Source organism: Pseudoalteromonas sp. Xi13, from assembly GCF_003952205.1.
Taxonomy (GTDB): Bacteria; Pseudomonadota; Gammaproteobacteria; order Enterobacterales; family Alteromonadaceae; genus Pseudoalteromonas; species Pseudoalteromonas atlantica.
Genome location: NZ_CP034439.1, coordinates 1,350,001 through 1,407,671, shown reverse-complemented (window position 1 = coordinate 1,407,671; position 57,671 = coordinate 1,350,001). Strand labels below are relative to the sequence as shown.

45 protein-coding genes, 10 tRNA genes, 2 rRNA genes and 1 pseudogene (2 of these 58 only partly in view) are annotated in these 57,671 nt (G+C 41.7%); 10 read left to right on the top strand and 48 right to left on the bottom strand.

Annotated features, from left to right (window positions below):
* The 7 genes from EJ103_RS06435 to EJ103_RS06405 all read right to left on the bottom strand — a co-directional run.
* On the bottom strand, nt 1-445 hold the 5' portion of the coding sequence (locus EJ103_RS06435) for an alpha/beta hydrolase (protein ID WP_126006575.1). It extends 425 nt beyond the left edge of the window; only the first 445 of its 870 coding nucleotides appear in the window; the start codon lies at nt 443-445; its stop codon lies off the left edge, out of view.
* 125 nt (nt 446-570) lie between these two features.
* Nucleotides 571-1,434: a universal stress protein gene (locus tag EJ103_RS06430; protein WP_126006573.1), complete on the bottom strand. Its 864-nt coding sequence runs from the start codon at nt 1,432-1,434 to the stop codon at nt 571-573.
* Nucleotides 1,435-1,518: 84 nt separating this feature from the next.
* A complete protein-coding gene (locus EJ103_RS06425) occupies nt 1,519-3,507 on the bottom strand; it encodes a tripartite tricarboxylate transporter permease (RefSeq protein ID WP_126006571.1) in 1,989 nt (662 codons plus the stop codon).
* A 74-nt stretch (nt 3,508-3,581) separates the two neighbouring features.
* A complete protein-coding gene (locus tag EJ103_RS06420; RefSeq protein WP_126006569.1) occupies nt 3,582-4,694 on the bottom strand; it encodes a tripartite tricarboxylate transporter substrate-binding protein in 1,113 nt (370 codons plus the stop codon).
* Nucleotides 4,695-5,026: 332 nt separating this feature from the next.
* The gene (locus EJ103_RS06415; RefSeq protein WP_126006567.1) at nt 5,027-6,130 is read right to left on the bottom strand and encodes a 4-oxalomesaconate tautomerase; all 1,104 of its coding nucleotides are present in this window, start codon (nt 6,128-6,130) and stop codon (nt 5,027-5,029) included.
* 42 nt (nt 6,131-6,172) lie between these two features.
* On the bottom strand, nt 6,173-6,355 hold the full coding sequence (locus EJ103_RS06410) for a hypothetical protein (protein ID WP_054983681.1): 183 nt from the start codon (nt 6,353-6,355) through the stop codon (nt 6,173-6,175).
* Nucleotides 6,356-6,544: 189 nt separating this feature from the next.
* Nucleotides 6,545-7,870 carry an OprD family outer membrane porin gene (locus EJ103_RS06405; RefSeq protein ID WP_126006566.1) on the bottom strand — a complete coding sequence of 442 codons (1,326 nt, stop codon included), beginning with the start codon at nt 7,868-7,870 and terminating at the stop codon, nt 6,545-6,547.
* Between the two features lie 272 nt (nt 7,871-8,142).
* Here EJ103_RS06405 and EJ103_RS06400 point away from each other — a divergent pair, with 272 nt between their 5' ends.
* The 3 genes from EJ103_RS06400 to EJ103_RS06390 are packed head-to-tail and all read left to right on the top strand — an operon-like array spanning nt 8,143 to nt 11,316.
* Nucleotides 8,143-8,814, top strand: coding sequence for a response regulator transcription factor (locus EJ103_RS06400; RefSeq protein WP_126006564.1), 672 nt, complete (start codon nt 8,143-8,145; stop codon nt 8,812-8,814).
* Nucleotides 8,807-10,252, top strand: coding sequence for a sensor histidine kinase (locus EJ103_RS06395; protein ID WP_054983679.1), 1,446 nt, complete (start codon nt 8,807-8,809; stop codon nt 10,250-10,252). The genes EJ103_RS06400 and EJ103_RS06395 overlap by 8 nt, the downstream gene beginning before the upstream one ends.
* Complete coding sequence (locus tag EJ103_RS06390) at nt 10,249-11,316, top strand: ABC transporter substrate-binding protein (protein WP_055255326.1); 1,068 nt, start codon at nt 10,249-10,251, stop codon at nt 11,314-11,316. The genes EJ103_RS06395 and EJ103_RS06390 overlap by 4 nt, the downstream gene beginning before the upstream one ends.
* Before the next feature lie 158 nt (nt 11,317-11,474).
* Here the strand turns inward: EJ103_RS06390 and EJ103_RS06385 are convergent.
* The 21 genes from EJ103_RS06385 to EJ103_RS06285 all read right to left on the bottom strand — a co-directional run bounded on the left by EJ103_RS06385 (nt 11,475) and on the right by EJ103_RS06285 (nt 25,785).
* Nucleotides 11,475-11,564 (bottom strand) — tRNA-Ser (locus EJ103_RS06385).
* A gap of 167 nt (nt 11,565-11,731) precedes the next feature.
* Nucleotides 11,732-12,772, bottom strand: a complete 1,041-nt coding sequence (nadA, locus tag EJ103_RS06380) for a quinolinate synthase NadA (protein WP_004589501.1) — start codon at nt 12,770-12,772, stop codon at nt 11,732-11,734.
* A gap of 150 nt (nt 12,773-12,922) precedes the next feature.
* Nucleotides 12,923-12,998, bottom strand: a tRNA-Lys gene (locus tag EJ103_RS06375).
* Nucleotides 12,999-13,071: 73 nt separating this feature from the next.
* A tRNA-Lys gene (locus EJ103_RS06370) sits at nt 13,072-13,147 on the bottom strand.
* A 71-nt stretch (nt 13,148-13,218) separates the two neighbouring features.
* Nucleotides 13,219-13,294 (bottom strand) — tRNA-Lys (locus tag EJ103_RS06365).
* Between the two features lie 71 nt (nt 13,295-13,365).
* Nucleotides 13,366-13,441: transfer RNA gene (locus EJ103_RS06360), tRNA-Lys, on the bottom strand.
* Nucleotides 13,442-13,512: 71 nt separating this feature from the next.
* A tRNA-Lys gene (locus EJ103_RS06355) sits at nt 13,513-13,588 on the bottom strand.
* Nucleotides 13,589-13,660: 72 nt separating this feature from the next.
* Nucleotides 13,661-13,736, bottom strand: a tRNA-Lys gene (locus tag EJ103_RS06350).
* 71 nt (nt 13,737-13,807) lie between these two features.
* Nucleotides 13,808-13,883: transfer RNA gene (locus tag EJ103_RS06345), tRNA-Lys, on the bottom strand.
* Nucleotides 13,884-13,955: 72 nt separating this feature from the next.
* Nucleotides 13,956-14,031: transfer RNA gene (locus EJ103_RS06340), tRNA-Lys, on the bottom strand.
* Between the two features lie 219 nt (nt 14,032-14,250).
* Nucleotides 14,251-15,000 carry a tol-pal system protein YbgF gene (gene ybgF / locus EJ103_RS06335; protein WP_004587278.1) on the bottom strand — a complete coding sequence of 250 codons (750 nt, stop codon included), beginning with the start codon at nt 14,998-15,000 and terminating at the stop codon, nt 14,251-14,253.
* 13 nt (nt 15,001-15,013) lie between these two features.
* Nucleotides 15,014-15,556, bottom strand: coding sequence for a peptidoglycan-associated lipoprotein Pal (gene pal / locus EJ103_RS06330; protein WP_004587277.1), 543 nt, complete (start codon nt 15,554-15,556; stop codon nt 15,014-15,016).
* Nucleotides 15,557-15,592: 36 nt separating this feature from the next.
* On the bottom strand, nt 15,593-16,951 hold the full coding sequence (tolB, locus tag EJ103_RS06325) for a Tol-Pal system beta propeller repeat protein TolB (protein ID WP_126006562.1): 1,359 nt from the start codon (nt 16,949-16,951) through the stop codon (nt 15,593-15,595).
* A 9-nt stretch (nt 16,952-16,960) separates the two neighbouring features.
* Entirely contained in the window at nt 16,961-17,887 is a 927-nt protein-coding gene (gene tolA, locus EJ103_RS06320) for a cell envelope integrity protein TolA (RefSeq protein ID WP_024032176.1), read from the bottom strand.
* 4 nt (nt 17,888-17,891) lie between these two features.
* Complete coding sequence (gene tolR / locus EJ103_RS06315; protein WP_004587274.1) at nt 17,892-18,323, bottom strand: protein TolR; 432 nt, start codon at nt 18,321-18,323, stop codon at nt 17,892-17,894.
* Nucleotides 18,310-19,014: a protein TolQ gene (tolQ, locus tag EJ103_RS06310; RefSeq protein ID WP_004587273.1), complete on the bottom strand. Its 705-nt coding sequence runs from the start codon at nt 19,012-19,014 to the stop codon at nt 18,310-18,312. Before tolQ ends, tolR begins: the two co-directional genes overlap by 14 nt.
* Before the next feature lie 1,278 nt (nt 19,015-20,292).
* Entirely contained in the window at nt 20,293-21,300 is a 1,008-nt protein-coding gene (ruvB, locus tag EJ103_RS06305; protein ID WP_004587272.1) for a Holliday junction branch migration DNA helicase RuvB, read from the bottom strand.
* Nucleotides 21,301-21,307: 7 nt separating this feature from the next.
* A complete protein-coding gene (gene ruvA / locus EJ103_RS06300) occupies nt 21,308-21,925 on the bottom strand; it encodes a Holliday junction branch migration protein RuvA (protein ID WP_024032178.1) in 618 nt (205 codons plus the stop codon).
* A 2-nt stretch (nt 21,926-21,927) separates the two neighbouring features.
* Nucleotides 21,928-22,452, bottom strand: a complete 525-nt coding sequence (ruvC, locus tag EJ103_RS06295; RefSeq protein ID WP_004587270.1) for a crossover junction endodeoxyribonuclease RuvC — start codon at nt 22,450-22,452, stop codon at nt 21,928-21,930.
* Nucleotides 22,453-22,580: 128 nt separating this feature from the next.
* A complete protein-coding gene (locus EJ103_RS06290; RefSeq protein ID WP_096041932.1) occupies nt 22,581-25,082 on the bottom strand; it encodes an FtsX-like permease family protein in 2,502 nt (833 codons plus the stop codon).
* Complete coding sequence (locus tag EJ103_RS06285; protein ID WP_126008731.1) at nt 25,072-25,785, bottom strand: ABC transporter ATP-binding protein; 714 nt, start codon at nt 25,783-25,785, stop codon at nt 25,072-25,074. The genes EJ103_RS06290 and EJ103_RS06285 overlap by 11 nt, the downstream gene beginning before the upstream one ends.
* Between EJ103_RS06285 and EJ103_RS06280 the strand changes: the two genes are divergently transcribed.
* The 3 genes from EJ103_RS06280 (at nt 25,786) to EJ103_RS06270 (ending at nt 27,060) form a co-directional block, all read left to right on the top strand.
* Entirely contained in the window at nt 25,786-26,409 is a 624-nt protein-coding gene (locus tag EJ103_RS06280) for an arylesterase (RefSeq protein WP_024032180.1), read from the top strand.
* 160 nt (nt 26,410-26,569) lie between these two features.
* Nucleotides 26,570-26,646: transfer RNA gene (locus EJ103_RS06275), tRNA-Pro, on the top strand.
* Nucleotides 26,647-26,736: 90 nt separating this feature from the next.
* Nucleotides 26,737-27,060, top strand: a complete 324-nt coding sequence (locus EJ103_RS06270; RefSeq protein ID WP_055255323.1) for a DUF2845 domain-containing protein — start codon at nt 26,737-26,739, stop codon at nt 27,058-27,060.
* 58 nt (nt 27,061-27,118) lie between these two features.
* Here the strand turns inward: EJ103_RS06270 and EJ103_RS06265 are convergent, their stop codons facing one another.
* The 3 genes from EJ103_RS06265 to EJ103_RS06255 form a co-directional block, all read right to left on the bottom strand.
* Entirely contained in the window at nt 27,119-27,367 is a 249-nt protein-coding gene (locus EJ103_RS06265; protein WP_004587250.1) for a hypothetical protein, read from the bottom strand.
* Between the two features lie 164 nt (nt 27,368-27,531).
* Complete coding sequence (locus EJ103_RS06260; protein ID WP_126006561.1) at nt 27,532-29,100, bottom strand: cyanophycinase; 1,569 nt, start codon at nt 29,098-29,100, stop codon at nt 27,532-27,534.
* 173 nt (nt 29,101-29,273) lie between these two features.
* Nucleotides 29,274-31,781, bottom strand: a complete 2,508-nt coding sequence (locus EJ103_RS06255; protein WP_126006559.1) for a UvrD-helicase domain-containing protein — start codon at nt 31,779-31,781, stop codon at nt 29,274-29,276.
* Between the two features lie 297 nt (nt 31,782-32,078).
* Between EJ103_RS06255 and EJ103_RS06250 the strand changes: the two genes are divergently transcribed.
* The 3 genes from EJ103_RS06250 (at nt 32,079) to EJ103_RS06240 (ending at nt 34,303) form a co-directional block, all read left to right on the top strand.
* On the top strand, nt 32,079-32,663 hold the full coding sequence (locus EJ103_RS06250; RefSeq protein ID WP_096041935.1) for a hypothetical protein: 585 nt from the start codon (nt 32,079-32,081) through the stop codon (nt 32,661-32,663).
* Nucleotides 32,664-32,727: 64 nt separating this feature from the next.
* Nucleotides 32,728-33,642, top strand: coding sequence for a M14 family metallocarboxypeptidase (locus EJ103_RS06245; protein ID WP_126006557.1), 915 nt, complete (start codon nt 32,728-32,730; stop codon nt 33,640-33,642).
* 250 nt (nt 33,643-33,892) lie between these two features.
* Complete coding sequence (locus EJ103_RS06240) at nt 33,893-34,303, top strand: hypothetical protein (RefSeq protein ID WP_126006555.1); 411 nt, start codon at nt 33,893-33,895, stop codon at nt 34,301-34,303.
* A gap of 18 nt (nt 34,304-34,321) precedes the next feature.
* On the opposite strand, the gene ccoG is transcribed toward EJ103_RS06240, so the two are convergent.
* The 10 genes and pseudogenes from ccoG to EJ103_RS06190 form a co-directional block, all read right to left on the bottom strand.
* Complete coding sequence (gene ccoG, locus EJ103_RS06235; protein WP_126006554.1) at nt 34,322-35,704, bottom strand: cytochrome c oxidase accessory protein CcoG; 1,383 nt, start codon at nt 35,702-35,704, stop codon at nt 34,322-34,324.
* Nucleotides 35,705-35,848: 144 nt separating this feature from the next.
* Complete coding sequence (locus EJ103_RS06230) at nt 35,849-37,267, bottom strand: sigma 54-interacting transcriptional regulator (protein ID WP_126006552.1); 1,419 nt, start codon at nt 37,265-37,267, stop codon at nt 35,849-35,851.
* Nucleotides 37,268-37,324: 57 nt separating this feature from the next.
* Nucleotides 37,325-38,643: pseudogene (locus EJ103_RS06225) on the bottom strand (AarF/ABC1/UbiB kinase family protein).
* A 115-nt stretch (nt 38,644-38,758) separates the two neighbouring features.
* The gene (locus EJ103_RS06220) at nt 38,759-39,316 is read right to left on the bottom strand and encodes a DUF1439 domain-containing protein (protein ID WP_004587241.1); all 558 of its coding nucleotides are present in this window, start codon (nt 39,314-39,316) and stop codon (nt 38,759-38,761) included.
* A gap of 93 nt (nt 39,317-39,409) precedes the next feature.
* Complete coding sequence (locus EJ103_RS06215) at nt 39,410-42,091, bottom strand: DUF349 domain-containing protein (RefSeq protein WP_126006550.1); 2,682 nt, start codon at nt 42,089-42,091, stop codon at nt 39,410-39,412.
* Complete coding sequence (locus tag EJ103_RS06210; RefSeq protein WP_004587239.1) at nt 42,081-42,362, bottom strand: DUF1315 family protein; 282 nt, start codon at nt 42,360-42,362, stop codon at nt 42,081-42,083. The genes EJ103_RS06215 and EJ103_RS06210 overlap by 11 nt, the downstream gene beginning before the upstream one ends.
* 1 nt (nt 42,363) lies before the next feature.
* Nucleotides 42,364-42,690, bottom strand: coding sequence for a hypothetical protein (locus EJ103_RS06205; protein ID WP_004587238.1), 327 nt, complete (start codon nt 42,688-42,690; stop codon nt 42,364-42,366).
* 59 nt (nt 42,691-42,749) lie between these two features.
* The gene (locus EJ103_RS06200) at nt 42,750-44,417 is read right to left on the bottom strand and encodes an AGCS family amino acid carrier protein (RefSeq protein ID WP_126006549.1); all 1,668 of its coding nucleotides are present in this window, start codon (nt 44,415-44,417) and stop codon (nt 42,750-42,752) included.
* A gap of 158 nt (nt 44,418-44,575) precedes the next feature.
* Nucleotides 44,576-45,703 carry a M14-type cytosolic carboxypeptidase gene (locus EJ103_RS06195; protein ID WP_004587236.1) on the bottom strand — a complete coding sequence of 376 codons (1,128 nt, stop codon included), beginning with the start codon at nt 45,701-45,703 and terminating at the stop codon, nt 44,576-44,578.
* A gap of 316 nt (nt 45,704-46,019) precedes the next feature.
* Complete coding sequence (locus EJ103_RS06190) at nt 46,020-47,462, bottom strand: glyceraldehyde-3-phosphate dehydrogenase (RefSeq protein WP_004587235.1); 1,443 nt, start codon at nt 47,460-47,462, stop codon at nt 46,020-46,022.
* A gap of 174 nt (nt 47,463-47,636) precedes the next feature.
* On the opposite strand from EJ103_RS06190, the gene EJ103_RS06185 reads away from it, so the two are divergent.
* The gene (locus EJ103_RS06185) at nt 47,637-48,437 is read left to right on the top strand and encodes a DUF2989 domain-containing protein (protein ID WP_004587234.1); all 801 of its coding nucleotides are present in this window, start codon (nt 47,637-47,639) and stop codon (nt 48,435-48,437) included.
* An 89-nt stretch (nt 48,438-48,526) separates the two neighbouring features.
* Here the strand turns inward: EJ103_RS06185 and ihfA are convergent, their stop codons facing one another.
* The 7 genes from ihfA to EJ103_RS06150 form a co-directional block, all read right to left on the bottom strand.
* The gene (gene ihfA / locus EJ103_RS06180; protein ID WP_002960690.1) at nt 48,527-48,826 is read right to left on the bottom strand and encodes an integration host factor subunit alpha; all 300 of its coding nucleotides are present in this window, start codon (nt 48,824-48,826) and stop codon (nt 48,527-48,529) included.
* A 2-nt stretch (nt 48,827-48,828) separates the two neighbouring features.
* On the bottom strand, nt 48,829-51,216 hold the full coding sequence (gene pheT, locus EJ103_RS06175) for a phenylalanine--tRNA ligase subunit beta (protein ID WP_054983636.1): 2,388 nt from the start codon (nt 51,214-51,216) through the stop codon (nt 48,829-48,831).
* Between the two features lie 15 nt (nt 51,217-51,231).
* Complete coding sequence (gene pheS, locus EJ103_RS06170) at nt 51,232-52,212, bottom strand: phenylalanine--tRNA ligase subunit alpha (protein ID WP_004587232.1); 981 nt, start codon at nt 52,210-52,212, stop codon at nt 51,232-51,234.
* 82 nt (nt 52,213-52,294) lie between these two features.
* A complete protein-coding gene (gene hda, locus EJ103_RS06165; protein WP_004587231.1) occupies nt 52,295-53,005 on the bottom strand; it encodes a DnaA regulatory inactivator Hda in 711 nt (236 codons plus the stop codon).
* A complete protein-coding gene (locus EJ103_RS06160) occupies nt 53,005-54,060 on the bottom strand; it encodes a DUF2066 domain-containing protein (protein WP_126006547.1) in 1,056 nt (351 codons plus the stop codon). Before EJ103_RS06160 ends, hda begins: the two co-directional genes overlap by 1 nt.
* Nucleotides 54,061-54,673: 613 nt before the next feature.
* Nucleotides 54,674-54,788, bottom strand: a 5S ribosomal RNA gene (gene rrf, locus EJ103_RS06155).
* Nucleotides 54,789-54,991: 203 nt separating this feature from the next.
* Nucleotides 54,992-57,671: ribosomal RNA gene (locus EJ103_RS06150) — 23S ribosomal RNA — on the bottom strand (it continues 207 nt past the right edge of the window).

Here is a 57,671-nt window from a genome sequence, read left to right as displayed (position 1 = left end):
GGATAAATAAAGGTTTATGTATGTGTGGAAATAACCCGCCATTTAAAAAACATACACTGTGTATGCGTATGTCGCTTTGAGCAGCAACTTGCCTTGCTAATAGCTCTTGAGCCACGGTATCGCCATAATCATGAGCTAATAGGTGTACATTGGTAATATTTAAACGCTTTAAAAATTGCGTGTATAAATCAGCTTGCTCTGTAATGTTATAAGCCGCATTTATTGGTTTATCCGAAAGGCCAAAACCCAGCATATCAAGTGTAACTAAAAAGTAGTGTTTTTTGAGCTCATCCCACATACCTTCCCAGTCCCAGCTTGCACTAGGAAAGCCGTGTATCAAAAGGAGCGCGGGGTTATTAGCATTCCCCGCTGTTTGAGTAAAAATCTGCTTGGCATTTATATCAATAAACTGCCCGTTTGATTGCCACTGCGAAAGCGTATACATAGGCTGCTACCCATTAATTTTTATTATTGTAATGGTTAGTTTTATCACATTGAGCTTTAATAAAAAGCCGATATTGAACGTAAATATCGGCTTTTGGGTAAAATTTCGTTTTTAAGCTTTAAGTGTTATCGCGCCATAAGTATTGGCAAGGTGGTGTTTGCTAGCATGTAGTTAGTCATACCACCAAAAATTTGCTCATGGATTCGCCTGTGAGTAAATGCGCCCATCACCACTAGATCAGCGTTATGCATTTGTGCTACCGACATAAACGCTTTAGCGGTCGATTGCCTGCCATTATTAAATGTTACAAACTCACTTTTAATATCGTGCTGGGCTAAATATTTAACCACTTCATGGCCGTTTGGCATTTTATCGGCGCTGCTTGCGCTGGTGCAAATAACAACCTTTTTAGCTTGTTTTAAAAGCGGTAAACTATAAGTGAGCGCGCGCGATACCTCGGTACTGGCGTTCCAACCAATCACCACTGTTTTTATATCAAAGTGGGTCATTTGCCGTGGTACCAATAATATAGGTTTACCACTTCGCATTACCGATGCCTCAAAGGTCGAGGTTGATTTACCACTTTTAGACTGCGGAATAATAATTAAATCAGCGACTTTGCCTTGCTCTGCAATTATTTCGCTGCGCACACCTATATTAATATGCCATGAAGCGCTTGGGTGCGTGGGATGCTCTGCGCTGTCGTCAGTGTATTTAACTTGATGCTGGGCACATAAACTAACAAATTCGGTTTTTAAATTTGCCGATTCGGTTGTTGCAAAGCGCCCTGCTACAGAGTCTAACTCTTTTACCAATTTAGTTGGTAAGCCAAGCTGCCCTGTTGGCAAAAAGCGTTTTGGGTCTAAGTGCGTGTGATAAACATCAAGGTGCGCATTAAAATACTTAGCAACGGCTAAGCCCCCTTTTAAGCGCTCTGTTACATGCCCACTTGTAGAAAGCGGCATTAAAATAAGCTTAGGTGAAATCATAATTATATCCTTCTTAAGCCAGTGCCTTTTAGAGCGAATGTAAACCGTGCTAAGCGCTGCTTGTTTTGCTTAGCACGGCGGCGTTTACAGCTGCGTAAAGCTTGCCACTTCTTGTAGGTAACCGCTTGGTAAATCTAATACCATAAAGTGCGATAAAGTAAGTAAGAATGCTAACGCACACACTGTCAGTGTTAATGTTCTAGCAATTGATATACGTGCTTTTACAAGTAAAAATATTATGAAAAACAACGCTATAGAAATCACATAGCCCAGTAAAAAACACCCAGCTAATAAGCCACACAGCCAAAATACATAATGCCAAAGGCCAGTCACACTTGAGTCGTTTACATACCCCGCAGAGACCTCATTATCGTAATTTACAGCATCGTCTACTTTATTAAGTAGCAGCTTGATCAGCACAACCGCAGAGAGTATTAACATGAACGAGCACACCACAGCAGGAAATACTCCACCTAAGAATGTGCGTTGGAACGAGTCATACAAACCGTATGCAAACACTAAACAAACAAAGCCAGAAAACGCGATTTGTGGTTTAAGGTTAGTTGGTTTTACCTCAGCATTAGCCGTATTTTTATTGGCTTTTTCTTTTTTAGCAGCCTTAATAGAGTGGCGTGCTGCAAAGAAAATAGAAAGCGCGGTTAATGCACCAATAATAATCACACCCGGTTTTAATAAAAACTCTATACCGTCAAACTGAATAGCTTGATAAAGGTAAGTTTCCATGCCGCTTGCCAGTACAAAACCAATTAAAAATGCCGGTCGTGGCCATCCAAAGCGCTTCATTAATACGCCTAAAATACCAATGCCAATAAGTGCGACTAAATCACCTAAATCACGGGTTGCCTGAAACGCCGCAAAAAAGATCACCATAACCATAAATGGTGCCATGAGCGTGTAAGGAATAGTTGTTACCTTTGCTACCCATTTAGAAATTAGTAAACACGCACCCGCGCCAATTACATTAGCAAGTGCCAGTGACCATACAATGGTGTAAGTAACATCAAGGTCAGTGGTGATCATCGCAGGGCCTGGCTCTAAGCCAATTAATACCATACCACCTAAAAATACAGCCATGCTGCCAGAACCTGGAATACCAAATAATAAGGTAGGAATTAAGCCACCGCCTTCTTTGGCATTATTTGATGACTCAGGGGCAATAACACCGCGTATGTCGCCTTTACCAAAGTTTTCGGTGTCTTTAGAGGTTTGCACTGCATGACCATAAGAGATCCAATCAACTACGCTGCCACCTAGGCCAGGTAGTGCGCCAACAACACAGCCAATGGCAGCACAGCGCGTAGCTAGCCATTTGTTTTTAACAACATCTTTTACGCCTTCAAACCATCCACTACCCAGCTCAGAAGCTTCTGAAATAGAGCGGTTTTGACGCAGTAAATCGATAATTTCTGGTAATGCAAATATACCTAAACCAACAACCACTAACGGAATCCCATCCATAAGGTAACCGTTATCAAATACCATGCGGTATTCACCGGTTGCAGGAGCACCGCCAAGTGAGCCTAAACATAAACCTAAGCCACATGCGCTTAAGCCTTTTACTAGGCTGTTACCGGCCAATACACCCACCATGCTTAAACCTAGCAAAGTAAGCATAAATAATTCGGCCGAGCCAAACGCTAAAATAACGGGGCGGGCAATCAGTACAAACAGCGTTAAAATAATGGCGCCAAAAAGACCACCAAATAATGACGAAGCAAACGCTGCTGAAAGCGCACGCGCTGCTTGGCCCTTTTTAGACAGTGGGAAGCCGTCAAGCACTGTGGCTTGTGAGCCACTGGAGCCTGGAATACCCATTAATACAGAGGTGAAGGTGTCAGAGGTTGGAATAACCGCCACTAGGCCAATAAGCATAGCAAGCGCTGAAATTGGGTCCATACCATATAAAAATGGCAGTAATAACGATAAACCCGCTATGCCGCCTAAACCCGGAAAAATACCAATCAGCAAGCCTAAAAAAACGCCGCCGCATAAATACATTAAGTGTGTGGGGGTAAGAATAGTTTGTAGCGCAATTAAAAATGCATCTAACATACTGCTCTCCTTAGATTAAAAAAGTGGCTCACTAAATGCGAGCCACTGTGTGTACAACAAATCAACATGGGTTTTTAAAAACGCGCGTTGTAGTTTTCGGTTAGGTAATTTCTTACCCATTTTTTGTCAGTTTCAGAAATTGTCAGTGCTGAACTCAGTGTGTTTACTGCATCTTCGTTTACAAGTTGTGGGTATTGGCCAAGTACTAATTCAGACTCTTCTTTAAAATTGTCTTGATCAATGACGCGCTGTGCTGCATTGCGCCACTCTGCAATAACGTCATCTGGGGTGCCTTTAGGTAAAAACAGTCCTTTTTGCGCGGCAAAACCGGCTACAAAAAAGGTTTTCCATACGTTGTATTCAACGCCTGTTGGCTTTTTACCATGGATCATTTCGTATACTTCGCCTACGTGTGGTAAGTCAGGAAACGTTGGGTCGCGTACAATTTTGCCTTCTTTATTAAGTACGCCAAACGACATAAGCGGAATCGCTTTACCTTCATCAACTAGCGGCTGTACTTTTTTTAAGTAGGCAGAGGTAGTTTGAAAGTCGATATCCACCTCGCCACGTTCAAACGATAAACGCGCACTGCCACGGCCTTTCATACCAAAAATGGCATGAATGTCTAAATCAAGCATGTCGAAGGCTAATAACCCAACCAGGTCCATTGACGCGGCGCGTTGGCTACCAAATTTAAGTTTTTGACCCTGCAATTTGGCAAGCTCTGATGCGTTTTTAATACCCAGCTCTGGGCGCACATATACCACCGCACCTGTCGGTGTGGCCATAATTACGTTCCAACGCTTTACTTCGTATCTAACGCGTGAGTCGCCAAGTAAGTAAGGGATTTGTGTAGAGGCAGAAGTACTAAATACATTTAAGCCATTTGCTATAGCGCGGCGCTCAAAGCGGTTAGCACCTTTGGTAGAGCCACCACCTGGAATGTTTTTAACTACAACCACAGGTTTACCATTTAAATGCTGAGAAAAACGCGGACCAAAAAAACGTGCCCATGTATCAGAGCCGCCACCTTCTTTAAAAGGCACAACCCACTCTACTCGCTCACCATCAAAGCTTACTTCGTCGTTATTGTTTGCATAAGCTGAGCTGATACAAGTGCTTGCTGCTAACACAACAAGCATTGCTTTTAGTCGATTAGGTGCAAAAGTACTTAATTTAATCTTCATAATTTGACCTCTGTTATTCGCTGCAATTATTTAAATAGGTCCTAATAACGTCATTGCATCTATTACGTAGATGAAAGTATTTCGTTAAAAGAAGTTAACAACAGCTAGACTAATAGCCGAAACTGTCATCTACCTGTCATCGATGCCAAACTATCCATTAATTTAAAATTATTTATAAACCATTGTTTTTAAATAAAAATAAATTTAGTTTTATTTATTTAAAGCATAAAAAAAGCGATAACAGACAATCTGCTATCGCATTTTCGGTTGGTTTACTAAGGCTTAACACCAATTCGCTTAATTAAGTGAGCTATTTTGCCCATTGGTATAAGTTAAGCTATTTTGCTTTCATCCCATACTTTTGCAGGTATGTGTACTTCACCTTTAAATAACATTCTGGCTGTGCGCATTAACCCCGCCGACTTTATATCTAGCGTGTCGTTTTCAAAGCGCCCCTCAAGGAGTAAATCTATTTTACCGCTTGGGTGTTCAACCACTATATTTTGCTGCTCTGAGCTTTGTGGGGTAATTAAGTCGTACGCCACACTGCCTGGCAACATGCAACTAACACTCACGCAAATTGCCCCAGTAACAGAATGGCTGGTATGGCAGTTTTGCGGCACAAAGTAGCGCGAAGTTATCGTACCGCCAAATTGCGGCACCGACAGTAAACCGACTTTAGGAATGACTTTTCCGGTTGCATCGCCAAGGCCCATTTTTAGTGACGCCTGCAGGCGAATGCTTTCTATTTTTTGCAGTAACTCTGTATTTGCATCAAGCTCTTGTTTAGTTTCAGAGCCTTTTACACCCAGTGATGGTGCAGGTATTAGTACCATTGGCATGGCAGCATCGACACAACTTACTTCTACGCCATCAAAGGTATCGCGTACAGAGCCAGTAGGCAGTAATTCACCGGTTTTAGTGCCACACACATCAAAAAACTTAAGTAAAATAGGCGCCCCAGAGCCCGGTACGCCATCAATGGTGGCATCGCCTTCGTACTCTACAAAGCCGTAAGGCGTTTGTACCACAACTTCAATCAGGGTATTGGTATTTACATTTTTAACCCGTACCGTTGTTTCACCGTCGTTTGCAGTAACCAGTCCGTATTCAATTGCCAGAGGTGCTGCACCAGATAAAATATTGCCACACGAAGGGGTTATATCGACTTCATTTTGCTCAATGGCAACTTGCGCAAATAAGTAATCAATGTCTGCATCGGGGTCGGTTGAGCGTGAAATAATGGCCGCTTTACTGGTTAGTGAGTTTCCTCCACCTACGCCATTTACTTGCAGCGGGTCGCCTGAGCCCATTGCTGCAGTTAAAATTTCTTTGCGTTTATCCCACTCTCTCGGTAAATCGTTGGCTAAAAAATAAGTCCCGCGAGACGTTCCGCCGCGCATAATGACACAAGGTATTTTTTTTTGAATAGTCATAATAATCCAGCTTCTAAATCAATTTAAATGAGCAGTAACGGGTTAGTTATTACTTAAAATAACCACGCACTCTTGCACTTGCTCTTGCTTACTTTGCAAAGATTGAGGGGCAAAATTAGTATTACTTGTTGCACTAGCAGCCGTGGCTGTTTGTTGGCTATTTGCACGAAAGTGAATGGCTCTCGGCGTAGGTTTTAACTGAGGTGTAGCGTGTGTTGAGTTCATCGTTTCGCCCTTTCAATGCAATTAAAAACAAGTAACGTCGTTATCAAAACGTTGCCCTTTTTTTAAGAGTAAGGAGCCAAACTGTCACTAACCTGTCACGAAATAAAAATTGATTAAAAAATAACTTTTAAACATTAAAAAACGCGCAGCATTTTCATGCTGCGCGTTAAAAGCCAATCGAAGGGACGTTTAAAACTTAATGGTGTAATCTACATATACACGGTGATCTGCTCTATCTCCTTTTACACCATCAACACTGCCGGTTTCATCTGTGGTGTAATCTAAAAATAACCAACGTAGGCTTAAGCCTTTTACAGCCGCTACTTTGTAGCGTGTATCAATGGCCCAGTATTTTTCATCGGCTGTGCCACCTGCTTTACCTAAGCTTGAATTTTCTGCATCGCTGCCGCTGGTGTAATAAAATTTTGTGGTTAAACCCGGTGTCACTGCTTTTAGGTCAACACCTAAGCGAGCCTGCCAAGTTGACTCATTTTGGTTTGTTAAATCGGCACCAATTAATGAGCGCGTGGGAAACGGGTTAGTCCCGTGATCGCCGCTAAAGTTATCTTCAATCCAAGCATCGTTCACTTTGGTAAATGCGGCGCCTAGTGTCCAAATATCTTTTTTCCAATTGGCATCTAGGTAATAGGCAAAACCATCGTTTTCACTTTTAGTAACGCCTGAAACCGCACCGAGTGCATCTTCATCATCTAAATCGCCACCCTCTGCGCCGGTTACAAATAAATCGCCATCGTCTTGTGAGGTAAATACGCCACTTGAAAGGGTTAACTTACTGTGATCGAGCTTAATAGCGTAGCTGCCTTTAAGCCCAAGCTTTGATAAGTAGTCATGAGAGTTTAAATATTCTGCGTCTATTTTTAGCGCATCTTTTTTGTAGCTTGCGCCCACACCCCAAATAACACTAATCGCGCCGTTATCTGACTGATCGGTAGAAAAATCTTCCCACTTGTCATCGTGGCGGCGGCTCCATTTATCGTAGGCGTAACCATATACTTTGGTATTGCCAAACTTGTAGTCACCAAATACGCCTCTAAAAGTATTGGGAATTGCGCGGCTACCCGAGCTTTTTAACAGCATGCTTTTGGTTTTTTGCCCGCCTATTTTTACATGGCCATTGTCGCCAAGTTTAACGTCGATAAAATATTGGCCAAATTTAGAAAAACTATCGTCAACGCCGCCTTTTTCATCCCCTGCGGGTAAAATATTATTTTGTGCGCTGCCGGTTGAGTTGTAATTAAGTACCGTATAAGTAGAGACACCCATGCTAATTAAGTCATTAAAATAGCCCGATTGATAATTGAGCTCTATGCCTTGTGCAAACGTTGAGTCGTCGCTGGCGTCGTTATCGTAATCGCGGTCAAAGTAGATTGACCTTAGCTTAATATTAAATTCGTCTTGCTCTGTAAACCCATTAAAAGAAGCGTACGAAGGAATAGAAACACAAGTTAATACTGCGCCTGTTACTGCAAATATTTTAGAGAACTGTTGAGCCATAGTTGTCTCCGCTACCTTGTTTAATTAAATTTATAGTTGTGTGTAGTGTGTATCAGTTTATTCATGTTGCAATTTACATGGCAAACCTGTCACAAACCTGTCACAAGATAATTACATTTTAGGCAATTGTATTTTTTAGCTATTAAATTAAAACTATAGCTTATCTTGTTATAAACGAAGGCATTTGCGTATTGTAAACGTTGCAGTAATTGTTTAGTGTCTTGCACAACTTAAAATTATATTTTTTAATTGCGACTTTGCGGGTGTGCTTAATGAGAATTTTAGCAGTTGAAGACGACGAAGTGTTAGGAGAAGCAATTTGCCAACGCTTCACCAAAATGGGCCAAGGTATAGACCTTGTAACCAGTGGTGATGTGGCTAATTCGCTGTTAAAACGCCATGAGTACGACCTTATTTTACTTGATTTAAACTTGCCCAATTTAAACGGTGAGCAAATATTAAAAAAGCTCAGGGCTCGCTCATCAAATACGCCTGTATTAATTTTAACGGCACGTGCCCAAGTAGAGCACCGTATAGAATTACTCGACTTAGGCGCCGACGACTACCTCACTAAACCCTTTGATTTTGGCGAATTAGAAGCCCGTTGCCGCGCCCTACTTAGGCGTAACCAAGGCCTAGGTAAAGACACTATAAGTTATGGCAATCTCGATTTTGACCGAAAATCATGCACGGTCACTATTGCTAAAGAACTTATTGACTTAAAACAACGAGAATTTAGGTTGCTAGAAATATTTTTAACGCATCAAGGCAAAGTGCTTAATAAAGATGAGTTACTCGATCACTTATATTCGTTTGACGACTCCCCTAGCCCCAACGCCATAGAAACCTACGTAGCAAGGCTTCGTAAAAAGCTGGTACATAGCAGTGTTGATATAAAAACACTGCGTGGTTTAGGCTATCTTTTAGCAGAGCCTAATGAGTAGCAAAACCCTCCCCTCAATTCGCCGACAGCTGCTTACAATAACCATTGCTTTAATGGTTATAATTACACTTATAACCTATTTTATGGCTAATAATTACAGTAAAAACGCCGCCCAAATTTCATACGATAGACTACTTGCCAGTGCTGCTTTACAAATTTTTGAAAATACCCACATTGATTACCACGAAATTATTGTTGATTTACCCAGCGCTACATTCGAAACTCTCTCGATGGCCTCAAATGACAGATTGGTGTATCAAATAACACAAAATCAAGGGCAGCACTTAACCGGTTACAATGGCTTATATCAACACATTTTACAAAAAGCCGACACTCAGTGGCAACGTGCAGAATATGACCCACGAGATAACCTACTAATACAATTTTGGGAAGGTGATTACAAAGGCGAAAACTACCGCTTTATTTTACTCTCAGATAAGCTTTATGAAGTGGGCGAATCGTTTGATGTAAATATTTTAATAGGCCAAACCACCCAAGCTCGCGATCAGCTCGCCTATGAAATGAATTTAAATGTAATACAAATGGTTATTTTAACGTTTGTAATAGCTATTGTGCTTATATTACTGGGAGTGAATCAAATTTTGCGCCCTATTTACAGCATAAATAAAAAAATACGTCGGCGCTCCCCCACTGATCTACGCCCTATTGATATGTCGGTCCCCAAAGAAATGGCCGATTTAATTTCAACCATTAACCATTTTATATCGCAATTAGAAGTCTCGCTTAATCATTTAAAGCGCTTTACCGGCGAAGTGGCCCATCAAATAAGAACGCCCCTTGCAGGCCTTAAAAGCCAGGCGCAAAATGCCATTGAAGAAAGCGATGAAAAAATAAGAACAGAACAGTTAAATCGTGTTTTATATTCAACAGATTTACTCGACAGCACCGTTACGCAACTGTTAAACCAAGCCACTCTTGCGCACCGCTTTCATAGCCAGCCTTTAATAACGCTTTCGTTGCCGGAGCTGGTAAAGTCTGTGTGTAGAGATGTAGCGGTATCGGCGATTCAACGCGGCGTGATCATCACATATCAAGGTGACGATAATTTAATGATCAATGGTGATTCGTTTGCACTTAGCCAAATGCTACGCAATATTTTAGAAAACGCGATTAAATTTAGCCCGCAAAATAAAGAAGTAAATGTGTCTACCGAGCTTCACAGTACAGACAGTGGTTACATAGCCCGTTTATGCGTGGCTGATCAAGGCGTAGGTGTACCCGATGCGCAAAAACAACATGTGTTTGAGCGGTTTTACAAAAGTAAAGGCGACCCACGTGCCGGCAGTGGCTTAGGCTTAAGCATTGCTAAAGAGGTAGCAGAGCATCATAACGCTGCTATTAAGCTGCTTGATAACAGCCCGTCGGGGCTTATTTTTGAAATAAACTTTCCGTTAATGCTGACCGAGGACGAACATTGAAACTTTTATCGCTGATTTATATTGCCGTTGTTTTAACGTGCCTTGTAGGCTCGCCATTCGTTGCTGCAAAAACCCCTTTAGTATTTCCGGCACAAAGTGAAAATAAATCCGTGCTTAAAATATATGGCGGCGCTGATAAAATGGAAATTGCCCCTTTTTTATCGGCCTTTCAAAAAAAATACCCTTTTGTACAAATTGACTACTACGAGCTGAGTACTTTCGAAGTGTATAGCGAATTTTTAGCCGACGTTAAAAACCCGCCCGACGTATTATTAAGTTCAGCAATGAACTTGCAGGTAAAGTTAGTTAACGACGGTTACGCACAGCCTTATAGCTCTGAGCAAACAAATAAGCTTCCTGCATGGGCTAAATGGCGAAATGAAGTATTTGGCTTTACCTATGAAACAGCGGTAATTGCATTTAATAAAGAATTTTTAGGCGAAGAGGTCGCACCAAGTAGCCGCAACGAATTATTAGAGCTAATTCGTAGGCGCAGTGAGCAAATTAAAGGCCGCATTGGCATTTACGATATTACTCAAGTGGGCATAGGCTATTTGCTGTGGGCTCATGACCGCGAGCAAAGCTCAAGCTATGGCCGAATGCTTGAATCGTTTGGCTATCACAGCACGCGGGTATTTAGACGCAGCGCCGACATACTCAAGGCACTCTCAACGGGCGAGCTCACTGTTGGCTATAACATATTAAGCTCTTATGCGCGCACATGGGCGGCGCAGCACCCTAATATTATTGTGGTGCAACCTAAAGACTACACCTCGGTTATTATGCGCAGCGCCATTATTCCTAAACATGCTAAAAATGTAATTGGCGCACAGCTGTTTATTGATTACTTAGTGTCTGTACAAGGGCAAACAGACATGGCCAACTTTACTAATTTTGAGCCTATAAATAACGAAGTAAGAATTAAGCAAAAACATTTACTTGATATATCAGAAGGTCAGCTGCGCCCCGTCCCCCTTGGCATAGAAATATTAGTGATAGACGATCAGATGAAGCGCCAAATAATCATTCAAGAATGGGAAAACGCGTTATTTGAGTACCAATAAATTCGGGGCTTATAACATATCACGTATTTAAAGGGACGACTTTAAGAGCCGATTGAGATTACCCACTAAATACATGCCTATTAGCGCATAACTAAGGTTTGGGCAGCAGGCATTAAAAAACCCAGTTATTGATATTCAATAACTGGGTTCAAGAATGATGGTGGAGGAAGAGGGATTCGAACCCTCGTTAGGGATTAACCTAAACACACTTTCCAGGCGTGCGCCTTCAGCCACTCAGCCATTCCTCCACGGTGTTGCTTAGCAACAGCGCGTTATAGTATGAAATAGGTTACACAGGTGCAAGGTCTTTTTAAATTTGTGCTGTTAAGTGTCTAATAATCAATCAGCAATTTACTTTAGGCATAAAAAAACGGCTAAACCTTAAGGTTTAACCGTTTTTTATGCATTAGGCTAATTACTTAGCCATGCTAGCTGTAAAGTCTAACATGCGATTAAGTGACTTGAGCGCGCCTTCGCGTAAGTCCATATCTACAAACACTTCTTTACCACGAGGGTCTATCAGGGCTTCTTCAATCGCTTTTAAGCCATTCATTGCCATCCACGGGCAATGTGCACAACTTTTACATGACGCGCCTTCACCCGCTGTTGGGGCTGCAAAAAACTCTTTTTCAGGGCATAGCTGCTGCATTTTGTAAAAAATACCGCGGTCTGTCGCTACAATAAACTTATCGTTATCCATTGTTTGCGCAGCTTTTATTAGTTGACTGGTTGAGCCAACCGCATCTGCTAGTGCCACTATTTCTGCAGGTGACTCTGGGTGCACCAATACACCCGCGTCTGGGTGCAGGGCTTTCATATCTTTAAGCGCTTTTGTTTTAAATTCATCGTGTACGATACATGCGCCGTTCCACATGATCATATCGGCGCCAGTATTTTTTTGAATGTAGCTACCAAGGTGTTTATCTGGGCCCCAAATAATTTTTTCACCTTGCTCATCTAGGTGCTCTACAATTTCAAGCGCGCACGATGAGGTTACAATCCAATCTGCACGGGCTTTAACCGCTGTAGAGGTATTTGCATACACTACAACTTTACGATCAGGGTGCTGATCGCAAAACGCTGAAAACTCATCAATAGGGCAACCAATATCTAACGAACACGTTGCTTCTAGCGTTGGCATAACAACCGTTTTGTTTGGCGTTAAAATTTTAGCGGTTTCACCCATAAAACGTACGCCTGCAACGATGATCATGTCTGCATCGTGGCGAGCACCAAAACGTGCCATTTCTAATGAGTCGGCAACACAGCCCCCTGTTTCTTCGGCAAGTGCCTGAATTTCAGGATCTGTGTAGTAATGGGCTACCAGCACTGCATTTTTATCTTGCAGTAGTTGTTTAATACGTGCTTTATATTCGCCTTGCTCGTCTTTAGTTAACGGCGCTGGCTTAGGAGGAAAGATATAACCTTCAGGCATAATAGTTTGAGCTAGACTCATGTTCTCGACCACTTCATCTACAGTGCATTAATTACGGCAAATTATACGAGAATACACGGGCAAATAACAGCTATCTGGGCATGCTGTTTATAAATAAAAATAAGAAACTGATTTAAATAAAATAAGGGGAGAGTTGAGATTTTTTAGAAGTGGTGGGTCATGATGGACTTGAACCATCGACCAATGGATTAAAAGTCCACTGCTCTACCAACTGAGCTAATGACCCGCTCTAAATTCTGTGTAGAATTAACATGCTGCGTAAATCCGCCGATTAAACCAAACTTTATTTTAATAAAGAATGGTGGGTCATGATGGACTTGAACCATCGACCAATGGATTAAAAGTCCACTGCTCTACCAACTGAGCTAATGACCCGCTCTGTGTGCTTACTATTAAGTGAGCTGCGTAAATCCGCCGATTAAACCAATCTTTACTTTAATAAAGAATGGTGGGTCATGATGGACTTGAACCATCGACCAATGGATTAAAAGTCCACTGCTCTACCAACTGAGCTAATGACCCGCTCTGTGTGCTACTGTTTAAGATAGCTGCGTAAATCCGCCGATTGAACCAATCTTTACCTAAATAAAGAATGGTGGGTCATGATGGACTTGAACCATCGACCAATGGATTAAAAGTCCACTGCTCTACCAACTGAGCTAATGACCCGCTTTGTGTGCTACTGTTTAAGATAGCTGCGTAAATCCGCCGATTGAACCAATCTTTACCTTAATAAAGAATGGTGGGTCATGATGGACTTGAACCATCGACCAATGGATTAAAAGTCCACTGCTCTACCAACTGAGCTAATGACCCGCTCTGTGTGCTTACTATTTAAGTGAGCTGCGTAAATCCGCCGATTAAACCAATCTTTACCTTAATAAAGAATGGTGGGTCATGATGGACTTGAACCATCGACCAATGGATTAAAAGTCCACTGCTCTACCAACTGAGCTAATGACCCGCTCTGTGTGCTTACTATTAAGTGAGCTGCGTAAATCCGCCGATTGAACCAATCTTTACTTAAATAAAGAATGGTGGGTCATGATGGACTTGAACCATCGACCAATGGATTAAAAGTCCACTGCTCTACCAACTGAGCTAATGACCCGCTCTGTGTGCTTACTATTTAAGTGAGCTGCGTAAATCCGCCGATTGAACCAATCTTTACCTAAATAAAGAATGGTGGGTCATGATGGACTTGAACCATCGACCAATGGATTAAAAGTCCACTGCTCTACCAACTGAGCTAATGACCCGCTCTTTTTGCCGCATTTTGAGTGGGGTAACCATTCGTTTGCTGCGGGCGCTTATAATACTTATTTATAAAATGAGTGCAACCGAAAATGTCTCTTTTTTTCAGTTTTTATGCCTAGGTGAGCAAAATTAAAGCGTTTGTGCTCAAACTACATGCAAATACAAGATTCGCCGAGTATTTCTATGTAGTTTGAGCTTTAAATACACCGCTTAAATGCGTCCTAATTAGCTAGACGCTCGGTTGCAAGTTTTGCAGCAGTTGTACTTGGATATTGGTTAATTAGATCACCCAATATTTTTTGTGCCTCTTGATTCAGGCCTTGCTCTTGTAAAAGCGTGCCTAACTTTAACATGGCATCTGGTCGTTTATTTGAGTTTGGAAACTCATTAACCACAACTTTAAAATGCTCACTTGCTTTTACACCATCATTTTTAATGGTCAGCAACTGCCCAAGCCAATAATGTGCATTAGAGGCATACACAGAATTAGGATAGGTTGTTAAAAATGTTTGAAACTCAGGAATAGCTTGGTCGTAGCGTTTATCTTTCATTATTAGCGCTACTGCACGCTCATACGCTTCGTTTTCAGATAAGTCACTGCTATAGGTTTGTGCGTCGCTCGATTGCGTGTAATCGGTTGCAGGCGCAGCAGCGGGTTGTGTATACGCTTGGCTTACGCGGTTTTCTATTTCTTGATAAAGCTCACGCTGGCGCTGAAGTACTTTTTCAAGTTTATAACTTTGCTCTTCAGTAACACCGCGAATTTGGCTTACTTCATCTTGAAGTAGATTAAGTTGTTGCTGTAATTCAACTTGTAATAAGTTTCGCGACTGCATCATGTTTTCTAGTGACGCTAAACGCTTCTCTATGCTCGACTGTGAACTTGCAGCTTCTGAAACAGGAGCGGGAGCAGCCAAAACTTGGGTGCTCCCGCTCAATATCATGGCTGCCAAAATAATTTTCGGCTTCATAATATCTCTTATCTTAGTAAACTAGTACCGCACGGCGGTTTTTAGCGAAAGCTGACTCAGTGCGAGATTTAACCATTGGTTTCTCTTCACCGTAGCTAACTACTGACATTTGGCTAGCAGAAACACCTAAGCTTTGTAGGTATTTTTCTACAGCTTGGCCACGGTGCTCACCTAGTGCAATGTTGTACTCAGGCGTACCGCGCTCATCAGCGTGACCTTCAATTAATACTTTTACTGAAGGGTTCTGAACTAAAAACTCAGCATGTGCACGAAGTAATTCTGCGTACTTGTTCTCAACAGTTGCTTTGTCGAAGTCAAAGTAAATAATTTGTTCTTGACGAAGCGCTTCATACTTTTGACGAAGTTGCTCTTCTGCTTGTTGTTCAGGTGAAATTGTTGCTACTTCAACTGTATCCGTGTTTGTTGATTGCTCAACTGCACTTTGATTTGATTGGTTAGCTGCGCCTTCATCAATATCTGAAGATGAGCTACAAGCGGCTAATGTCATTACTGGCACAGCGATTAGCAGGCCTTTAAGTACTTTGTTAAGTTGCATTGAGTAGATTCCTATTTTTGAGTAAACCAGCAAATATTACTGTAAATATGGCGACCAAGCTGGTGCCTTTACTTGTCCGTCTAGCACGGGTAAACGTGCTTTAAAGCGACCGTCCATCGATACCAGCGCGAGTACCTGTTTATTATTATGAAGCGTGCTATAAATGATCATCGAACCGTTTGGCGCTATGCTCGGTGATTCATCAAGGCGAGTTCGCGTTAATACTTGAAACGCGCCTGTAGCCAGCTCTTTCTTAGCAAGATGGTACTGCCCGTTGGTACGGTTAACCATCACTAATTCTTTACTGTCTGGCGTTATAGAACCCGCTAGGTTCATATCGCCGTCGAAGGTCAATCGTTGTGACCTACCAGTTCTTAAATTTAACTTATAAATCTGGGCATTACCACCCCTTTCAGATGTAAACACAATATCCTGGCCATTTGGATACCAAGATGGTTCAGTATCTATACTACGGTGGCGTGTAAGGCGTGTTTCTTTACGGGTTGCTAAATCTAAAACGTAAACTTCGGTTGCACCTGTTTTATCTTTAGAAAGCACCAATAACATTTTTTTGCCATCTGGTGAAAACTGCGGTGCACCGTTAATACCACGGTAACTAGTGATCAGCTCACGCTTACCTGAGTATAGGTCCTGAATGTAAATTTGGCTTTGGCGGTTTTCAAACGTTACATACGCAAGCTTAGTACCATCTGGTGACCAAGCTGGCGACATTAACGGCTCTTTTGAGCGCAATAATACTTGCTCGTTAAAGCCATCGTAATCGGCAACCACTAATTGGTATGGCTTAGCTTGGTCTTCACGTACGATTACATAAGCAATTTTAGTTAAAAACGCGCCTTTTTCACCGGTTAGCTTTTCATATACTACATCGCTTATGCGGTGTGAATAACGGCGAAAGCCACTTTCGCCAATTACGCTTTCGCGCGCTTCTAAAATATGATCTTGGCTTTTTACTAGTTTACCGCTGCTCATCATTTGAGTTTGGCCACCGGTAATTTGCCCACGAATAACATCAACTAATTCGTAGCGTACTAAGTAACGCCCATCAGTTTGCTGCTCTACCTCGCCTACTACAACCGCTTCTACACCTTGGTTTACCCATGCTGCGTAGTCAATGTCGCCGTCTTTATTAGGAAGCTGTGGCATTTGTGCTACATCTACCGGTTTAAATTTACCACTGCGCATTAAATCGGCAGCAATTACATCGCTCAATTTTTGTGGAATTGAGCCAACACCGTTGTATTTAAAAGGCACAATGGCAATAGGACGTGCGCCGTCTACACCTTCAGTTATTACAATTTCAAGTGCCGCATTTGCTACACCCTGAAATCCTAATAATATAACTACAAAGGCTATTTTAATTTTGCTGAACATATCATTCCTTTAAAATTCTGGCTTGATTGTTAAATTAATATTCTTAAGTTGCTCGAATACGTCTTTGTCTTTAGATACAGGTAATGTATCGGCCATGCGCACAGCTCTAAGTGCAGCTTCACACACTAGCTTATCACCCCCTAACGATTTAACTTGCGTTACTAAACCATTAAACCCAAGACGAATATTTACTCGACACTGTTGGTTTTTCATTTTTTCATCAATCAGTAAGTTTTGCTGAATGCGCGCCATAATTAAAGCACGGTACTTATCAACTTCGCTTACTACTTGCTGTTGGCGTATTTTACTACGTGCAGCCTGCTCTTTAGCAAGTTGTTCTTGTAACATTTGCTCTTGCAGTGCTTGCTGACGTTTACGCTCGGCTTCTTTTGCACGTTCTTTAGCTTCTGCTTCACGCTTTTTACGCTCTGCTTCGGCTTTTTTCAGGGCCTCTTCTTCTGCTTTGCGTTTATCTGCAGCAGCTTTAGCGGCGTTTTCAGCCTCTTGCTTTTGCTTTTCAGCTTGTTTTGCTTTAGCACGCTCTTTTTGTTCAATTTCGCGCGCTTTTTTAGCTTCAGCCTCAGCTTGTGCTTTTTCTTTCTCTTTTGCTTTGCGCTGTTGCTCTAACTTTTTAATATTACGCGCTTCGGCTTCACGCTGTTTACGCGCATTGGCGGCTCTGCGTTCTAAGTCGCGAATGCGTTTATCCTCAGCGCGTTTTTTAGCATCTTCTTTTTTTTGTAGCTCAGCAATTTTTTGCTCAACTTGTTTTTGATCAACAGTGACCGCCGAAACCGCATTATCAGGCTCAGGAATAGCCGAATTAAGAGTCACTTCCATTACTTTAGGTGCCGGTGGGTGTATATTTGCAGTTGCCCACAAAAAGCCCCCTAAACCTAAATGTAAAAGTACTGACTTGATTATAGAACTATTCATGTTACTACTGTGTCCCCTCAAAGGATTCTGTCATTAAACCCACAGATGGTACGCCAGCATTCTTTAAAAAGTCCATTAATAACAACACTTCTTGGTAAGAAACCTTACCAGAGCCTTTAATCATTACTGGTACATCAGGGTTTTTCATTAGCTGAAGCTTAATAACCGCGGCCACATCAAGTGCTTCCATTGGCTCCTCTGGATCAGTGCCTATGCTTACATAGTACTTACCTGCCGAGTCAATTGAGGCAATAATAGGTGGCGTGTCTTTAGTATCAACTAAATCCGACTCTTCCATTTTTGGTAAATCAACTTTTACACCGTGAGTAATAAGCGGTGCTGTTGCCATAAATATAATTAGCAATACCAACATTACATCAATGTAAGGTACTACATTAATTTCTGCGACCGGACGGCGCTTCTTACGCTGATACATTCGCTTTAGCCTCTATTTGGGTAGCTGCTTGACGGTGTAAAATATTGGCAAATTCTTCCATAAAGTTGATGTAGTGTGATTCTAGTTTTTCAACTTTATTAGCAAAGCGGTTATATGCAATAACAGCCGGAATAGCCGCAAATAAGCCCATTGCCGTTGCAATAAGTGCCTCAGCAATACCTGGCGCTACCATTTGTAATGTTGCTTGCTTCACTTCACCAAGTGCAATAAAGGCATTCATAATACCCCACACCGTACCGAATAAGCCGATATATGGGCTAATTGAACCCACTGTTGCTAAAAACGATAAGCTCGATTCTAGTTTTTCAATTTCACGTGACAGTGCCACACGCATAGAGCGATGCGTACCTTCCATTACAATGCCAGCACTTTGAAAGGTGTTCTTTTTATGGCGTGCAAACTCTTTAAAGCCTGATGTAAATAACGCTTCAATACCATGAGATTGACCGCTACGTGATGAGATTTCGTTGTATAGTTTGCTTAAGTCGATACCTGACCAAAATTTTTGTTCGAATTTTTTTGCATCAGACAAGGCGTCGCTAATTGCTTTTTTGCGCTGAAAAATAATTGCCCATGACATAACAGACATTGCTACTAGCGCTAGCATTACTAACTGCACAAGCAAACTGGCTTCTAGAATTAGATCTAAAAAATTAAGCCCTGATCCCACGTTAAACTCCTAAATAATTTCAAAAAACGTCAATTTGGTTATTTTGTGTAAATAAGACCATTGTAACGGCCATAAGTTGCATCTAGTGTATCGAGTCAAGGGTTTACTGACAACGATATTGCTATGAATTGGCAACAAAAAACGTTAAACATACGCTTAATCGCTTGTTTGTTTCTAAAACGCGACTACCGCGTTTAGTAAAACACAACTTAATACTACAAAAGTGCGTAAATATACGCAGTAAACTTAATAAAACGCACCGTTTATTCATAAAAAGTGCATAAGCACGCAAAAGCGATTCACGCCACTTTGCATGTACTAATATAACTAATACTGTAACAATACAGCTCAGACCAGTTATTTATTAATTTTCAGATACTTATAAAATTAACGAATAATTAACGTACAAGTTTCGAACAACAAAAAAATTCATCAGATTAGTTTTTCTTATCTGAAATTTTAAATTTTCTAGTTTGAACAAAAAATGCTTATTCCGTATTATTCTCCCATACCGAGCTTACGCACTGAATGAAACATTTTTCATTAAGCCAAGTTCTTAGTAATAGGATTTTTAATCGTATTACATTGTTTTACTCTTTTTGGATAAAACCTGATTAAGTAAAACGTAGTTCCCTGGATTACTTCCTTCAACTTGTTGTTTGCCCGCATTATATGCGGGCTTTTTTTTACCTAAATTTTACCGTCAACTTGGCATGCAATAAGTATAAATTACACAATCTGTTTAATTACCAACGGTGTATTTACTATCTTTTTTTACCCGTTTGTATCATTAAATTATCTACTTTCAGTAAAAAGCATGTTTATAACAAGGTAAAACTTATTAACACAATTAGCGCCACGCCTAATCTCTTATGTTGATACTGTTTTAAAGCTAACTGGTTTTAATGGTACGCAGCATAGCCACGCCAGTCTTAACGTTAAGTGAATTACAAAACGATTTTAATTTATTGGTTACATTTGCAACAAAGTGGATGAAAGCTGAGTAAGTTTTAAAAAATCATACTAATTTTCTTAATTAAGTGAGCTATGTTGAGGCTGGAAAAACGTGTTGATAACTAGGCAAAAAATTCGCTATTTAGTTGTTCTTGGCAATTGCTCCTGCATTGCTCTACCTTATGCTTGCAGCCGTAAATGAGAGCTTTTAACGCAGGTAGCGATACGTTTGCCTCGCAACATGATTAAGTGTTATTGCAAATTGGTATTACATTTAACAGAGGAAGTAGCCCGCTACATTTTCTGTAACAGGCTAAAGAGGGGTTAATCTTGTTTGGGGAGTAAACCAAAGTGATGATACGCATTGTCTGACACAATTCGCCCGCGTGGTGTGCGCTGTATAAAACCTTGTTGAATTAAAAACGGCTCTATTACATCTTCAATGGTTTCTTTTTCTTCGCCTATGGCGGCGGCTAAATTATCAAGCCCTACAGGCCCACCCATAAATTTTTCGATAATGGCAAGTAAGTATTTACGGTCCATGTAATCAAACCCGCTTTTATCTACGTCAATCATATCAAGGGCAAGCTCGGCAACTGAGGCATTTACTGTACCATCTGATTTTACTTGCGTGTAATCGCGCACACGACGTAATAAGCGGTTTGCTATACGCGGTGTGCCTCGTGAGCGTTTTGCAATTTCGGTAGCGCCATCGTCGCACATTTGTAAATCTAGGTAATGTGCAGAGCGCCCCACTATATGCGATAAGTCAGCTACCGAGTAAAACTCTAAGCGCTGAACTATACCAAAACGGTCTCTAAGTGGTGAGGTAAGTGAGCCTGCGCGTGTTGTCGCGCCAATAAGCGTAAACGGCGGTAAGTCTAATTTAATAGAGCGTGCAGCGGGGCCTTCACCAATCATAATATCGAGTTGGTAATCTTCCATTGCGGGGTAAAGTATTTCTTCAACTTGTGGGCTGAGTCTGTGTATTTCATCAATAAACAGCACATCGCCTTCTTCAAGGTTGGTAAGTAATGCAGCAAGGTCGCCGGCTTTTTCAAGTACTGGGCCTGAAGTGGTTTTAATACTTACATTAAGCTCATTGGCAACAATATTAGCAAGCGTGGTTTTACCTAAGCCCGGCGGGCCAAATATTAATAGATGATCGAGCGCTTCACCGCGGCTGCGCGCTGCCTCTATAAATATTTCCATTTGCTGCTTAACATGCGGCTGACCTTTGTAGTCGGCTAAAAGCTTGGGCCTTATTGCGCGGTCTATGGTGTCTTCGTTGGTTTTTTCGCTCGCGTCAATTAAACGATCAGCTTCAATCATGGGTTACTCACAACATTGATTTTAAAGATTCTTTAATAAGAACCTCAGTAGACATATCGGGTTTACTTACCGATTTTACTGCTTTTTGCGCCTGTGGCAATTTATAACCAAGCGCAACAAGTGCCGATACGGCATCGTCTGCAGCATTATTGGCAATTGTTGCATCGCTAGGGGGCTCTATAACGGCATTATCGCTATATGGCGTAAATAAATCGTTACCCCAATCTTTTAAGCGGTCTTTCATTTCAAGCACTAAACGCTCAGCGGTTTTTTTACCTACACCCGGTAATTTAACCAATGTTGTGGCATCTTCGTTGTTTACGCAACTAACAAATTGCTGCGCCGACATGCCCGACAAAATAGCTAAGCCTAGTTTAGGGCCCACACCATTTGCTTTTAATAGTTCTCTAAAAAGCGCGCGCTCGGTTTTATTATTAAAGCCAAATAATAGTTGTGCGTCTTCGCGTACTACAAAGTGCGTGTACACTATGGCGTTTTCGCCAATATTGGGTAAGTCGTAAAAACAGGTCATGGGCATTTGTACTTCGTAGCCTACGCCGCTTACTTCTAATAAAATTTCGGGCGGCTGCTTTTCAACTAAAATGCCATTTAAACGGCCAATCATACTTATTTCCTTAAACGTCCTCTAACGGTTTTGCTTGCGCTACCCGCTAGTTTTATTAAATTTTGTTCTGAGTGCGCATGGCAAATTGCAATGGCAAGCGCATCGGCCGCATCGGCTTGCGGTGTGCCAGGTAATTTTAAAATATTTTTTACCATGTGTTGCACTTGCGATTTATCGGCGCCGCCATTACCTACCACGGCTTGTTTAATTTGCCGGGCTGAGTATTCAAATACGGGTAAGTCGGCCATAGAGGCTCCCACTATCGCGGCTCCTCGGGCTTGACCAAGTTTTAGCGCGGCATCCGGGTTATGCGCCATAAATACTTTTTCTATGGCAAAGGTTTCGGGGGAGAACTGCTCTATTATTTGCGTGATCCCTTGGTAGATCATTTTTAATCGTATGGGGAACTCATGCTCGGCTAATTTAATACACCCGCTTCCTAAATAGGTAAATTTAGCGCCTTGATGCGCAACCACACCATAACCGGTTAAACGAGAACCTGGGTCTATCCCTAAAATAATGGCCAAACAGCACACTCATTATTGTTATTTTTCAATAACGGTAATAATGCCAGAGCACTGTATAAATTACCAGTGGCGAGTAAAAACAAAAACGCCCGCAACTTAGTGCGGGCGTTTAGCGTTAAAAGTATAGCTTAGGCTAAAGCACGTACTAAGCCTTGGGTATTTTGTTTAAGTTTACGGGCAATCATAAAGTAGCCAAGCGCGGCTACAAACACCCCGCCAGACACTGGCCCTATTAGCCAAATTGCCGGGTGCAATTTACCGGCTAAGTCAAACATTTGCTGCTGAACAATCAATAAGGCTACATCACTAAATAATGCGGCTACAAACCCAGCTAAGCCACCTAATAGCAAAAACTCATAAAGCGTCGCATTTTTTATTAACCGCCCTTTAGCGCCTAAAGTTCGCAGTATTACTATTTCTTGCATTCGCTCGCCAAGGCTCGCTTGCACCTGAGATATAAGCACTAATGCGCCACACAAAACCACAATAGCAAGCACAAAGCCAATAGCTAACGACACCTGCTCAATTGTTGATTGTATTTGCTTAACAAAGTTATCTACATCGATGGCGGTAATGGTTGGATAAGTGCGCAGTAACTGGCTAAACGCTTTCTTTTGCTCTGGCTCTATACGCACAGATGAAATATACGTTGCCGGAAAATCTTTTAGCACATCGGGGCTTAAAATAATAAAAAAGTTAGGTTTTAGCGTAGCCCAATTTACTTTACGCACACTGGTAATTTTGGCGTCAAATGATTGCGCACCAATTAAAAATGTTAAGGTGTCGCCTATTTCTACGTCTAGGCGCTCCAACATAGACTCCTCAACCGATGCCTCACCCACTGCGCCTTCGCCAAACCACTGGCCTTGCACAATTTCGTTTTGGGCTGGCACATTATCAAGCCAGGTTAGATTAAGCTCACGGCCAATGCCTGAACGCGCTTCTTCATCTTTTTTCTCGTTATCTTGCAACGACACTTTACGCGCAACAAGCTCGCCATTTACCGCATTTACTCGCCCACGAATGGTTGGATAAAAATCCGATACTAAAATATCGTTTTCTGCTAAGTAATTATTTACAGGCTCAAGTTCGTTTTGTGTAATATTAACTAAAAATGCATTAGGTGCATCGGCGGGTAATTGAGACTGCCAATCTGAGATCATGTCATTTTTAAGCACAATCAAAAACAATAGCAATTTAATCGCCAATGAAAAGCTAATAAGCTGCACTGCATTTACGTTGGCACGTTTTTGTATAGAAGCAATAGCTAACGACCAACTGTTGCCTGGTTTTAAGCCTAATTTACGGCCACCGCCAAATATTAGTTTTGAAATAACAAACAAAACCGCAATCAAAGCAAGCGTAGAGACAAATAAAATAAGCGTTATTTTAATGTTATTACTAAATAACCACATTAATAAAAACACCGTAAGCGCACTTAAACCTAAGTGCACACGGCTTACCGCTAGTCTGTCCCCTAAATTACGGCGTAATACTCTAAGCGGTGGAATATCAAATAAATCAAGCAGTGGCTTAATAGAGAACATAACCGCACATATAACGCCTGTGCTAATGGCCACCAGCCAAGGTTTAAACCCGGCGGCAGGTAAGCTCATATCCATACTTTTTGCTAAATAACCAGTGGCTATTTCTTGCAAACCGTAGCCTATGGCTAATCCCACAATAACCGCTAAAGCACACACCATGAGTAAGTGCATAAAATATATTTTACGAATTAATGCACGGCTTCCGCCAAGTGTTTTCATCATTGCTACGGGGTCGTATTGGCGCTCACAATAACGCTTTGCCGACACAGCAATAGCAACCGTAGCCAAAATAATGCCCAGCAAACCTGCCAGTAATAAAAAGCTTTCGGCACGGTTTAAGCTATTTGATATGGGCGACTGCCTATCTTTTACGCCATACCAACGTTGGTTTTCAGCCATTTGCGGCTTTAACCATTCATAAAACCGGGTTATATCTGATTCATCGCCTGCATAAAGCTGGCGATAATTTACTCGGCTGCCAGGTTGAATAACCTCAGTTTTTGCTACATCGGCAATATTTATAAGCACTCTGCGGCTGCTCGAAAATACATTAAACGGCGCATCTGGCTCTTCAACCACCACTTTTTCTACATTAAATACTGCTGCGCCTAGCTCTACTTGGCTGCCAATATCAATATTTAAGCTGTAAAAAACCGATTCACTTAGCCACACATTGCCAGGCTTTGGGCCGCCCTGCGCTACTTGTGTTTCGCCAAGCAATGATGATTTTACTTTTAACTCGCCTTTTAACGGGTATTCGTTAGACGCCGCTTTTACCGAGGTAAATTGCATCTCGTCGTTGGCAAATAACATGGTATCAAAGTAGATCATTTGCGCAGTTTGTAAGTTTTCTTGTTTGGCTTTGCTAATAAACGCCGTATCTAGCTCATGGGCGCTTGCCAGTACTCTATCTGCGGCGATAAACGCGCTACTTTTTTGCGCTATGCTTTGTGCTATTCGCTCAGTGACCATAGACAGTGTGAGCACCGTTAATACCGCCAGCGCAATGGCGGCACTAATTACCGTTAGTTCGCCGCGGCGAAATTCACGCGCAAATAATTTAAGTGCTAACTTAGCCCACATTCGCTACGTCCTCTTTTGAGTTTTTAACTAAGCAGCCCGCTTCAATTTGTACAATATGCTGGCACTTTTGCGCGAGTGCTTCATCGTGAGTTACTAAAATTAGCGTTGTGCCGTGCTGCTGGTTTAAATCAAATAATAGTGACTCCACCATTTTGCCGTTTTTACTGTCTAAATTTGCAGAGGGCTCATCGGCAAATAAAATTTTAGGTGTGCCAATAAAAGCGCGGGCAATGGCTACACGTTGCTGCTCACCACCAGAGAGTTGCGATGGGTAATGATCAATACGATGGCTCAGCCCCACTTTTTCTAATAGGGCTAGAGCTAGCTCTTTGGCATCGCTTTCGCCAGCGAGCTCTGCCGGCAACATCACGTTTTCAAGTGCGGTTAAGCTTTGTACCAACATAAAAGATTGAAATACAAAACCTACTTTTTCAGCACGCAATGCCGCGCGTTGCTCTTCATCTAATTTATGTAGCGGCTCGCCATCAAGGGTAATTTCACCACTGCTGGCAGTATCTAGCCCCGCTAATAAACTTAATAACGTGGATTTTCCTGAGCCAGAGGTGCCAACAATAGCAACTGACTCGCCATGCTTGACATTAAAGCTGATGTCGCTGAGGATGGGCAACTCACCTTCGAAGGTAGAAACTACTTTAGACAAACCATTTACTTGAATAATATTTAATTGAGAAAGCGCTGACATATGACTCATTCAATCCTACGTTTTGTATTCGTTTTATTTTTAGTTATCAAACCACTTAGTGCGGCGGCCGACAACACGATTTTAATACTTGGAGACAGTTTAAGTGCAGCCTATGGGCTTAAACAAGAGCAAGGCTGGGTTAAATTGTTACAAGATAAATACGATGCAGAGCAGCGTAATATAGAGCTAATTAATGCCAGTATTAGTGGCGAGACTACCGGTGGCGCTTTACGCAGGCTAGATGCCTTACTAGCGCAATACCAACCAAGCCATGTACTTATTGAGCTTGGTGCTAATGATGGTTTACGTGGTTTTCCGGTAACAAAAATGCAGGCCAACTTAACGGATTTAATCGAAAAAAGCCAAGCTGAAAATGCCATGGTCGCGTTAATGGAAATTTACATTCCCCCTAATTACGGGCCGCGTTACAGTAAAATGTTCACTGACAGTTTTACACAAGTAAGTGAAAAAACAAATGCTCATTTACTTAACTTTTTTATGCTTAATGTGGCAGATAAGCCAAACTTAATGCAAAGGGATCAATTACATCCAAATAAAGAAGCACAACCGCTGATACGCGATGAAATGTATGACTCGATCAATCAATGGCTAAATAAAGATTAGGTCGTGTTGTTTGGTGGCTTAACATGCGCTGCCGCCGGATGCTTGCTAAGGGCGATACGCCCTTAGCTTAAAGTTTTTTAGCTCATTTGCACAATAAACACGCAAACAAACAATCACTTATTGATTTTTAATAAAATATACGTACTATTGCAAACAACGTCGGTATGTAGCGCAGCTTGGTAGCGCACTGTCATGGGGTGTCAGGGGTCGCAGGTTCAAATCCTGCCATACCGACCATTTAACCTCCTCTTTATTTCTTTTTCACTGTCATTTTTCTGTATTACCTTGTATACCTAGCATTAAATACTATGTGTTTAAGGATGACTTATGAAAAAACGTATTGTGTTTCCTCTGCTTTTATCTCTTTTTATTTCAAGCTTTGCGTTTGCTCAGGGTAGTTTTCGACTTAAAAACGGAAATCTATTAAGTGTGGGTAAAACTAAATCTGACATTGTAGCTGTAGTGGGCGCACCACTTTATAAAGATGTGCTTAATGAAGCTGTTGATATTGGTAATGGCGACAATTTAGTTAAAACAGAAGAGTTTACTTATAAACTAAAAGGCTCGATTGGTGGGATGTACATTGTATTGATCCGTTTTGAAAATAATATTGTGACCAGTATTAGTTCAAAACAAGTCGACAGGCTTTAAATATATTAGAGTTAGTTTTAAGCAGTTAAAAGCGCCATACGGCGCTTTTTAGTTTTTATTAGTGTGTACGCCCTACACCATTACGCACCATGTCTTTACCGTTTTCAAATACCTCGGCTGTTATGCCACGCGCCAGTAATAACTGTTGTTTGTCGTCAAATACTGCAACAAAATGGCTGCCGTCTTTATTGCTTGTAGCCATACCTACACCCGATACACCTTTTAAGCCTAAGCCGCCGTTTTCTACCATTACTAAAAAGTTCTCTAGCTCTGCTAGGTTGTCGATTATGTCGTGCTCGTTATTCATAAACTGCTCTCTGTAAATCTGCTTGGTTAATGCCTATTCGCAAAACGTAACCACTAAATTAAGTGAATAGGTATAAATTACTTGGGCGCTATTTTATAGCCCATTAAAATAAACATAAACCTTTGTATCGGGTTATTAAGTATATTTAGTACTAGCGCTTAAGGTTAAAAGCGCTCTACATTCAGTGACAAATTACTTAACGCGCAACCATACGGCTGGGTATTAACGCGGTAATAATGCGTATTTTTTGTGGCAGTTAAATTTATTAAAAGGTCATCTTGTTGCCCTACCGCACTTTGCTCTTGGCTTAGGCACATAGCTTGCGTGAGCGAGCGTAGTTTTGAATCGGTTAATATATTGGCAAAACGCAGCACCGGTAAAGGCGGTATTTTAATAGGCGCTAATGCTTGGCTAATGGTGCGCTCGCTAAGTTCAAACCCGGCATTAGTAATATCTATTACACTGCGAGCAGGCCAGTACGAGTAGTTATAGCTGTTTGCTTTTTGCTGCGTACTTAAATGCGCAACGCCACTTTGCCCTATTACGGTCATTAAATTTCCTTTGTTGGATTTAATAACAACAAGGGCTGTGTTTTCATCAATACCAAAACCGTGCTTATTACCACCGTTTTTTTGCTTTGCGGTATTTAATGTACTGGCTAGGTTTAGCGTTTGATTTTGCTCACTAAAGCGGGTACTCAGTGGCCCATAGGTAAACGTGTTTAACCCGTTAAGTGCATTAGGCTGTGGGGCAAGCTTTGCTTTTAATACCGCTTCGCTTTGGTGCTGTGAGAGATAGACGTTTTCACTTTGTATTTTGCTTCCTGCACCTAGCCCTACAATAACAGGGCGAGTTTTAAGCGCGTTAGTCCAAGGGTAGGCAGTATTATTTTCATCATACAGTGCTTTTAAAGCATTTTTAGCCGTGCCGTCGCTAAATAAAACACCAGTACTGGTGTTTATTAAATTAACTAACGCCTCAACCCCATTATTACAAAGTGTTTGCTCAGCCTTTGTGAGCTCGGGGTATACATTGCTGCGATTATACAGGTTCATTTGTGAGTGACGCAGCGCCGGTAAATCACTACAGGTATTGTTAGTAATTGCTTTAGCAAGTGCAGGTGTAAGCGGTAACCATTGGCTAGTTACACCTTTTGGTAAAAGCGCTTTAAGCGCCTCTACCTGTGCGTATGGGTCGCGCTGGGCTGCGCTAATAATTAATAAGGTGGGTGTTGGGTTAGCAACCTTTAAGCTCCCCGCTATAAATTGCAATATGTCGTTGCTTGGTGGCTCAGCTTTTGGGGTGGTGTTTGCATGAGGTTGTTCGAGCATATCAAACACAAAGTTAAACTCTTGCTTTGTTAGGCTATTGAGTTGCTCGTTGTTTATATCCCGCCATTGCCAAAGCAGCTCACTTTTAGAGACTGCGTTTGCATTTTTGCTACTAAGGGCACGTAAGGTATTTAAAACATTTGCTTGGTTATTTGTATTGTTAGTCGGCCAATTTAATTTTATTTTCTCAATATTAGTATTGGTTACCTTAAACACGCTTTGTGACTTTGAGTTATTTTGCGTATTGCAACTTTGCGCCGCATTAGCACTGCAACTATTAATTGTACTACCGGCTAAAATAAGGGTTTGCTCTTGCTGCTGGGCAGCCCCTTTAAATGAAAATAAAGTAAATAAAACGAATATAAAGCTCACTCGCTTAGTAAAAAAAGCACGGGTACGCATAACGCTCTCAAAAATGATCTAAATAGGCGTTAAGTTTAACAGCATGTAATGGCAGGCTAAATAGTAAATGTGGGTCTCAATGATTGCGACACATGGCATTAGTGTATAAAGCTAGTTACAAAAGCGCGATGTGCGTTTTACGCAGCCAATACTCTTACATTTAATCATTAACCTTACTTATTGTGCTTACTCTGTTTTACAAACAAATTAGGGGCTATATCAATAGGGTAATTATCGTTTATTAGCTCGCTAATAAATTCAGAACACGCAGATGGCGGAGCAATTAAATAGCTTTTATGCTTAGCGCGCGTGATCCCTACGTACAATAAACGTCGCTCCTCTGAATGATTAAAGGTATCTTGTGCGGGCAATAATGCCTCAACAAGTAAATTACCAGGGTTATTGCTTGGAAAACCTAACTTGCCCTGCTCAAAACCTATAATAATACAGTAATCGGCTTCGAGTCCTTTAGAGCCATGCAGCGTCCAAAAATGCAGTGAGTTAGCAAAGTTGTTACCTGCTAAGTGCTGCTCTACTTCATTAAGCATAAACCGATAACGGCTCAATACGGCAATACTGGCTGTGTTATTATTTTTATTAATTGTGGCTATGATTTGCTGCACTTTTAGTGCTACTGACTTTTTACCTTGGTGTAAATCGTCAAGTAACACAACTTGAGGGGTGCTTACTTGCGTATGTGTGGTTATGTGCTTTTTATATTGTTCAGGGTTTTGCATTACAAAGCGCCCCGCTACCTCACTAATACTGTTGTTATATCTAAACGTTTTTTGCAATAACGTGAGTGAGTGACTGCCTATTAAATCGTTAAACTGTGTGGTAAGCGCCAAATTACCGCCTGAAAACCGATAAATAGCCTGCCAATCATCGCCAACCGCAGTAAAACAAGGTTGTGGACCACTCTTTATTAACGTATTTAAAAACGCCATGCGTGCGCATGAAATATCTTGAAATTCATCAACTAAAATATGGCGCCAAGGTACACTTACCTCCCCCGATTTAACCGCCTGAGCTGCGCTTGCAATCATGTCGTCAAAATCAATAGCATCTTGCTCTTTTAATTTTTCGTAGTATGCACGCTGCATTGCCACCAATAATATTGCATAACTTTTATGATTTATAATGCCACTTTTAGCTATTCGCGCTGCTATTTGAGCGTTAGATAGTTGCTCACCCCGTATTGCGCTTAGGCAGTTTAAGTATTTATTTATATTTTGCTTTAACAGCCCTGTTGCAGATAAACGCTCGTACACTGCGTGGTTATCTACGGGGTTAATGTGTACTTTATGTTTTTGTAGTTGTGCTTTTAAACACTGCTCAAGCTGACCTTCTTGCCAGTTATAATGAAATGTTTGTACCAATGCATGGCCCTGTTTTTTATGGTGCGCGCGAACATATTTAATATGCTCGCTATTGTGCAAGTTAGCCGCGTGCTGCACTGAATTACCTTGCCTATCTGTCACAAAATGCGCCAAGTAAACCTGGTGCTGTGGCAAGTAAAAATCGGCGGTGTCATCATTTTGGTAAGTGTGTTCAATACCATACATGTAAAGCCAGTTGGCAATTAATAAGAGCTGATAACTGCTTACTTTTAGCCCCGATAGGGTTTGATAGGTTTGTGCTTTTATTGTGGTTTTAGTTGCGGTTCTAGTTTCGGTATTGAGGCTATCAGTAGGTTCATACAGGGTCTCAACAAAGGTTTTACAAAAACGTGAGTCTGTTTTTAGGGTATTACTAAGCCACTGGGTAAACCATTTATTAAGCGCCATAGCATCGTTTGCAAAAGGCGATAAGCTACGTGTTTTATTAGCGCTTTGCAGTAACTTAAGCCCCAGCGCATGAAAGGTTAAAATAGTAGGCGGCGTAACGTTTAAGTTTGCTTGCTGCGCCCTTAAATTAAAGCGTTGATTTAATTCGTTTGCCGCATTTTTATTATAAGCAAGTATCAATATTTGCTCGGGCTTTACACCACCGTGGGCAATTAAATCCAGGGCCTTTGCAACCATTACTGAGGTTTTGCCAGTGCCTGCGGCCGCTAGCACTAAATTTTTGTCGTTATTGCGTATAACAGCAAGGCGTTGTTCGTGTGTAAGCGGGTTTGATTCAACCACATTATAAAAGTCGGCTCTTGCCGTTAGTGTTTTTTGCTCATAACTTTTACGTAGCTGCTCTGTGGCATGCGCTACTGTTGGTGAGCTACTTAAAATAGTTAAAAACTTAATATTAATGGCCGATAAATGCTGCTGCCATAGTGCAGGTATTGCGCCGTACTGCTGTGCCAGTGAAAACACCGCCGATTTTAATAACGGCACGTTTGAGTCGCGAAGATACTCGTTTGTTGCATAACGTTTTACAAGCGTTTTTGCTGTATTCACTTTTTCTTCTAGGTGATTGGCAAAAACACTGTTTAGCTGCTCACTAAGCGTTTGAGCCTGCTGTTTATTTAAAAAGCTAATTACCGTTTTTGTACTATGATTGAGGGTTATTTTCCCGCTAAACAGGCCTTTTTTAAATTGTGTAAAATTAGTAAAGTCGCTAATTAAATAGGCGCGTGAAGTATTATTTTTAAAATGTATAACGAGTGAACTTTGCTTAATAGTAACGGTGCTAATACGCGTAAAAAAACGTCCTAACCAGCTTGGAGTGGCAATAAACTGCGCCATAAAACCTTGAATAAACTAAAATTAAAAATAAATTTTATCACAGTTTAAACGCCAAGGCGCGCCGCGCCTTAAAAGTGGCAGCCTGGTTAACCAAAGCATGTACAAGCAGGCCTTATAAATAGCCCAAAGGCTGTGTACATTGGGTGTTTAAACTGCGGTAAACTCCTCCTAAAACAATCAACAGGCCTTAAGTATTTACTCTAAACAGGTGTTTAAATTTGCTTAAACTTTACGTTTGAATATTGAACAAATTGCACTATTGGTTTAATGTGAAGCTTTTATTAAACGAGAAATAATATGGATTTAACTAAGGAAGAGTTAAGTTTTATTTCGTCTGTTGTAGGCAGTAACAAGGACAATACAAACGATAACTCGCAGCTTAGCTTAAAAACGGCTTTGCCAGATACACTAAAAGGTTTGTTGTCTCACGCTAAATTAACCATGTTAGCTGAGGTGGGCCATTATCAGTTGTGGTTTCCGCTTGAGTTTAAGCTCAACGATGACGGCTACTTAAACCCCGTACTGAGTGCGCCTGAGGTAATTGATACCGAAGGTGTAGACAGAAGCTGGCGTTATTCAGACCTGCATTTACAAAGCGAGCGCTTTTATGTGCTTTCGCTCTCTAGCAGTGGCGTGCTATTAAAGCCGCGCGATCATCGCTATAGCCTTACCCACGCGCAACATATTACGTTTAAACTACCCAATAAGAAAAAAGTCACTCTACTTATAGATTTAGTCCGTAAAACTAATTTAGGCTATGCCGCAAAAATTATCAGTATCAAAAGTGGTAAAGAGGCATTACGTGAGTATTTATTTGAAAAACATAAACGTGAAAACGCCACCTTGTACGAAAACACGGCTGGTGTAACTGAGCATTTCTAGTTGCAGGCTGTTAATTGCAGCGATAAGCTAACGCCTTTATAAAGCGACAAGTTAAAGGCACACAATGAGCGACACTTTATACCCAATTGGTACCCCTAATAAACCATGGAACGACAGTGACAAAGCAGCATGGTTACAACTTCAACAAAAAAAGCGCGATTATAACCAGCTCATAGTAAGTAAAATTACCCAGCCTAATGAGTTTTTAGATGTTGAGCAGTACGGCGAATTAAATTATTCGCCACTTAGCTTTGCACTTTATTTATTTAAAAGTAAAAATTGGCAAAGTGATCGCCCTACCGTGTTAATTACTGGGGGTGTGCACGGCTACGAAACAAGCGGCGTTATGGGTGCGCTGGCATTTGCTCAAACCGCTGTTGCACCTTATACAACGCGTTTTAACTTTATTATTGCGCCTTGTATTAGCCCGTGGGGTTTTGAAACCATAAACCGCTGGAACCCAGAAGCTATTGATCCAAATCGCTCTTTTTACGATAACAGCCCTGCCCAAGAATCTGCAGCTATAATGAAATATGTAGCCTCGCTTAACACTGAGTTAGTTGCGCATATTGATCTGCACGAAACCACAGACACAGACAACAGTGAATTTAGACCCGCTTTGGCGGCGCGCGATGGTAAAATTAACACCAACTGGAACATACCAGATGGTTTTTATTTAGTGGCTGATAGCAAAAAACCAGCACCTGAGTTTCAAAAAGCCATTTTAAATAGTGTTGAGAAGGTGACGCACATTGCCCCCAGTGACGAAAACAATCAATTAATTGGTGTACCGCAGGAGCAATTTGGCGTTATAAATTACGCCGCTCGCGAATTGGGCTTATGCATGGGCTTTACTAATGCCCCTTATGTAACGACAACCGAAGTATACCCAGATAGCCCAAGTGCCTCAGATGAGCAGTGTACTCAAGCGCAAGTTGCTGTTATTACCGGCGCGTTAGATTATTTAAAGTCACTTTAGTGGCTTTTAATACCCATGTGCAATAATACTTAATCATTTTGCGGGGCTGAACGTGTCGCTACCTTCGTTACAAAATGCTCATTTACGACTGCATGGATGCAGAAGGTATAGCAATGCAGGATCAATTGCCAAGAACAACTAAATAGCGAATTTTTTGCCAAGCTATCAACCCGTTTTCTAGCCTCAAGAAAGCTAACTTAATTAAGCAAATTGGTATAAGTTATAAACTAATTAAAATTAGGAACCTACAATGAAGTATAAAAATAAGCATGCTGAGGTAACTTTATCCGTTGAGGGCAATATAGTTATTGCCCAATTTAGCGGAAATTTAGACCTAGAGCTATTGGCCAACTTTAAAACCGCCCTTTTTGATAAAGTGGCTGAATTTGAAGGTAAGCAATGGGGTTACATAAGCGACTCATCGTGTGTACTTGCAGCTACGCCCGATGCAGAGCAAGAAATGGTCGCCATAAGCACACATATGCAGCACACTAACTGCTTGATAAGTGCATTTGTCCTCACCTCCCCTATTGCTATAAGCCAAATGCAGCGAATAATGCAAAACGCTAAACGCGATGTAGATTTTAACCAATGTTTATTTGATAACCTAGATGCTGCAAAACGTTTTATTTCATCGCAATTAAATAATGGCGTTAGCTAACTTTAGCCCAAGCCATTGCTAGTTTTTATAAAACTGGCTTGTTTTAGTAATCGCTATATCAGGGTTTTCTACAGCGGTAATAACAAAGCTAACTGGGGTCACTTTTGTTGCTATGTCGTAGCCATCGGCGGTGACTGTAACCGGAATTTTTTTCATCACTCCTGGCAATACCAAAATAGAGCTTGGCGCACTAAGTGTGGCCACAGGTAGGCCTTCAATGGCTACGCCGTAGTGCAATGGCTGCTGGGTTTTATTGATAATAGTGAGTGTGTATGGGTTTTCTATCAAGCCTTCATAATTTACACGGTATAATGCGTTTCTGTCGCGCAGTACCGATGCCTCTATTGGCGTACGTTGCAATACCCACGCAATCATAGAAATAAGTAATACCCCTGTTAATACACCATACCCCACTAATTTAAGCCTAAATGGATTGGTTTTTTTACCTTCTAGCTGTTTTTCGCTGGCATATTTAATTAACCCTTTTTGATAGCCAAATTTATCCATAGTGTCGTCACAGGCATCAATACATAAGCCACAATTTATACACTCGTATTGCAAACCGTTACGAATATCTATGCCCGCGGGGCATACCTCTACACATAAATTACAATCAACGCAGTCGCCTAAATTAAGGGCTTTAGGATCAGCTTTACGTTTACGAGGGCCTCTGTTTTCACCGCGCTTTGCATCGTAGCTCACTACCAATGTATCTTTATCAAACATCACCGATTGAAAGCGAGAATACGGACACGCCACATTACACATTTTTTCGCGTAAAAAGCCGGCATTTCCATAAGTACAAAATGCAAATAAAAACACCCAAAAGCTGGTAATGCCCGACCACTGTAAGGTAAACATTTCAAGGTATAAACTTTTAGCGGGAATAAAATACGCCATAAACGACGTTGCAGTAAGCAGCGATATAACAAGCCACGCAGCGTGTTTTGTTATTTTTTTACGCCACTTTAATGTACTCCATGGCGATTTATCTAACTTTATACGCTGATTACGAGTACCTTCTATACGTTGCTCAACCCAACTAAACATTAACATCCAGATTGTTTGGGGGCAGGTATAACCACACCACACGCGGCCAAGCCAATTCGTGACAAAAAACAAAGCAAACGCGCCTACCATAAATAGCAGCGCTAAAATCATAAAGTCTTGCGGCAGTAAGGTTAAACCAAAAATAGTAAACTTTTGCGTGGCTACATCAAGTAGTACGGCTTGCTCACCTTTGTATTGAATCCAAGGAATGGCAATAAACATAAGCATAAGTAACCAACCAAGGTTACGGCGTATTTGTTGGTAAAAGCCTTTTTGCTCACGAATATAAATAGGCCCTGGTGTGTTATAGGGCTTGATGATCATATCTTCTTCTTTAATATCAAACTTCATAGTAGCTACTTAATAGTGACGGTATTAATGCTACTTTTGCAACTTTCAGACCAAGCTGAAACTTTAATTAAGCAATTGATATTAAATATATTTATAAATTAGCAATAAAATTCATTCGCGATATTTAACGAATACCGCGATATATCACGTATTTTTGCTTATTCCTAGTTTGCGCATTTTTGAGCGCAAAGTGCTCTCGGGCAGGCCTAATTTGCAAGCAGCGCCTTTATCGCCAGATATTTGCCACTGTGACAATTCAAGCACCGCAATAATGTGCTGTTTTTGCGCCTCTGCAAGCGTAAGTGATGTATTTACAGTTGTGCTTGCATCGCCATGCAATGGCTGACTCAGTTTAAGGACAGTATGTTTAGTTAAAATAGCTTCGCGCTCTAGTACGTTTTGTAACTCGCGAATATTACCAGGCCAATCATAAGCTTGTAGTTGGCTAATCGCTTTTTTACTCACCCCTTTTATTTGCTTTGCTAAGCGTTTATTTAGTTGAGTAATTAAATTGGTGCATAAATAAGGAATGTCTTCTTTGCGCTCTTTAAGCGCAGGCACTTTAATAGGAAACACATTAAGGCGGTAATATAAATCAATTCGAAAGGTGCCTTTTTGCACCATTTGCCATAAATCGCGATTGGTTGCTGCCAATACTCTAATATTTACCTTAAGCGTAGTACTACCGCCAACCCGTTCAAACTCTTGCTCTTGTAATACCCGTAGCAATTTACTTTGCGCTTCTAATGGCAGCTCAGCAACTTCGTCTAAAAACAGTGTGCCTTTGTCGGCCAGTTCAAAGCGGCCTTTACGTCGCTCGTTTGCACCGGTAAACGCACCGCGCTCGTGGCCAAATAATTCAGACTCTAACAAGCTTGGCGTAAACGCTGCGCAGTTCACTTTTATAAAAGCTTGATTACTGCGTTTACTTAACCGGTGTAAGTTACGCGCCACCAGCTCTTTGCCTGTTCCATTTTCACCTAAAATTAATACTGTGCTGTCGGTTTCGCTAACGAGTTTAATTTGCGCCAACATAGCTTGAAAAACATGGCTTTGGCCAACTAAACCTGAGTCTTGCCAGTCTTCGTTAAGCTCTGCAATTAGGTAGTTATTTTCATCTTGAAGCTGCTCACTTAAATGCTTAACTTGCTCAAGCGCTTGCTTAAGTTCGTTTTGGGTTTGCTGCTGCGCCGATATATCGCGAAATACCGCGACCGCACCAATTAACTCACCTTGCCTGTAAACGGGGGTTGATGTGTATTCTACTGCAAACGAGGTGCCGTCTTTGCGCCAAAATACTTCGTTTTTAACCTCGCGGCGTTTGCCATCAAACATGGTGCAATATATTTGGCATTCATCGGCTGGATAAGGAGAGCCGTCGGCGTGGCTGTGATGATGATACTGGTGTATTTTTTTGCCCAACAATTCTTGGGCTTTCCAGCCTGTCATTCGTTCAGCGGCTGGATTAACAAACACCGCATTGCCCGATAAATCAAAGCCGTAAATGCCCTCTCCTACTGCATTAAGTAAAAGTTTGGGGTCATTTAAAAATTGTTTTATCATTGCATCATCCTCGCGAAATATCACGATTATTATGCCATAAAGTGACGCGCTAAACAGTTAAATAAAGTGGCCTTTAATATAAGGCTTAAATAAAGCGTTAATATCTATTTTTGCATTTAACTTTGCCGCAATTAAATAAAGCCCAGCTAGCTTACGATGAATAAACAACGCATCAACGGGCGGTGTATGCCATTGCTGTGACTGTGCGCTCAGCTCTAGCCCTGCACTTTTAATATTTGTTGCTAATGGGCTGTTTTTAAAATCAAACTCGCCAGTGGTTCTTAGCGGCTCACACGCCATTAAAAACAAATCAATAACATGGCTTTTGTAAGAATCTAGTAGGGTATCTTTAAAGTAACCTATTTCGCGAGCTGCGCTTAACACGCCCGCCCTATTGTTTTCAGTGCCTGCAATAAATAGTGACAGGTAAGCCTTGCTCAATTTACTCGAGATCTCTCGGGTTGCCCCAAAGTCAAATAACACAATTTGCTTACTCTGAGTCTGATAATGAAAATTAGCAAAGTTAGGATCGGTTTGAATTAGCTTAAACTCAAACATTTCTTTAAAAAATAAATCTATGAGCCTAGCTGCAATGTTATTTTGCTCACCTTGAGGTAAATTACTAAGCGCTTCTATAGGCGTTGCTTGCACATACTCCATTGCCAAAATGCGTTTAGTGTTGTGAACGCCATATACTTTAGGTACTTTAAAATTAACGTGCTGGCTTAGCAACTCACCGTATCTTTTAAGGTAGTGTGCCTCGCGTTCATAATCAGCCTGGCAAGTAGCTGCGCTTTAGCCTCATTTATGAGTGGCTGTATATCAAGCTCTTTAGGGATTAACCGCGCAATGTTTAATAGTGCAATAACATTGTCTACATCGCTATGTACACTTTGCGCTATACCTGGGTATTGAATTTTTACCGCCAGCTTTTCACCATTTTCTTGATAAGCTAAGTGCACTTGGCCAATAGACGCCGCTGCAAATGGCCTAAGTTCAATATGCGAAAAACGATTAAGCCACTCTTCACCCCATGCACTTTTAAGTACCTTAACTAATTGATTGTGCGGCATTGGGTTTGCATCAGCGCGAAGCAATGCGAGTAATTGAGTAAGCTCAGGACTTAATAGCTCGCCAGCATCCATAGACAATAATTGCCCTAGTTTCATGGCAGCACCACGAAGGTGTGCTAGCTGAACAGCTAGTTTTTCTATGTTTTTAGGTTGTAAGAGTAAAGCTTTATTATTCCAACCATTACCCGAGAGCGCACTTTTAGTGCCATCTATAAGCATGTTGGTTGCAACACCACCGGCTAAGGAGCCAAGCTTTGCAAATCGAGAGAGTCTTGAGGTAGGTATGCTGCGCGAAGCTGCCATTATAAAAACCTAATTAGCCTTAGAAACAGGCTAATTAATACGTATATTTTACTGGGCTCGATCTAATTAACCAAACGTTTTGGTAATAAAACTATCGCAAGCAGTGTGCTGTATATTAAAGGCGCGGTACTAATTTAATTGCCCCTTCAACCACTTTCATATCAAGGGGTAATTTGCTTAGCAGCATCATTTTAGGGTCATCCATATTTAATGTATAAACAGGGTTGAGGGCTAAAAAAGCATTAATTACTTCCATTGCTTCATTATCAAGCGCCGCTAAATTACCTTTAAAGCCACCAGCATCCACACTCGAATCTAATAGTTTAACATTGCGTAAAAACACGGCTTTTTTTTCACTGTCGTAAAACGGGCTGCCTTCAATTTGCAGCTTTAAGCGTACTGGGTATTTTAGTGCAAATGCATTTATTTCTGCACTTGAGTCTGCACCAAGTACTACTACATCACGGTTATCTGGACCAATATTTACACTTAAATCGTTTACATCAAACTGCACTGGCAGCCCCATTAAGCTCACCTTTTCGCTTAACTTAGGCAACTGTTTACCTAGCACACTTTCTACTTCTGAGCTGGTAAATGAGTAAACAGACACGCCTTGTGTAGAATTACATGCGCTTAAAAATAGTGTGGTTAAAAACAGTAATAAAATTCTCATGCTAACCTTTATCCTCGTTGTAATTATAAAAAAGCCGCTTAAACAGCGGCTTTTATTATGTAATACCTGTATTTAATACAAGTTAATTACATATTATGCTGTAAAAATAGTTTTAATTTTAGCTAGTGTGTCAGGCTCAACTGAACCCTTACTGAGCGCTAATAGCTGCTTTAAATAATAGTTTAAATCAGCATGCTCACCACGGTGTTTATCATCAAGCATGGCTACTTGCTCTGCCATTCTAAGCGCTGCATTTTGCGAGCTTACATTGGCAAGAATTTCCATTCTTGTAATAAGCTGTTCACTACTAAGCGACGTCGCTAACGGAGCTTGAAATTGGCTTGGCACTACATCGTTGTTTTCAAGTGCAGTGATCAGCGCTTCAAATTGCGCATGCTGCGCTTGGCTTGTAAGTAAAGCTAGCTTTTCGTCAATAGCACTTAATAATGCTGCCACTTTTGACGCAAGCGATTTATATTGCGCGTAGCCTTTTACTTTGGTTTCTAGGTCATGCAATTGGGCTTTTTGATTTACTTGCTCAAGGGCACTTTCTAGCTCAGCCAGTTCTATTGCAGCTTGTTTATCTGTTTCGTTTTGAGCCAGCTTTTGCTGCTCAAACTCACTGCTACGTTTGCTAAAGGTTTCATCGTTATACTGGCGAAACTTTTGCCACAGCGCATTTTCGGCTTTTAAACCTGCAAAACCTATACTTTGCCATTGCTGTTGTAATTGCTTTAACTCTTGGCATGCTGCAGCTAAATCTTCACTTTGCGAAAGCGCTGAGGCGCGCTCCACTAAGGCATTTTTTTGTGCTGCGTTACCTTTATGGTACGCGTTTAATATAGCAAGTACGCTCTGCTGCTGTGTTTTAAAGCTTTCGTTTAATACGCGGTATGTTTTAGGGTCAACTTTACCTACGCTACGCCACGCTTTATTTAAACGGTTGTATTGGCTTTCAAACTGCTTCCAATCAAAGCTTTCAATAGCGGTGTCTTGCTCGCTTAGTGCTTGCATATCGTTTATCAGTACTTCACGCTGGGCTTTTGCAGCTTCGCGCGCCACTTCTTGCTCGGCAAAGTAACTACGACACGGTGCAAACAACAGCTCTATGTTGCTATCAAACTGCTCACCTTGTTGTTTTTCTTGCTCTGTATCTAAACGGCCAAGCTCGTTCCAACGCTTACGAAATGCTTTAACTTGCTCAGCGCGATGTTGTGGGTCGTCACACGGTTGGTCGACTAATCCGGCCACTTCTTCAAGTAAGGCTTCGCGTTTTGGTGCGGCTGCGTATTTTTGCCAATCTTTTGCTTCTGCAAGTTGTGCTTCTAAATCGGCTTTTAAGTTTACGAGTGGCTGCTGAAATTGCGGTGTTAACTTATCAAACAACTCTTCAAAGCCTTTAAATACACCAAAAGCAACATTAAAGCGGCCTTGCTCAATAAGGCGTTTTACATCGCGTGCTTTACGTTTGGCTGTGCTTTGATTTTTTTCAAGCGGTTTTGTCAGCTCACTCATTTGCGCTAAAAACTGCTTTTTATGCGTATTTAATTGCGATTTAAAGTTTTGCTGCAATGCTCCATCAACCACATTTAAATGGCTACGAGTATGTTTAAATGCGTTATTAAAACGAGTTAAAACATCATCGTAATCAGCTAGCTGCTGTGCAGGCTCAATTTCTTTAAGCTGTTCAAAAGCAATTTTATACTGTGCAATTGCGCTACTAAGCTCTGGTAGTTTAGCCACCTGATTGAATAGTTTTTCAAGCTTTGTAATAACTTGCTTAGTTTGTGCGTTATCGCCGTGTTGGGCATCGGTTAACGTTTGCTTAGCTTGCGCTACTTTAGCCTCTAACCAATCTTGCTGAATTTGCTCCGGGGTTTCTAAGCCTAATTGCAACGCGTTTTCTATTTCTTCGCTCAATGCCTCAAGTGTTGCCAGGGCTAATAATTGACGTTGTTGCTCGGCTAAACGCTGCTGTTGTTGCTCGTGCTGAGCTTTTAACGTAGCAATATGCGCATCGAGTTTATCGGTAATGCTGATGTATTTTTTATCTAGCTCTTTAACGTGCTCTTCGCTTAACCATTTAAGCTCAAGTGCTTGCCACTGCGCCATTAATTCGCCGGCTTGTGGGTTTACTATGGCGTAATCGTTTTTATCTCGCAGGGCGTTTAGCTTAGCTAAAATAACGCGCGTTGCGCTCTCTACCTGAGCGGGCATTTCAATCGCTAAGCGTTCGTTTTCAATGTGTTGCTCAAGCTGCTGCTTGGCATCGCCTTTAGCATGCTTTACTAATGGCTTAATAAGTTGATGCGTTATAACGAGCTCTACAAGTTGGCTTTGAAGCTCTTCGCTGCCCTCTTTAAACGCTTTTTCAATTAATTTAGGATTAGCTAAGCGCTTTAAAAGTTTAACGCGTACTTGTAGTTCTTTCTCTGCAAAGGCGAGTTTTTCTAGTGTTTTAACCGGTGCAAAACGGTCTATATACTCACTTTTAATTTGCGTGCTCAGTGCACTTTCGTTGTTTAACACTGCGTTTGAAATTTGTATTTCGGCTACATCTTTTAGCGCGTGATCTTGTTTATAGGCTTTCCACCACAGTGGTAAGTTATTTACTTTTTGTAATGCTTTGCGGCGTATTTCGGCTGAGTTATCTTCCAGCGCTAATGTGCTTAAAATTGATGCGTCGCGCTCTACATCAAGTTTTTCAATTGCGTCTAGACGAACTTGCTGCTTTGGGTGTTTCCACTTAGGTGTAAAAAGGTGTTTAAAGATCATGTTCACTAAACCTAGCTATTTCGTTTTCTGATTTAAATTCTTTTTGTAGTTGTGCTTTTGTCTTTTGGATCATTTCGCCATTAGCGCCAATGGTAAATTGCTCGTTTGATTGCGCTATTTTAGCTTGGTAAAGCATAACAAGTTGCACCGTTTGTTGCTTTTGCTCATCTGAGAGCGGCGTGCCATCGGGCCATTTACCGGTTGAAGCACCGTACTGTAAACGCTCAAATAATTCTGGGGTTATATTTTGTACAAGGTTGTCAATATTCATGTCATCTTTTCTTTTTTAGAGTCACTAAAATAACGCGGTTTACTAAGTACCAAATACAGCCAACACCAATCGCTACTGTATACGCGTACCATTGCAGGGTTTCTTTTGCGGGTTGTAAAAAGTATAAGCAAAAAAAGCCACCTAAAAATAGTATGAGCGCCAAGAAAGAATGGTTCATAAACATTTGCTGTTTTTTAATTCGCTGTTCGCGCTGAAGCTGTTGTACCTGCTCAGAGTTAAGCGCGCCAATGTTACTATTGCAATGCGGACACTGCTGATGTTTATCTGAAATTGATTTTGCACATTTGGGGCAATGAATAATCGCCATACTACTCTCCATACTACGCATAAAAAAAGCGCCTTGCGGCGCCTTTTATTGTACTTGTTTTATTGCTCGTTGTCTTTTTTGAATTTAACCCAGTAGTCATCTACGGATTGTTTCATTTCTTTGCGCAATAACATAATGCCAAATAAGTTAGGCAAGGTCATAACTACAATTGCAACGGCTGCTAATTTCCATACTAAAGTGGTATCGGCAAACGAAGCCCAAAAGAACGCAGCAACATAAAATACGCGATACGGCATAACTGAGCGATTACCAAGTAAGTAAATCATGGCACGGTCGCCGTAGTACGACCACGCAATGGCAGTAGAAAACGCGAATAACAATAAGCCTATCGATACTATGTATTGGCCGCTATCACCAAAAAAGCCTCGGGTAAACGCTTTAGTTGTCAGCTCTGCTGAGTGCACTAACGATTTACCTATTAAACTAATGCTGTCGTCGGTTGGCATGCCGCTTTTAACTTCAACAATACCTGTGTACTTATGTTTGTCGGTAATACCAAAACGTATGTCTTCACCAATTGAGCGTGAATGTAATACGGTAAAGCCATTACTTGTTGGTTCGCCATTAACTACATCAATGTTGCCGTTGAATAGCTCTACCTTGCTATCGTTACCGTTTAGGTAATTGTATAGCTCTTGGCGCTGCGCTTCGTTGGTTTCTGAGTAGTCACCTTTAATAATGCTCATTGACGATCGTTCAAAATGTGTTTCGAATTTTTCATTCCACACACCCGACGATAAAATAACTAAGCCTGTTAATGTACAAATAATAATGGTATCGATAAACGGCTCTAAAATTGACACCATGCCTTCAGACACAGGTTCATCAGCTTTTGCAGATGCGTGGGCAATGGGTGCAGAACCTTGACCGGCTTCATTTGAGAACAAGCCACGGTTTACACCTCTGTTAAATGCATACGCAAAAGAGGCACCTAAAAAGCCACCGGCTGCAGCAGAGCCTGTAAATGCATCAACAAATATTGACGCAAACGAAGGGCCGATGTTTTCAATGTTATAAAAAATAACACCTAACGCACCTATGATATAAATCACGGCCATAATGGGCACAACACGTGATGTAATAGCAGCAATACGACGAATACCACCTAAAATAACCAACGCAAGTAAAATAGATAACACAGCACCGGTTGCCATAGGTGCAAAACCAAATGTGGCTTCCATACCCTGCGCTATGTTATTAATTTGTGGCAAACTGCCCGTACCAAAAGAGCTAATTACAGTGGCAACGGCAAATAAAATAGCAAGCCACTTCATGTTTAGGCGTTTATCCATGTAATACATAGGGCCACCCGCCATGGTGCCATCTTGGGTTTTTTCGCGGTATTTATGTGAAAGCGTAACTTCTACAAATTTGGTGGTCATACCAAAAAATGCCGTCATCCACATCCAAAATAATGCCGCGGGGCCACCAATAGAAATAGCCAAGGCTACCCCTCCAATGTTACCTGTACCTACCGTACCAGAGAGCGCAGTAGCCAGTGCTTGAAAATGAGTTGTGTCACCCTCGGTGCCTTTTTTATCAAATTTGCCTGTAACTACTTTACACGCATGTTTGAAATAACGAATTTGTGGGAACTTTAAATAAATAGTAAAAAATAGACCGACTCCTAGCAGCACATAGGGAAACCAAACTGCGCCCCCTAACATGCCATCTAGGCTATCTAAAAGTTGTCCGAATGCATCCACGCTAAATACCTCTTATTATTTTATTTGAGACTGTTGATTGTTTATTACTTACTCAGAGCTAGGTAATACGATAACTAAGCTATTGCGCACTTTTATTATTTGTTAATTTTGTAATAAAAAAGGGCAACATTTTAATGTTGCCCTTACCTTATACTAATTTATCTTAATTTATCAACGACATTTACGATTGCCGCTAAAGTATCTTGACCAAATTGATACGAGCGGCGGTCTGACCAGCCGTAATCTGGGTCTGGTAAGTCGTTATTGTCTTTAAAAGGCATCTCAATTGTGTAAGTAAGTGCTTTAAATTCTTCTGCCGTTGCAGATGAGCCAACTGTTAAATTAGCTTTGCCCGGCTCGTCTTTATCGTAACCGTGCTCATCTTGAAACTCTGGCGTTATAGTAAGTAGCGCTGCTTTAAAGCTATCTTCTAAGTCTTTTAAGCGGTCATCGTAGCTTGGAATACCTTCACTGCCTGCCACAAAGTTATAAGGAATAGCTTCATCACCGTGTATATCTAAATGCATATCGAGGCCAGTTTCGCGCATTTTATTCAGTACTAAATACACTTCTGGGCTATTTTCCATGCTAGGCGTTTGCCATTCACGGTTTAAGTTAACACCTTTTGCATTAGTACGAAGGTGTCCACGTACGCTGCCATCTGGGTTCATGTTTGGTACTACATAAAATACAGCTTTTGATAAAAGAGCAGCGGCATGCGGGTCTTCATCATCTAGTAGTTTGTGTAATAGCCCTTCTACAAACCATTCTGCCATAGTTTCGCCTGGGTGTTGGCGCGCTGTGATCCAGATTGTTTTTTTATCTTCACTAGGCTGACCAATTTTAAGCACGCTCATATCACGGCCATCAAGTGTTTCACCTAATGTTTGTAATTGGCAAAGCTCTTCGCTTTGCGCCCAGGCTAATAAATCTAAATGACGGTCGTAGCTATATGGCGCAAAGTAAGCAAAATATACACTGGGGCATTCAGGCTCTAGTTCAAAGGTAAGCGTGCCATTTTCGTAATTTGAAGGCACACGGAACCATGTTTGGCGGTCGTATGAGGCAACAGCTTGGTAGCCTTCCCATCCATCTGGGTAGGCAGAATTTTCTAAATTATTAATGTTTAACTTATGCAGTTGATAAGGCGTTGTTTCTAGACGAAAGTGAAACCACTGGTAAAATTCAGACTGGTGATCGTTGTTTATCTCTAATTGAATATTTAACGGATCGTTGGCTTCGATAACCTTTATGTTACCACTATCAAAATTGCTGCTGATTTTCATGAAAAAACCTTAAGGTAGAATAAGTTTATCTGCTTTGTTAGGCACGTTGATATTTTGGATTAAATTGACTCTATTTTTGGTCACTAAATTACAAAAAAGAGCGGCCTAAAAGTGCAGAACTGACACTATTTAAAACCTGTACTGTGGATAATTGAGCTATCTCAAGCAGATTGCAGGTTAAATAGTAAAATGCATTATTGAATGAAATCAAATAAGCATTTCAATAATTAAAGCCTACCACACAGGGTACACTTTAAAAATATAACGCGACTAAAAAAGCCAGCAAAAAAGCTGGCTTAGTATAATTGCGTTTAAATTAGCGAGGTAAGCTTGGGAAAGCAACTTCAGCCATATCACGCATACAACGAACTACTTGGCAGCTGTAGCCAAATTCATTGTCGTACCATACGTATAAAACAACACGGTTACCTTCAACAATTGTTGCTTGTGAGTCTACAACACCTGCGTAGCGGCTACCGACTAAATCGGTAGATACGATTTCGGTTGATGCGGTGTAATCAATTTGGTCACGCAGTTCTGAATGCAGTGCTGTTTCGCGTAAAAACGCATTTAGCTCTTCAACAGAGGTGCTGCTATTAAGGTTTAAGTTTAATATAGCAAGCGACACATTAGGTGTAGGCACACGAATCGCATTACCTGTTAGCTTACCTTCAAGCTCAGGAAGCGCTTTAGATACCGCTTTAGCTGCGCCTGTTTCGGTAATTACCATATTGAGTGCAGCAGCACGTCCACGACGCTCTGCTTTGTGGTAGTTATCAATAAGGTTTTGATCGTTTGTGTAAGAGTGTACGGTTTCTACGTGGCCGTTATTAATACCAAACTTATCGTTTAATGCTTTAAGGGTTGGCGTAATCGCATTGGTGGTACAGCTTGCTGCACACACGATTTTATCTTCAGGCTTAATGTCTTGGTTATTTACACCATAAACAATGTTTTTAATGTTGCCTTTAGCCGGTGCTGTTAATAGTACTTTTGCAGCCCCTTTAGACTCTAAGTGCTGACCAAGGCCTGCTTCGTCTTTCCAAATACCCGTGTTATCAACTACGAGTGCATTTTCGATACCGTAAGCGGTGTAATCAACTTCACTTGGCGAGTTAGCATAAATCACTTGGATGTAGCTGCCATTCGCTTTAATTGCATTACGCTGCGTGTCAATTGTGATTGAGCCATTAAATGGACCATGAATTGAATCGCGACGCAGTAAGCTTGCACGTTTCTCAAGGTCGCCTTCTTTACCGCCACGCACCACAATTGCGCGTAAACGTAAGTCGGCATAAGGGCCTGATTTTTCGATTAGTAAACGTGCTAACAAACGCCCTATACGACCAAAGCCATACAATACAACATCACGCGGCTCTTTGGCTGGTGAGTCTGCAATTTCGGCTAATTCGTCTTTAACAAATTCATCAACTGTGCGGCCATTAGCAGCATCGCTGTACAAATAGCTATAAGCAAGTTTACCAATATCAATACGTGCTGAGTTTAGCTCCATTTTACTAATGGCCTCTAAAAACGGAAAGCTTTCGCGTAAACGTAATTTAGTGCCTTCAAATTGCGCTACAGTTTTGTGTGATTTGATAATATCGATAGTACTGGCATTAACGAGAGGACGGCCATATACAGCGATTTCTATGCCACGGTTACGATAAAGCTTACCAATGATAGGTTGCATGCTTTCAGCGTAATCTTGGCGTTCTTGCCAACTATTTGTATATTCTAATTCGTGAGATGAGGTCATTTTATTTACCTAATTTAATCATTTTGAACGGATAGCCTTTAAAAATGCATTAGATTTTGAGAGTAATGCACTTCAGGCAGGGCTATTCTAAGTTAATCTAAAGTTATTCTCTACTGTTAGCGCACAAATGATTGCGCTAGAATAGTAATGTATATATTCATTTGAGGTTAAGGGATGGTTTTAAGAGCAAGCGCAATACTAACAATGCTAGCGTTAACAGGATGCGAAGAACCACTGACTCTCGCTCAGGTATGTAAAGAAACACCTGGCTTTTGTAGTGATTTAAATAAAGATAGCCATTGTAAAAATGAGCGCTCTGAGGTTATTTTAAAACGCTATATAGAATATAAAAAACCCACAGATGAAAACAAATACCAATTGCTTAAGGGATTTGAGTCGTATAATCAATGTATTACTTTAGCCGCAAAAATAGAACATATTAAACTAAAGTCTAAAACAACATCGCGTATTGAAGGTCAGCTTACTAGCATTAAAGAGATGACCCGACTTTATCAAGACACAAAAAACACTAACCACCCAGGTTTGCTTTACTATCATTGGTCACGTAACAATGAGCAAAGTGCGCTGACTCGTTTACTTGCAATGGAAAATGATGAAAGCGTAACCAACAGTGCAGAAATGCAGTTTTATCTAGCTTCTTATTACATTAAGTTTGACGATGAAAAAACAATTGATTTGCTATATAAAACGCTTGAGCTAAATAAACAAGGGCAACAGCCAAACCCTGAAGTGTATACCTCGTTAATCAGCTTGTTTTATAAACATGATAAATATAAGCACGCTTACATTTTTTCGAAAGTGGCGCAAAGCGCTGGCATTGAGAATATAGATTTACTACCCATTGAGCACCAACTGATGAGCGATGGTAAAAATTTAGATGCGCTTGATGCCCTTGCTCAACAAACGTATGAACAAATACAAAACGGTGAGTTTGTATCGCCGCGAGAATTTTAGGTAAGCAAAACCCCCTGGCAATAAATGTGTTTTAAAACATGATGCCAGATGGTTTTTTAAATAAAAAAGGCAGCTTACGCTGCCCTTTTTTATTTTGCTTTGCTTGTGCCCACTTCTACACGGGTTTTAAGCTTTTGACCTGGTCTAAAGGTCACCACGCGGCGCGCCGAAATAGGAATGTCTTCTCCTGTTTTCGGGTTACGGCCTGGTCTTTCTTTTTTATCACGAAGATCAAAGTTACCAAATCCAGAGAGCTTAACCTGCTCGCCTTTTTCAAGCGCTGAGCGGATTTCTTCAAAAAACGCTTCAACTAAATCTTTGGCATCTTTTTTATTGATCCCGAGCTTTTCAAATAGGTGTTCAGCTATGTCGGCTTTAGTAAGCGCCATATCTAGTCCCTCAACGATGCATTAAACTTTTCGGCCAATGTGGCCACCACGTTATCAACTACCAGATTGATATCTTTCTCTTCGAGTGTTCTATCAACCGCCTGCAGTGTTAGAGCAATCGCCAAACTCTTATAATTTGGCTCAATACCTTTGCCCTTATACACATCGAATAAGTTTAGGTCAACCAATTGATTTCCGCCAACTTTTTCTATTGTGCTTAAAATATCACCTGAATTAACGCTATCAGCCACTAAAATCGCGATGTCGCGGCGGTTTGATGGGAATTTTGAAACCCCTACAGCTTGCGGTAAATTTCTTTTTTCTATTGCAGACATTTCTATTTCAAATACAAAAGTTGCGTTATTGATATCTAACGATTTTTGCACTTGAGGGTGAAGAGCACCAAAAAATCCTACCTTTTTACCTTCAACATAAATAACTGCTGATTGGCCTGGGTGTAAACCGTCTGACTGCTCTGCTTTAATTTCAAAACGGCTTGTATCGTTGGTGATTGCTAATAAGGCTTCAACATCACCTTTTAAGTCGTAAAAATCAACGTTGCGTTTTTGCTCAACCCAATGCTCGCCGTGTGCAAGGCCAGTGATCACACCGCCAATGACAGGGACTTGCTGCAGACCATTTTCTGCACTGTCGTCGCTGATAAATTTAAGACCATGCTCAAATAAACGAATACGTGGTTGTTGACGGTTTTGATTATACGCAACCGATGCTAAAAGCCCTGGCATTAAGCTTACACGCATAGCCGACATTTCAATTGAAATTGGGTGCGGCAGTATAAGCGGATTACTTTGTGGGTGTATAATAGCTTGTGCTTTAGGGTCTACAAAGCTGTACGTAATTGCTTCTTGGTAGCCACGTGTCACTAACGTATTGCGAAACTTACTTAGCGCAATTGTTGACTCGTCATGTGTGGTCATTTTTAACTTTGCGGTTGGCGCAACATTTGGAATACTGTTGTAACCATAAACACGAGCAACTTCTTCAATTAAGTCTTCTTCAATACGAATATCGAAGCGGTAGCTAGGAATATCAGCGCTCCAGCTATCGTTTTCAAACTTAACGTCTAACCCTAAACGAGTCAGAATATCAGTCACTTTCGCATCGTCAATATGATGACCAATTACACGGTCTAAACGCGCACGACGTAGGCGTACTTCTGTCACTTTTGGCAGTTTATCAGCAGCTACAGCTTCTACAACAGGGCCTGCTTCACCGCCAACAATATCAAGTAATAAAGCGGTTGCACGCTCCATTGCATCGTGTTGCAGGGTAAAATCTACGCCACGCTCATAGCGGTGTGATGCATCGGTATGTAAGCCGTAACTACGGGCTTGACCTGCAATTGCGACTGGGTTAAAAAACGCGCTTTCTAATAAAATATCAGACGTTTTTTCTGTAACACCTGATTGCTCACCGCCAAAAATACCGGCAATTGCAAGTGCTTTATTATGATCGGCTATCACAAGTGTTGATTCGTTCAGTTTTGCAGTATTACCATCAAGCAATACTAACTCCTCGCCTGCATTGGCACTGCGAACCTTAATGCCGCCTTCAATTGCATTTAAATCAAATGCATGCATTGGGTGGCCAAGTTCTAGTAATACATAGTTAGTAACATCAACAACAGGGTCAATTGAGCGAATACCACTACGGCGAAGCTTTTCAACCATCCAAAGCGGTGTTTCTGCATCAAGGCTAATGCCTTTGATTACACGCCCTAAGTAACGCGGACACGCGTCAGAATTGACAAGTTCAATAGATACTTCATCGTCAATAGTGCCGCTAACAGCTGGAATTTGTAGCTCGTTTACATCAACGCTGTTTAATACACCTACTTCGCGTGCAAGGCCTTTTATACCCAAGCAATCACCACGGTTTGGCGTTAAATCAACATCAATTATGTTGTCATCAAGGCCTAAGTATTCGCGCAGGTCTGTACCAATTGGCGCATCGCTTGGCAATTCCATGATGCCGTCGCCTTCTTCGCTAATACCTAGCTCAACAAAGGCACACAGCATACCGTGTGATGGCTGACCGCGTAATTTGGCTTTTTTAATTTTAAAGTCGCCCGGTAAAACAGCGCCCACTGTTGCAACAGCGACTTTAATGCCTTGGCGACAGTTTGGCGCACCACACACAATATCAAGTAGCTCATCGCCACCTACATTGATTTTAGTAACGCGAAGTTTATCTGCATCTGGGTGCTGTGCGCACTCAACAACTTCACCAACCACTACGCCGTTAAAATCCGCTGCCGCGCTCTCAACTGCGTCAACCTCAAGGCCAGCCATAGAAAGCTGTTCCGAAAGAGCTTGCGTATCGATAGCAGGATTTACCCACTCTCTTAACCACTTTTCACTAAATTTCATTTTATATTTTCACTCTTAACGGAACTGGTTTAGGAATTTTAAGTCATTTTCAAAAAATGCACGTAAGTCGTTTACGCCGTAGCGCAGCATGGTTAAGCGCTCTACGCCCATACCAAATGCAAAACCTGTGTATTTTTCTGGGTCAATACCTACTGACTTAAGTACGTTAGGGTGAACCATGCCACAACCTAATACTTCAAGCCATTTACCGTCTTTACCCATAACATCTACTTCAGCTGAAGGCTCTGTAAATGGGAAGAATGAAGGACGGAAACGAATTTCCATGTCTTCTTCAAAAAAGTTACGTAAGAAGTCGTGTAAAATACCTTTAAGCTCTGTGAAGCTTACATCAGTATCAACCATTAAACCTTCTACCTGATGAAACATTGGAGTATGCGTTTGGTCGTAGTCGTTACGATATACTCGACCTGGCGAAATAATTCGCAGTGGCGGTTGCTCTGTTTCCATAGTACGAATTTGCACACCACTTGTTTGGGTACGCAGTACTAACTTAGGATTAAAATAAAAGGTATCGTGATCAGCACGCGCTGGGTGATGCTCAGGAATATTTAGCGCATCAAAGTTATGAAAATCATCTTCTACTTCTGGGCCTGATTTAACTTCAAAACCTAGCTCGCCAAAAAAGCTTTCTATACGCTCGATTGTGCGTGTTACCGGATGAAGGCCACCTGTAGGCATTACGCGCCCTGGTAAAGTTACATCAATTGTTTCAGCTGCTAGCTTTTCTTCAAGCGCTTTACTTGCTAAAAGCTCACGCTTTTCGTTAATGGCAGCTTGTACATCTTGCTTAGCTTGGTTAATTACTTGGCCTGCTTCTTTGCGTTCTTCAGGAGCAATTTTACCCAGTGTTTTAAGTAAGCTTGTGATTTCGCCTTTTTTACCAAGGTAATTAACCCTGATCTCTTCTAGTTGCGCGATTTCACTGGCACTGGCAACTGCCTCAAGTGCTTGCGCTAAAATATTTTCTAAGTTCATTCGATACCTGATCTTTCACAGAAGGTGATTACAATTTTGTTGACTAATGATAACTGAAAGCAGGGTCTAGATTCTAGACCTACTACAGCTTTAACGTTGATTTTATGAAGGGAATTGTTAATTTTCGTTGAGCGGCCATTGATGCGTGATCTAATTTGTCTAATACGTCTAATAAAGCACGCATATCACGACTCAAGCGAGTCAATAAAAAGCGCGCGCATTCATCGCTTAGTTCAAGCCCACGCATATGCGCTCGCTTAACCAGTGCTTGTGCTTTATCATCATCACTCATTGAACGAATTTGAAAGGTGGTTCCCCACTTTAGCCGAGACTCTAAGTCGGGCAAGGTGATATTAAGCATGTCAGGGAGCAAATCGGCCGTAACCACTAACATTTTTCCGGGCTCGTTAAAGCGATTAAAAAAGTTAAAAAGAGCTTTTTCCCATGCGTCATTGCCAGCGACTAAGTGCACATCATCAATACATAGTACATCAAGTGCTTCTAAACCATCTAACACCATAGGGCCAAAGTCGATAACTTCACGCATAGACAACAGCATGTTTGACAAGCCACGCTCTTGGGCTTGTATGCAGGTTGCGTACAATAAGTGGGATTTACCAGAATCGCCTAAGCCGCACAAATAAGTGTACTGAAATTTGTTGGCAAGCTTTGAAAAGCTCGCTTTAAGGTGGTTTACCTCTAAAGAGTCTTCCCCACCAAAATAAGATGCAAATGTTTCATCATCAGGCAAGGTGACTGGAAGTGCCATTTGCATAGGCTCAGCACTTAGCATTACTCACCGACCCACTGATACTCAAGACTGTTTTTATCTACAACATGGTAAAATGCGCGAGGGTCAAGATAATCTCTAAAGGCACTATCAAGGCCAAGGCCTTTTTTAAGATCGCCCACACTGCCGGTGTGGTTAAGCTTAAACTCAACAAATTCTGGGGTTTTGCGCATTATTGTTGCTTGCGTCACTACACTCAAACTTTGTAGACGACGCTTTGCAAGTTCTATATCGACAAAGCTTTGAGTGCCTTTTAAGGTGAACGTAGCCGCTGCCTGTTCATAATACGCGTTAGGGTCGATAGCGTATTCATTGGCTAACCCCAACGCTAAGCTGTCTATCATCTGGCCTACTATTTGTTGTTTATCACCTTCAAGTCGGTTTGAATCAAATAAATCGTCATTAGTAAAACGCCAGTCTAAAATCCAGGTTTCGCTGTCGGGCTCTTGATACATTCTTGCTGTAATGCTTCGCTCTGCACTATAACGGCGCGAGGCCTCTTCAACAGGCTCTGAAAAATTACCCCATACTTCAGGAATGCCAACCAAACGTCTGTCTTGTAAATCTAATAGCGGCACTACAACGGGTAAACCACGTCGACCGGCTTTGTCATATATAAGCTGCTCTAACTGAGGGTAGCTTTCTTGCGTAACAAGCTCTCTACGCCAGTTATCTTCAATACCTAACCAAATAGCAACTAATGGGCGCTGGACGCCCCAAAGAGGTAAATTTAATTCTTTAATTAATTCATTTATTTTACGCGCTTCAAATTTAACAACTAGATTAAGCTGTCCATTCGCTTTTTCGTCGTATTCAAACTTGAGCATGTAATCTGAAATGTTTTTGGTGCGTTGTTGAGCAAGCCTATTTTGATCAGCAGATTCATCCCCGCTTACCTTTACTAATACATTGAGTAATGCTTTGCGGCTAGCGGCTAAACGCGTGTCTCGACTTTTATCATCGACTTTTAATATATCTTGATACAGATCAGTTACTTCAACTGCCGACACAGAGAAACAAAATATAAATGATATGGCACTAATTAATAATCTATACACTGGCTATTAGTTCTTGGTTTTAAACTATTTTGATCCTAAATCAAAGCCAGTAACAAAGCAAAATTATATTTGTAATCCAGCTATGTTGAATAAATATTGTTCATCTTAAAGCTTAAATACAGAAATAAACTGCTACTTAGCTATATGTAAAATGGGTTGTTATTGGTGAGGTGAGCCTTATCCGCGGGTTTCGTGATACTCAACCCACGCTACGGTGGTGGTGGAGACTTTGTGAGTAATATCTGGTAATCCCACTCATGAAATAAGAACACTATAAATCGATGTTTTTTAGCGTCGGGTGTCGCTTCGCTCACCCAACCTACGTGATAGGTGTTGATCAGAGTGTGTATTACGTGTACGCATTTCACTTTTCTGCGGACGTAAAAAAGCCCGGCTCTTTCGAGTCGGGCTTTCTTGTATTTGGAGCCTGGCGATGTCGTAGTGCCCACAGCGGTAGAGAGTCACATAGCAAATGGGACACTATCGTTGGCTGGGCTCGCCCTTCGAGCTGTTTTGTTTGAATACTGAGCTTGGCATGGGCTATTGGCTATTTATTAAAACCCAGATAGCAAAAAACCCGTCACATCGCTGTAACGGGTTTCTCTTATTTGGAGCCTGGCAATGTCCTACTTTCACATAGCAAATGCTACACTATCATCGGCGCTGTTTCGTTTCACTACTGAGTTCGGCATGGGGTCAGGTGGGTCCAAAACGCTATGGTTACCAAGCAAATTAGGTGCAAAGGAGTAATGATAAGCACGTAGTGCTATTATTTTCTTTGCGCAAGGTGCCTCAATGTTAACGCTACGCGCTAAGAGTCACCTCATTAATTTGGAAAATATCTGATAATATTTTTTAAGTCTAAGTATTTATCTACTCTAGCTATTAACTTCTGTCGCTTGTTTCTGTCACAAAACGCGTTTGGCGTTGTATGGTTAAGCCTCACGGGTAATTAGTACAAGTTAGCTTAATGGCTCACACCACTTCCACATCTTGCCTATCAACGTTGTAGTCTTCAACGGCCCTTCAGAGACTTTAAAAGTCTAGTGAGAAATCATCTCGAGGCCTGCTTCGCGCTTAGATGCTTTCAGCGCTTATCAGTTCCGAACGTAGCTACCGGGCAATGCCATTGGCATGACAACCCGAACACCAGCGGTTCGTTCACTCCGGTCCTCTCGTACTAGGAGCAACCCCTCTCAATTCTCAAACGCCCACGGCAGATAGGGACCGAACTGTCTCACGACGTTCTAAACCCAGCTCGCGTACCACTTTAAATGGCGAACAGCCATACCCTTGGGACCGACTTCAGCCCCAGGATGTGATGAGCCGACATCGAGGTGCCAAACACCGCCGTCGATATGAACTCTTGGGCGGTATCAGCCTGTTATCCCCGGAGTACCTTTTATCCGTTGAGCGATGGCCCTTCCATTCAGAACCACCGGATCACTATGACCTACTTTCGTACCTGCTCGACGTGTCTGTCTCGCAGTTAAGCTGGCTTCTACCATTACACTAACCGTACGATGTCCGACCGTACTTAGCCAACCTTCGTGCTCCTCCGTTACTCTTTGGGAGGAGACCGCCCCAGTCAAACTACCCACCAGGCACTGTCCGTAACCCCGATTCAGGGGCCAACGTTAGAACATCAAAACTACAAGGGTGGTATTTCAAGGACGACTCCACAACAACTAGCGTCGCTGCTTCAAAGTCTCCCACCTATCCTACACATGTAGGTTCAATGTTCAGTGCCAAGCTGTAGTAAAGGTTCACGGGGTCTTTCCGTCTAGCCGCGGGTACACAGCATCTTCACTGCGATTTCAATTTCACTGAGTCTCGGGTGGAGACAGCGTGGCCATGGTTACACCATTCGTGCAGGTCGGAACTTACCCGACAAGGAATTTCGCTACCTTAGGACCGTTATAGTTACGGCCGCCGTTTACCGGGGCTTCGATCAAGAGCTTCGTCCGAAAACTAACCCCATCAATTAACCTTCCGGCACCGGGCAGGTGTCACACCGTATACGTCATCTTGCGATTTTGCACAGTGCTGTGTTTTTAATAAACAGTCCCAGCCACCTGGTCACTGCGGCTCCCGTCCGCTTAGAGAGCAAGTCTCATCACAGATAGGAGCGTACCTTCTCCCGAAGTTACGGTACGATTTTGCCTAGTTCCTTCACCCGAGTTCTCTCAAGCGCCTTAGTATTCTCTACCTGACCACCTGTGTCGGTTTGGGGTACGATTCGGTATAATCTGAAGCTTAGAGGCTTTTCCTGGAAGTATGGCATCAGCAACTTCACACCCTTGGGTGCTCGTCTCGTGTCTCAGCCTAACAGCAACCCGGATTTACCTAAGTCGCTAGCCTACTCACTTTCACATGGACAACCATCGCCATGCTTGCTTAGCCTTCTCCGTCCCCCCATCGCAATTATACCAAGTACGGAAATATTAATCCGTTTCCCATCGGCTACGCCTTTCGGCCTCGCCTTAGGGGTCGACTTACCCTACCCTGATTAACATGGGATAGGAACCCTTGGTCTTCCGGCGTGCGGGTTTTTCACCCGCATTATCGTTACTCATGTCAGCATTCGCACTTCTGATACGTCCAGCATACCTCCCGGTACACCTTCAACCGCTTACAGAACGCTCCCCTACCACTCATCCTAAGATGAATCCGCAGCTTCGGTGCATAGTTTAGCCCCGTTACATCTTCCGCGCAGACCGACTCGACCAGTGAGCTATTACGCTTTCTTTAAAGGATGGCTGCTTCTAAGCCAACCTCCTGGCTGTCTGGGCCTTTCCACATCGTTTCCCACTTAACTATGACTTTGGGACCTTAGCTGGCGGTCTGGGTTGTTTCCCTCTTCACGACGGACGTTAGCACCCGCCGTGTGTCTCCCGGATATTACTTTACGGTATTCGGAGTTTGCAAAGGGTTGGTAAGTCGGGATGACCCCCTAGCCTTAACAGTGCTCTACCCCCGTAAGTATTCGTCCGAGGCTCTACCTAAATAGATTTCGGGGAGAACCAGCTATCTCCCGGTTTGATTAGCCTTTCACTCCTAGCCACAGGTCATCCCCTAACTTTTCAACGTTAGTGGGTTCGGTCCTCCAGTTGATGTTACTCAACCTTCAACCTGCCCATGGCTAGATCACCGGGTTTCGGGTCTATACCTTGCAACTATTCGCCCAGTTAAGACTCGGTTTCCCTACGGCTACCCTAATCGGTTAACCTCGCTACAAAATATAAGTCGCTGACCCATTATACAAAAGGTACGCAGTCACCTAACAAGTAGGCTCCTACTGCTTGTACGTACACGGTTTCAGGTTCTATTTCACTCCCCTCACAGGGGTTCTTTTCGCCTTTCCCTCACGGTACTGGTTCACTATCGGTCAGTTGGGAGTATTTAGCCTTAGATGATGGTCCACCTATATTCAGTCAAAGTTTCACGTGCTCCGACCTACTCGATTTCACTTAAAATGTCTTTTCATGTACGGGACTATCACCCTGTATCGTGGCACTTTCCAGAGCCTTCCATTAACACATAATAAGCTTAAGGGCTGTTCCGATTTCGCTCGCCGCTACTATCGGAATCTCGGTTGATTTCTTTTCCTA

What these genes read in the sequence shown, in the direction of transcription:
- EJ103_RS06430 (WP_126006573.1), bottom strand. Translation starts at nt 1,434, where the DNA reads ATGATTTCACCTAAGCTTATTTTAATGCCGCTTTCTACAAGTGGGCAT.
- EJ103_RS06425 (WP_126006571.1), bottom strand. Translation starts at nt 3,507, where the DNA reads ATGTTAGATGCATTTTTAATTGCGCTACAAACTATTCTTACCCCCACA.
- EJ103_RS06420 (WP_126006569.1), bottom strand. Translation starts at nt 4,694, where the DNA reads ATGAAGATTAAATTAAGTACTTTTGCACCTAATCGACTAAAAGCAATG.
- EJ103_RS06415 (WP_126006567.1), bottom strand. Translation starts at nt 6,130, where the DNA reads ATGACTATTCAAAAAAAAATACCTTGTGTCATTATGCGCGGCGGAACG.
- EJ103_RS06410 (WP_054983681.1), bottom strand. Translation starts at nt 6,355, where the DNA reads ATGAACTCAACACACGCTACACCTCAGTTAAAACCTACGCCGAGAGCC.
- EJ103_RS06405 (WP_126006566.1), bottom strand. Translation starts at nt 7,870, where the DNA reads ATGGCTCAACAGTTCTCTAAAATATTTGCAGTAACAGGCGCAGTATTA.
- EJ103_RS06400 (WP_126006564.1), top strand. Translation starts at nt 8,143, where the DNA reads ATGAGAATTTTAGCAGTTGAAGACGACGAAGTGTTAGGAGAAGCAATT.
- EJ103_RS06395 (WP_054983679.1), top strand. Translation starts at nt 8,807, where the DNA reads ATGAGTAGCAAAACCCTCCCCTCAATTCGCCGACAGCTGCTTACAATA.
- nadA (WP_004589501.1), bottom strand. Translation starts at nt 12,772, where the DNA reads ATGAGTCTAGCTCAAACTATTATGCCTGAAGGTTATATCTTTCCTCCT.
- ybgF (WP_004587278.1), bottom strand. Translation starts at nt 15,000, where the DNA reads ATGAAGCCGAAAATTATTTTGGCAGCCATGATATTGAGCGGGAGCACC.
- pal (WP_004587277.1), bottom strand. Translation starts at nt 15,556, where the DNA reads ATGCAACTTAACAAAGTACTTAAAGGCCTGCTAATCGCTGTGCCAGTA.
- tolB (WP_126006562.1), bottom strand. Translation starts at nt 16,951, where the DNA reads ATGTTCAGCAAAATTAAAATAGCCTTTGTAGTTATATTATTAGGATTT.
- tolA (WP_024032176.1), bottom strand. Translation starts at nt 17,887, where the DNA reads ATGAATAGTTCTATAATCAAGTCAGTACTTTTACATTTAGGTTTAGGG.
- tolR (WP_004587274.1), bottom strand. Translation starts at nt 18,323, where the DNA reads ATGTATCAGCGTAAGAAGCGCCGTCCGGTCGCAGAAATTAATGTAGTA.
- ruvB (WP_004587272.1), bottom strand. Translation starts at nt 21,300, where the DNA reads ATGATTGAAGCTGATCGTTTAATTGACGCGAGCGAAAAAACCAACGAA.
- ruvA (WP_024032178.1), bottom strand. Translation starts at nt 21,925, where the DNA reads ATGATTGGCCGTTTAAATGGCATTTTAGTTGAAAAGCAGCCGCCCGAA.
- EJ103_RS06290 (WP_096041932.1), bottom strand. Translation starts at nt 25,082, where the DNA reads ATGTGGGCTAAGTTAGCACTTAAATTATTTGCGCGTGAATTTCGCCGC.
- EJ103_RS06285 (WP_126008731.1), bottom strand. Translation starts at nt 25,785, where the DNA reads ATGTCAGCGCTTTCTCAATTAAATATTATTCAAGTAAATGGTTTGTCT.
- EJ103_RS06280 (WP_024032180.1), top strand. Translation starts at nt 25,786, where the DNA reads ATGACTCATTCAATCCTACGTTTTGTATTCGTTTTATTTTTAGTTATC.
- EJ103_RS06270 (WP_055255323.1), top strand. Translation starts at nt 26,737, where the DNA reads ATGAAAAAACGTATTGTGTTTCCTCTGCTTTTATCTCTTTTTATTTCA.
- EJ103_RS06265 (WP_004587250.1), bottom strand. Translation starts at nt 27,367, where the DNA reads ATGAATAACGAGCACGACATAATCGACAACCTAGCAGAGCTAGAGAAC.
- EJ103_RS06260 (WP_126006561.1), bottom strand. Translation starts at nt 29,100, where the DNA reads ATGCGTACCCGTGCTTTTTTTACTAAGCGAGTGAGCTTTATATTCGTT.
- EJ103_RS06255 (WP_126006559.1), bottom strand. Translation starts at nt 31,781, where the DNA reads ATGGCGCAGTTTATTGCCACTCCAAGCTGGTTAGGACGTTTTTTTACG.
- EJ103_RS06250 (WP_096041935.1), top strand. Translation starts at nt 32,079, where the DNA reads ATGGATTTAACTAAGGAAGAGTTAAGTTTTATTTCGTCTGTTGTAGGC.
- EJ103_RS06245 (WP_126006557.1), top strand. Translation starts at nt 32,728, where the DNA reads ATGAGCGACACTTTATACCCAATTGGTACCCCTAATAAACCATGGAAC.
- EJ103_RS06240 (WP_126006555.1), top strand. Translation starts at nt 33,893, where the DNA reads ATGAAGTATAAAAATAAGCATGCTGAGGTAACTTTATCCGTTGAGGGC.
- ccoG (WP_126006554.1), bottom strand. Translation starts at nt 35,704, where the DNA reads ATGAAGTTTGATATTAAAGAAGAAGATATGATCATCAAGCCCTATAAC.
- EJ103_RS06230 (WP_126006552.1), bottom strand. Translation starts at nt 37,267, where the DNA reads ATGATAAAACAATTTTTAAATGACCCCAAACTTTTACTTAATGCAGTA.
- EJ103_RS06220 (WP_004587241.1), bottom strand. Translation starts at nt 39,316, where the DNA reads ATGAGAATTTTATTACTGTTTTTAACCACACTATTTTTAAGCGCATGT.
- EJ103_RS06215 (WP_126006550.1), bottom strand. Translation starts at nt 42,091, where the DNA reads ATGATCTTTAAACACCTTTTTACACCTAAGTGGAAACACCCAAAGCAG.
- EJ103_RS06210 (WP_004587239.1), bottom strand. Translation starts at nt 42,362, where the DNA reads ATGAATATTGACAACCTTGTACAAAATATAACCCCAGAATTATTTGAG.
- EJ103_RS06205 (WP_004587238.1), bottom strand. Translation starts at nt 42,690, where the DNA reads ATGGCGATTATTCATTGCCCCAAATGTGCAAAATCAATTTCAGATAAA.
- EJ103_RS06195 (WP_004587236.1), bottom strand. Translation starts at nt 45,703, where the DNA reads ATGAAAATCAGCAGCAATTTTGATAGTGGTAACATAAAGGTTATCGAA.
- EJ103_RS06190 (WP_004587235.1), bottom strand. Translation starts at nt 47,462, where the DNA reads ATGACCTCATCTCACGAATTAGAATATACAAATAGTTGGCAAGAACGC.
- EJ103_RS06185 (WP_004587234.1), top strand. Translation starts at nt 47,637, where the DNA reads ATGGTTTTAAGAGCAAGCGCAATACTAACAATGCTAGCGTTAACAGGA.
- ihfA (WP_002960690.1), bottom strand. Translation starts at nt 48,826, where the DNA reads ATGGCGCTTACTAAAGCCGACATAGCTGAACACCTATTTGAAAAGCTC.
- pheT (WP_054983636.1), bottom strand. Translation starts at nt 51,216, where the DNA reads ATGAAATTTAGTGAAAAGTGGTTAAGAGAGTGGGTAAATCCTGCTATC.
- pheS (WP_004587232.1), bottom strand. Translation starts at nt 52,212, where the DNA reads ATGAACTTAGAAAATATTTTAGCGCAAGCACTTGAGGCAGTTGCCAGT.
- hda (WP_004587231.1), bottom strand. Translation starts at nt 53,005, where the DNA reads ATGCTAAGTGCTGAGCCTATGCAAATGGCACTTCCAGTCACCTTGCCT.